The 56662-nt window shown below is 68.5% G+C and carries 52 protein-coding genes (2 of these 52 cut by a window edge); 42 read left to right on the top strand and 10 right to left on the bottom strand.

The genetic code is table 11. From position 1 onward, the window contains the following. The 3 genes from AUL32_RS22115 to AUL32_RS22105 all read right to left on the bottom strand — a co-directional run. Positions 1-316 carry the start of an OFA family MFS transporter gene (locus AUL32_RS22115; RefSeq protein ID WP_062120012.1) on the bottom strand. 1331 nt of this gene lie to the left of the window's left edge, so only the first 316 of its 1647 coding nucleotides appear in the window; it begins with the start codon at positions 314-316; its stop codon lies beyond the left edge, outside the window. 133 nt (positions 317-449) lie between these two features. Further along, on the bottom strand, positions 450-1367 hold the full coding sequence (locus AUL32_RS22110; protein WP_062120009.1) for a LysR family transcriptional regulator: 918 nt from the start codon (positions 1365-1367) through the stop codon (positions 450-452). Between the two features lie 331 nt (positions 1368-1698). Next, positions 1699-3084, bottom strand: coding sequence for a helix-turn-helix domain-containing protein (locus AUL32_RS22105; protein ID WP_062120005.1), 1386 nt, complete (start codon positions 3082-3084; stop codon positions 1699-1701). Positions 3085-3209: 125 nt separating this feature from the next. Between AUL32_RS22105 and AUL32_RS22100 the strand changes: the two genes are divergently transcribed. The 4 genes from AUL32_RS22100 to AUL32_RS22085 are packed head-to-tail and all read left to right on the top strand — an operon-like array spanning position 3210 to position 9366. Beyond that, positions 3210-4736, top strand: coding sequence for an acyl-CoA carboxylase subunit beta (locus AUL32_RS22100; RefSeq protein WP_062120002.1), 1527 nt, complete (start codon positions 3210-3212; stop codon positions 4734-4736). A gap of 25 nt (positions 4737-4761) precedes the next feature. Next, a complete protein-coding gene (gene mce, locus AUL32_RS22095; RefSeq protein WP_062119999.1) occupies positions 4762-5181 on the top strand; it encodes a methylmalonyl-CoA epimerase in 420 nt (139 codons plus the stop codon). Then, entirely contained in the window at positions 5168-7342 is a 2175-nt protein-coding gene (gene scpA / locus AUL32_RS22090) for a methylmalonyl-CoA mutase (RefSeq protein ID WP_062119996.1), read from the top strand. The genes mce and scpA overlap by 14 nt, the downstream gene beginning before the upstream one ends. 11 nt (positions 7343-7353) lie before the next feature. Further along, entirely contained in the window at positions 7354-9366 is a 2013-nt protein-coding gene (locus AUL32_RS22085; protein WP_062119993.1) for an acetyl-CoA carboxylase biotin carboxylase subunit, read from the top strand. 207 nt (positions 9367-9573) lie between these two features. Here AUL32_RS22085 and AUL32_RS22080 read toward each other — a convergent pair whose 3' ends face one another. Further along, entirely contained in the window at positions 9574-10557 is a 984-nt protein-coding gene (locus tag AUL32_RS22080) for an AraC family transcriptional regulator (protein WP_062119990.1), read from the bottom strand. A 138-nt stretch (positions 10558-10695) separates the two neighbouring features. On the opposite strand from AUL32_RS22080, the gene AUL32_RS22075 reads away from it, so the two are divergent. The 17 genes from AUL32_RS22075 (at position 10696) to AUL32_RS21995 (ending at position 30341) form a co-directional block, all read left to right on the top strand. Continuing rightward, on the top strand, positions 10696-12378 hold the full coding sequence (locus tag AUL32_RS22075; protein WP_062119987.1) for an acyl-CoA synthetase: 1683 nt from the start codon (positions 10696-10698) through the stop codon (positions 12376-12378). Beyond that, positions 12375-13142: an SDR family NAD(P)-dependent oxidoreductase gene (locus tag AUL32_RS22070; RefSeq protein ID WP_062119985.1), complete on the top strand. Its 768-nt coding sequence runs from the start codon at positions 12375-12377 to the stop codon at positions 13140-13142. The genes AUL32_RS22075 and AUL32_RS22070 overlap by 4 nt, the downstream gene beginning before the upstream one ends. A gap of 46 nt (positions 13143-13188) precedes the next feature. Further along, on the top strand, positions 13189-14379 hold the full coding sequence (locus tag AUL32_RS22065; RefSeq protein ID WP_062119981.1) for an acetyl-CoA C-acyltransferase: 1191 nt from the start codon (positions 13189-13191) through the stop codon (positions 14377-14379). After that, entirely contained in the window at positions 14379-15506 is a 1128-nt protein-coding gene (locus AUL32_RS22060; protein ID WP_062119979.1) for an acyl-CoA dehydrogenase family protein, read from the top strand. Before AUL32_RS22065 ends, AUL32_RS22060 begins: the two co-directional genes overlap by 1 nt. A gap of 8 nt (positions 15507-15514) precedes the next feature. Further along, positions 15515-16288: an enoyl-CoA hydratase-related protein gene (locus AUL32_RS22055; RefSeq protein ID WP_062119975.1), complete on the top strand. Its 774-nt coding sequence runs from the start codon at positions 15515-15517 to the stop codon at positions 16286-16288. A gap of 49 nt (positions 16289-16337) precedes the next feature. Continuing rightward, positions 16338-17414 (top strand): enoyl-CoA hydratase/isomerase family protein, encoded by a 1077-nt coding sequence (locus AUL32_RS22050; protein WP_062119973.1) that lies wholly within the window; start codon positions 16338-16340, stop codon positions 17412-17414. A gap of 120 nt (positions 17415-17534) precedes the next feature. Then, positions 17535-18590, top strand: coding sequence for a substrate-binding domain-containing protein (locus AUL32_RS22045; RefSeq protein WP_062119971.1), 1056 nt, complete (start codon positions 17535-17537; stop codon positions 18588-18590). A 559-nt stretch (positions 18591-19149) separates the two neighbouring features. Further along, positions 19150-20142, top strand: coding sequence for an iron ABC transporter substrate-binding protein (locus AUL32_RS22040; protein ID WP_062119970.1), 993 nt, complete (start codon positions 19150-19152; stop codon positions 20140-20142). A gap of 55 nt (positions 20143-20197) precedes the next feature. Beyond that, a complete protein-coding gene (locus AUL32_RS22035) occupies positions 20198-21736 on the top strand; it encodes an ABC transporter permease (RefSeq protein WP_244498016.1) in 1539 nt (512 codons plus the stop codon). After that, positions 21733-22782, top strand: a complete 1050-nt coding sequence (locus AUL32_RS22030) for an ABC transporter ATP-binding protein (RefSeq protein ID WP_062119964.1) — start codon at positions 21733-21735, stop codon at positions 22780-22782. The genes AUL32_RS22035 and AUL32_RS22030 overlap by 4 nt, the downstream gene beginning before the upstream one ends. Before the next feature lie 326 nt (positions 22783-23108). After that, positions 23109-24638, top strand: coding sequence for an ABC transporter substrate-binding protein (locus AUL32_RS22025; RefSeq protein WP_244493110.1), 1530 nt, complete (start codon positions 23109-23111; stop codon positions 24636-24638). Positions 24639-24713: 75 nt separating this feature from the next. Further along, a complete protein-coding gene (locus tag AUL32_RS22020; protein WP_062119962.1) occupies positions 24714-25655 on the top strand; it encodes an ABC transporter permease in 942 nt (313 codons plus the stop codon). Continuing rightward, on the top strand, positions 25655-26524 hold the full coding sequence (locus AUL32_RS22015; protein ID WP_062119958.1) for an ABC transporter permease: 870 nt from the start codon (positions 25655-25657) through the stop codon (positions 26522-26524). Before AUL32_RS22020 ends, AUL32_RS22015 begins: the two co-directional genes overlap by 1 nt. A gap of 3 nt (positions 26525-26527) precedes the next feature. Beyond that, the gene (locus AUL32_RS22010; protein ID WP_062119955.1) at positions 26528-27724 is read left to right on the top strand and encodes an amidohydrolase/deacetylase family metallohydrolase; all 1197 of its coding nucleotides are present in this window, start codon (positions 26528-26530) and stop codon (positions 27722-27724) included. Next, positions 27724-28803, top strand: a complete 1080-nt coding sequence (locus tag AUL32_RS22005; protein WP_082659993.1) for an ABC transporter ATP-binding protein — start codon at positions 27724-27726, stop codon at positions 28801-28803. Before AUL32_RS22010 ends, AUL32_RS22005 begins: the two co-directional genes overlap by 1 nt. Beyond that, on the top strand, positions 28800-29798 hold the full coding sequence (locus AUL32_RS22000; RefSeq protein WP_061978851.1) for an ABC transporter ATP-binding protein: 999 nt from the start codon (positions 28800-28802) through the stop codon (positions 29796-29798). Before AUL32_RS22005 ends, AUL32_RS22000 begins: the two co-directional genes overlap by 4 nt. Positions 29799-29849: 51 nt before the next feature. After that, positions 29850-30341 carry a RidA family protein gene (locus tag AUL32_RS21995; RefSeq protein ID WP_062119952.1) on the top strand — a complete coding sequence of 164 codons (492 nt, stop codon included), beginning with the start codon at positions 29850-29852 and terminating at the stop codon, positions 30339-30341. Between the two features lie 35 nt (positions 30342-30376). Here AUL32_RS21995 and AUL32_RS21990 read toward each other — a convergent pair whose 3' ends face one another. Further along, positions 30377-31204: an IclR family transcriptional regulator gene (locus AUL32_RS21990; RefSeq protein WP_062119949.1), complete on the bottom strand. Its 828-nt coding sequence runs from the start codon at positions 31202-31204 to the stop codon at positions 30377-30379. A gap of 137 nt (positions 31205-31341) precedes the next feature. Here AUL32_RS21990 and AUL32_RS21985 point away from each other — a divergent pair, with 137 nt between their 5' ends. From AUL32_RS21985 to AUL32_RS21945, 9 genes are all read left to right on the top strand, one after another. Further along, on the top strand, positions 31342-32538 hold the full coding sequence (locus AUL32_RS21985) for an aminotransferase class V-fold PLP-dependent enzyme (RefSeq protein WP_062119946.1): 1197 nt from the start codon (positions 31342-31344) through the stop codon (positions 32536-32538). Between the two features lie 123 nt (positions 32539-32661). Then, positions 32662-33069, top strand: coding sequence for a ribbon-helix-helix domain-containing protein (locus AUL32_RS21980; protein ID WP_082659991.1), 408 nt, complete (start codon positions 32662-32664; stop codon positions 33067-33069). Between the two features lie 313 nt (positions 33070-33382). After that, positions 33383-33778 (top strand): VOC family protein, encoded by a 396-nt coding sequence (locus AUL32_RS21975; RefSeq protein WP_062119942.1) that lies wholly within the window; start codon positions 33383-33385, stop codon positions 33776-33778. 101 nt (positions 33779-33879) lie between these two features. Next, positions 33880-34422, top strand: coding sequence for a Twin-arginine translocation pathway signal (locus AUL32_RS21970; RefSeq protein WP_062119939.1), 543 nt, complete (start codon positions 33880-33882; stop codon positions 34420-34422). A 102-nt stretch (positions 34423-34524) separates the two neighbouring features. Continuing rightward, on the top strand, positions 34525-36093 hold the full coding sequence (locus tag AUL32_RS21965; protein ID WP_062119936.1) for a GMC family oxidoreductase: 1569 nt from the start codon (positions 34525-34527) through the stop codon (positions 36091-36093). A 198-nt stretch (positions 36094-36291) separates the two neighbouring features. Next, complete coding sequence (locus tag AUL32_RS21960) at positions 36292-36741, top strand: pseudoazurin (RefSeq protein WP_062120134.1); 450 nt, start codon at positions 36292-36294, stop codon at positions 36739-36741. A gap of 260 nt (positions 36742-37001) precedes the next feature. Then, entirely contained in the window at positions 37002-38012 is a 1011-nt protein-coding gene (locus tag AUL32_RS21955; RefSeq protein WP_062119933.1) for a Gfo/Idh/MocA family protein, read from the top strand. Positions 38013-38026: 14 nt separating this feature from the next. After that, complete coding sequence (locus tag AUL32_RS21950; RefSeq protein ID WP_062119930.1) at positions 38027-39127, top strand: Gfo/Idh/MocA family protein; 1101 nt, start codon at positions 38027-38029, stop codon at positions 39125-39127. Positions 39128-39434: 307 nt separating this feature from the next. Next, complete coding sequence (locus AUL32_RS21945) at positions 39435-39635, top strand: hypothetical protein (RefSeq protein WP_062119927.1); 201 nt, start codon at positions 39435-39437, stop codon at positions 39633-39635. 188 nt (positions 39636-39823) lie between these two features. Here the strand turns inward: AUL32_RS21945 and AUL32_RS21940 are convergent, their stop codons facing one another. From AUL32_RS21940 to AUL32_RS21930, 3 genes are all read right to left on the bottom strand, one after another. Next, complete coding sequence (locus AUL32_RS21940; protein WP_062119924.1) at positions 39824-40066, bottom strand: hypothetical protein; 243 nt, start codon at positions 40064-40066, stop codon at positions 39824-39826. Positions 40067-40300: 234 nt separating this feature from the next. Continuing rightward, the gene (locus tag AUL32_RS21935) at positions 40301-41734 is read right to left on the bottom strand and encodes an ROK family protein (RefSeq protein ID WP_062119921.1); all 1434 of its coding nucleotides are present in this window, start codon (positions 41732-41734) and stop codon (positions 40301-40303) included. A 5-nt stretch (positions 41735-41739) separates the two neighbouring features. Then, positions 41740-42654 carry a tagatose-bisphosphate aldolase gene (locus AUL32_RS21930; RefSeq protein WP_062119918.1) on the bottom strand — a complete coding sequence of 305 codons (915 nt, stop codon included), beginning with the start codon at positions 42652-42654 and terminating at the stop codon, positions 41740-41742. Between the two features lie 129 nt (positions 42655-42783). Here AUL32_RS21930 and AUL32_RS21925 point away from each other — a divergent pair, with 129 nt between their 5' ends. The 5 genes from AUL32_RS21925 to AUL32_RS21905 all read left to right on the top strand — a co-directional run bounded on the left by AUL32_RS21925 (position 42784) and on the right by AUL32_RS21905 (position 47956). Next, positions 42784-43746, top strand: a complete 963-nt coding sequence (locus AUL32_RS21925; protein ID WP_062119915.1) for a sugar-binding transcriptional regulator — start codon at positions 42784-42786, stop codon at positions 43744-43746. A gap of 200 nt (positions 43747-43946) precedes the next feature. Continuing rightward, on the top strand, positions 43947-44942 hold the full coding sequence (locus AUL32_RS21920; RefSeq protein WP_061978837.1) for an ABC transporter substrate-binding protein: 996 nt from the start codon (positions 43947-43949) through the stop codon (positions 44940-44942). 111 nt (positions 44943-45053) lie between these two features. Further along, positions 45054-46154, top strand: a complete 1101-nt coding sequence (locus tag AUL32_RS21915; protein ID WP_082659989.1) for an ABC transporter permease subunit — start codon at positions 45054-45056, stop codon at positions 46152-46154. Continuing rightward, complete coding sequence (locus AUL32_RS21910) at positions 46147-46896, top strand: ATP-binding cassette domain-containing protein (RefSeq protein WP_061978836.1); 750 nt, start codon at positions 46147-46149, stop codon at positions 46894-46896. Before AUL32_RS21915 ends, AUL32_RS21910 begins: the two co-directional genes overlap by 8 nt. Before the next feature lie 112 nt (positions 46897-47008). After that, on the top strand, positions 47009-47956 hold the full coding sequence (locus AUL32_RS21905) for a hypothetical protein (protein ID WP_062119912.1): 948 nt from the start codon (positions 47009-47011) through the stop codon (positions 47954-47956). Between the two features lie 254 nt (positions 47957-48210). Here AUL32_RS21905 and AUL32_RS21900 read toward each other — a convergent pair whose 3' ends face one another. Beyond that, positions 48211-49404, bottom strand: coding sequence for an ROK family transcriptional regulator (locus tag AUL32_RS21900; RefSeq protein WP_062119909.1), 1194 nt, complete (start codon positions 49402-49404; stop codon positions 48211-48213). A 220-nt stretch (positions 49405-49624) separates the two neighbouring features. Here AUL32_RS21900 and AUL32_RS21895 point away from each other — a divergent pair, with 220 nt between their 5' ends. The 5 genes from AUL32_RS21895 to AUL32_RS21875 are packed head-to-tail and all read left to right on the top strand — an operon-like array spanning position 49625 to position 54035. Further along, entirely contained in the window at positions 49625-50704 is a 1080-nt protein-coding gene (locus AUL32_RS21895; protein WP_062119906.1) for a Gfo/Idh/MocA family protein, read from the top strand. Then, complete coding sequence (locus AUL32_RS21890) at positions 50704-51552, top strand: sugar phosphate isomerase/epimerase family protein (protein ID WP_062119903.1); 849 nt, start codon at positions 50704-50706, stop codon at positions 51550-51552. Before AUL32_RS21895 ends, AUL32_RS21890 begins: the two co-directional genes overlap by 1 nt. Beyond that, positions 51549-52364: an alpha/beta fold hydrolase gene (locus tag AUL32_RS21885; protein ID WP_062119900.1), complete on the top strand. Its 816-nt coding sequence runs from the start codon at positions 51549-51551 to the stop codon at positions 52362-52364. Before AUL32_RS21890 ends, AUL32_RS21885 begins: the two co-directional genes overlap by 4 nt. Then, positions 52361-53068: a ribulose-phosphate 3-epimerase gene (locus AUL32_RS21880; RefSeq protein WP_062119897.1), complete on the top strand. Its 708-nt coding sequence runs from the start codon at positions 52361-52363 to the stop codon at positions 53066-53068. The genes AUL32_RS21885 and AUL32_RS21880 overlap by 4 nt, the downstream gene beginning before the upstream one ends. Continuing rightward, positions 53058-54035 carry an ROK family protein gene (locus AUL32_RS21875; RefSeq protein ID WP_062119895.1) on the top strand — a complete coding sequence of 326 codons (978 nt, stop codon included), beginning with the start codon at positions 53058-53060 and terminating at the stop codon, positions 54033-54035. Before AUL32_RS21880 ends, AUL32_RS21875 begins: the two co-directional genes overlap by 11 nt. Positions 54036-54137: 102 nt before the next feature. Here AUL32_RS21875 and uxuA read toward each other — a convergent pair whose 3' ends face one another. After that, positions 54138-55328, bottom strand: a complete 1191-nt coding sequence (gene uxuA / locus AUL32_RS21870) for a mannonate dehydratase (protein ID WP_061978970.1) — start codon at positions 55326-55328, stop codon at positions 54138-54140. 139 nt (positions 55329-55467) lie between these two features. Here uxuA and AUL32_RS21865 point away from each other — a divergent pair, with 139 nt between their 5' ends. Further along, a complete protein-coding gene (locus tag AUL32_RS21865; RefSeq protein ID WP_062119892.1) occupies positions 55468-56199 on the top strand; it encodes a FadR/GntR family transcriptional regulator in 732 nt (243 codons plus the stop codon). Positions 56200-56211: 12 nt separating this feature from the next. Then, on the top strand, positions 56212-56662 hold the 5' portion of the coding sequence (locus tag AUL32_RS21860; protein ID WP_062119889.1) for an SDR family NAD(P)-dependent oxidoreductase. 332 nt of this gene lie beyond the right edge of the window; the window shows 451 of its 783 coding nt (coding positions 1-451); it begins with the start codon at positions 56212-56214; its stop codon lies off the right edge, out of view.

Raw genomic sequence — 56662 nt, 5'->3', positions numbered from 1 at the left:
TCGCCGCCGAGGCGCCGAGCACCACGAAGAACAGCGTGTACATCCAGAGAAGGTCCGACACGCGCCAGTCGCACGTTGTCGTGAACAGGGCGGTCGTCAGGTTCATACCGTCGCAGGTGACGGACTGCGACACGCCGATGGCGCGCGACAGCGGCAGCCAGAACACCGAGAAGCCGTAGGCCATGCCGATACACAAATGGATGGCAAGCGCGCAGGGCGGGATCAGCCAGCGGTTGAAACCGGCCTTCGCGACGGTGTTTTCCCGCTCCAGAAAGCCAGCTTTGGCTGGACGCGAGACATCGGCTGCGGAACTCATGAACCCTCCCAGGACACGCGGAGCCACGACCTCGCGATCGTGTTTCTCCTGACAGACGAGGGTGTTGCGAAACTTAGAACGAGTCAAATGCAGCCGGATCGATCGTTGATAGAGCGCCTCTATCAAAAATCGCTCAGCGTGTGTCCCGCAGCGGCTCGATCCGGCGGCGGAACTCGGCCGAGCGCACGCAGGAAAGGATCGCCCGCGTCAGCGCCGACATCGGATGGCGATCGAGCACGACGAGCCCTACGGCCTGGGGCGGCGAGGGATCGTCGAAGGGCAGGACGAGGATCGAGGGATCGCGCTCGGCCGTGCGGGCCTGAGGGTGGGGCAGGATCGAGGACAGGCCGCCCATGCGCACCATGGACAGGAGCGCGGTGTAGGAATTGGTTGTGGCGCGCGGGCGCATCTCGACGCCGACGCGGGTCATCTGCGCGTCGAGAATGCGCCGGTTCTGCATGTCGCGCGTGAGAAGGCAGAGCGGGGCCGAGGCCGCCTCGGCCCAGGAGATGGACGAGCGGCCCGCGAATTCGCCGTCGGCCGGCGTCGCGAAGCGATAGCGCTCCTCGTAGAAGGTCCAGCTGATGACGCCCGACAGCGGCTCGCTTTCCAGATAGGTGATGCCGCCGTCGATATCGTGCGCATGAAGCGCGCGCTCGATCTCGCGCGAGGTCATGGACAGGATCACCGGCTGAAGATCGGGATGGTCGATCGCCAGAACCGGCGGGATGGCGCCCGCCGCCGGCATGGCGGCCGGGATGACGCCGAGGCGCAGCCGCCCGGACAGGCCGATGCCCGGCCGGCCGGCCGCGCGCAGCATTCCGTCGCAATCGTGCAGCATCTGCTGCGCCCAGGGCAGCGCCGCCTCGCCCTCGGCCGTCAGCCCGACGAAGCGCCGGTCGCGCCGCACCAGCTCCACCCCGAGTAGGGTCTCCAGCGAATTGAGCCCGGCCGAGAGCGTCGGCTGCGACACGCCGCAGCTTTCCGCCGCGCGGCGGAAATGGCCGACGCGCGCCAGGGTGACGAAATACTGGAGATGTCGGATCTGCATCGGGGCTCCGCGAAGGCAGGGGGCCGAACCCGCGCCGCGCGCAGGCTAGTCGCCGCCCGGCCGAGGGGCAACGGGTGGAGAGCGGTGGCTGCGGGAAATGGGGGCGCGCGGGTTGCACTTGGCTGTTCGACCCGTTCGGGTGAGGACCCATCCCGACTTGATGGGCGAGCAATGGGCGTCAAACTCGCCCGCATGACCCAACCCCTTCGCAGCCCGACGGGCTTTCGCCTCGCCTTCTGGATCGCCTCCGCCTTCTGGCTGGGCCTCGCGATCGTTCTGTCTCTCGCCTGACGGATCGGGCTTTACCCCGTTGATACCTCCGCCGCCTGCTTCAGCGGAACGTGTAGGGCACCGGACCCCGGTGGTCGGAATCGAGCTGGATGTCGGCGGCGGCAGGCGGAAAAGCCCGCTGGTCGCAGTCCTGGCGCGGGCAGATGCGGCAGGACGATCCGATCGGCGTCGGGGTGCCGTTGGTGCCGATCGCGTCGGCATAGACGAAGTCGGCGGCATGCGCGATCTCGCAGCCGATCGCCACGGCGTAGCGGCGCGGGGGACGCGCGAAGCTGGCGGAGGGCTTCACCAGCCCCTTGGCCATCGAGAGATAGCGGATTCCGTCGGGCATCTCGGCGAGCTGCACCAGGATGCGGTCGGGAATGGCGACGGCCTCGTGCACGATCCAGAGCGGACAGGCGCCGCCGAAGCGCGCGAACTGGAGCGCGGTGGCGGAATGGCGCTTGGTGATGTTGCCCGCCATGTCCACGCGGCAGAAGAAGAAGGGCGTTCCCGCCAGACCCGGCCGCTGCAGCGTGGAAAGCCGGTGGCAGGTCTGCTCGAAGCTGGTGCCGAAGACGCGGCGCAACCGGTCGATGTCGTGTCGCAGTTCGAGCGCCGACGCTCGAAAGCGGCGGTAGGGCATCAGGATGGCGGCGGCGGCGTAGTTCGTCAGGCCCGTCGCCAGAAGCTCGCGCGCGGGGCCGAGCGAGCCGGCGATCTCCCCGATCCTTTCCTGGAAGTCCAGGCGGGCGAACTGATAGGCGATCTGGAAGGTCTGGGTTTCCGGCGTCTGGTGCGGATCGATGCGAAGGGTCTTCGTGGCGGCGTCGAAGCTGCGCAGCGCGTCGCCCGCAAAGGCCTGCGCCCGGACGCGGACGCCGTGGCGATCCAGAAGCAGGCGCTCCAGCCCCGGCGCCATCGGCCCATCGATCGCCTCGGCGATCTCCTCCGCCGCCCGGTCCAGCGCGTCGACATAGTTCCGCTCGGAATGGAACCAGTCGCGCACGCGCTCCCAGGGCAGCTGCGAGCGGGGGCCCTCGCTCGTGTCCACCCGGTCGTCGAGAACGCGCAATTGATCCTGCGTCCGGCGATAGGCGGCGTAGAGCGCGGCAAGGCGGCGGGCCAGAAGCGGCTGGCGGTGAACGGCCCGCCGGGCCGTGTCCGGCGATAGCACGCCCTCGACGCTGGGATCGCCGGCGGCCTCCAAGACGTCGATCAGCAGCGCGGCCTCGTCGTCCCCGTCGATCGCCGCCCAGTCGGACGGGAAGGCGGCGGCGACTGCCGAAAGCACGGCCGGCGTCACCGGCCGGTCGCCGTTCTCGATCTGCGAGAGATAGCTGACGGAAATGCCGAGCCGCTCCGCCATCGCTGCCTGGCTTTGCGCCCGGCCGTTGCGCAGCGCCCGGATACGCTCCCCGATGAAACGGGGCGCGAGCTTCTTCATGGGAGGGGTGCTTCGCTGTTTCGATCCGGCAACTATGCAAACATGGCTTTTGCAGCTTTGCAACATCGCAGTTGCGGCGCAACCTGGCTTTCCCTCAACTGCGTTCGTTCCGAGGGAGGCCTGCCATGTCGTCGACCATTCACGAACTCGAGCGCCGCCGGGCCGCCGCGCGCCAGGGCGGGGGCGAGCGGCGCATCGCCGCCCAGCACGCCAAGGGCAAGCTGACCGCGCGCGAGCGCCTGGACGTGCTTCTGGACGAGGGCTCGTTCGAGGAGCTCGACATGTTCGTCGAGCACAATTGCACCGATTTCGGCATGGAGCGCGAGATCGTTCCCGGTGACGGCGTGGTGACGGGATCGGGCACGATCGACGGCCGGCTGGTGTTCGTCTTCAGCCAGGACTTCACCGTCTTCGGTGGCTCGCTGTCGGAGCGCCACGCGCAGAAAATCTGCAAGATCATGGACATGGCCCTGAAGGTCGGCGCGCCGGTGATCGGGCTCAACGATTCGGGCGGCGCGCGCATTCAGGAGGGCGTCGCCTCGCTCGGCGGCTATGCCGAAGTGTTCCAGCGCAACGTGCTGGCGTCGGGCGTCGTGCCGCAGCTCAGCCTCGTCATGGGCCCGTGCGCGGGCGGGGCGGTCTACTCGCCGGCCATGACCGACTTCATCTTCATGGTGAAGGATTCCAGCTACATGTTCGTCACCGGGCCGGACGTGGTGAAGACGGTGACCAACGAGATCGTCAGCCAGGAGGATCTGGGCGGTGCCATCACCCATACGACCAAGTCCTCGGTCGCCGACTGCGCCTTCGAGAACGACATGGAGGCGTTGCTCGCCGCGCGCGACTTCGTCGGCTTCCTGCCCGCGTCCAACCGGTCCGGCGTTCCCGAGCGGCCGACGGCCGATCCGTTCGACCGGCTGGAGCCCAGCCTCGACACGCTGATCCCGCCCTCCGCCAACCAGCCCTACGACATGCGCGAGCTCGTCGCCAAGACGGTGGACGAGGGCGAGTTCTTCGAGATCCAGCCCGGCCATGCCGGCAACATCATCGTGGGCCTCGGCCGCGTGGAGGGGCGCACGGTCGGGATCGTCGCCAACCAGCCGATGGTGCTGGCCGGCTGCCTCGACATATCGGCCTCCAAGAAGGCCGCGCGCTTCGTGCGCTTCTGCGACGCGTTCGAGATTCCGATCGTGACCTTCGTGGACGTGCCGGGCTTCCTGCCAGGCGTCGGTCAGGAGCACAACGGCATCATCAAGCACGGCGCCAAGCTGCTCTTCGCCTATGGCGAGGCGACGGTTCCCAAGATCACCGTCATCACCCGCAAGGCCTATGGCGGGGCCTACGACGTCATGGCCTCCAAGCATCTGCGGGGCGATCTGAACTATGCCTGGCCGACGGCCGAGATCGCGGTGATGGGCGCCAAGGGCGCGGTGGAGATCATCTTCCGGGGCAGGAGCGCGGAGGAAATCGCCGAGCGCACCGCCGAATACGAGCGCCGCTTCGCCAATCCTTTCGTCGCGGCGTCCAAGGGCTTCGTGGACGAGGTCATCATGCCCCACTCGACGCGCCGGCGCATCGCGCTCGGGCTTCGCAAGCTGCGCGGCAAGTCGCTCCAGAACCCTTGGAAGAAGCACGACAACATCCCGTTGTAGGAGCAGAAACGTGGGAGGAACCGGGATGGCGTTGGGACGCTTGAACCATGTCGGCGTGGCGACGCCCTCGATCGCGCAAGCCATGGAGCACTATGCCAAGCTCTTCGGAGCCGCCGCCGTCGGCGCGCCCTTCGATCTGCCCGAGCAGGGCGTGAAGGTCTGCTTCATCGACGTGCCGAACACGCAGATCGAGGTGATCGAGCCGCTGAACGATGCTTCGCCGGTCGCCGGTTTCCTTGAGCGCAACCCGGCGGGCGGGCAGCATCATCTCTGCTTCGAGGTGGCCGATCTCGATGCAGCGATCGCCGATCTCACCGCGTCCGGCGCGCGGGTGCTGGGGAGCCCGCGCATCGGCGCGCACGGCACGCGGATCGTGTTTCTGCATCCGCGCGACATGGGCGGCGTGCTGGTCGAACTGATGGAGGCGCCCGATGGCGGACACTGAACGCCCCACCCCGGCCGACTGGCGCAAGGCCACCGAGCGGGAGGTGAAGGGCCGCGACCTCGACTGGAAGACGCCCGAGGGAATCGTGGTCAAGCCGCTCTACACCGCCGAGGATATGGCGGGCTGGGACCCCGGCCTGCCGGGCTTCGCGCCCTTCACGCGCGGCGTGCGCGCCTCGATGTATGCCGGGCGGCCCTGGACGATCCGCCAATATGCCGGCTTCTCGACGGCGGAGGCGTCCAACGCCTTCTACCGCCGCAATCTCGCCGCCGGGCAGAAGGGCCTTTCGGTCGCCTTCGACCTCGCCACGCATCGCGGCTACGACTCGGACCACCCCCGCGTCGTCGGCGATGTCGGCAAGGCGGGCGTTGCGATCGACACGGTGGAGGACATGAAGATCCTCTTCGACGGCATTCCGCTCGGCGAGATGAGCGTGTCCATGACCATGAACGGGGCGGTGATCCCGGTGCTCGCCTTCTTCATCGTGGCGGGCGAGGAGCAGGGCATTCCGCGCGCCCGGCTCGACGGGACCATCCAGAACGACATCCTCAAGGAGTTCATGGTCCGCAACACCTATATCTACCCGCCCGAATCCTCCATGCGGATCGTCTCCGACATCTTCGCCTATACCAGCCGCGAGATGCCGAAGTTCAACTCGATCTCGATCTCGGGCTACCACATGCAGGAGGCGGGGGCGACGCAGCTCCAGGAGCTCGCCTTCACCATCGCCGACGGCATGGAATATGTCCGATACGGCGTCGCCTCGGGGCTCGACATCGACGCGTTTGCCGGGCGCCTCTCCTTCTTCTTCGCCATCGGCATGAACTTCTTCATGGAAGTGGCGAAGCTGCGCGCCGCGCGCGTTCTCTGGCACCGGGCGATGACCGAGCTCGGGGCGAAGGACGAGCGCTCCAAGATGCTGCGCACCCATTGCCAGACCTCCGGCGTCTCGCTCACCGAGCAGGACCCGACCAACAACGTGATCCGCACCACGATCGAGGCCATGGCCGCGATGCTGGGCGGCACGCAGTCGCTGCACACCAACGCGCTGGACGAGGCGATCGCGCTGCCGACCGAGACCTCCGCCCGCATCGCCCGCAACACGCAGCACGTTCTCCAGGAGGAGACGGGCATGACCAAGGTCGTCGATCCGCTCGGCGGCAGCTACTACGTGGAGAGCCTGACGAAAGCGCTGGTGGACGGCGCCTGGGAGCTGATCGAGCGCATCCGCCGCGAGGGCGGCATGGCCAAGGCCGTGGCTTCGGGCTGGCCGAAGGCGATGATCGAGGAGGCCGCCGCCGCCAAGGCCGCGCGGGTCGATCGCGGCGAGGACGTGATCGTCGGCGTCAACCGCTATCGGTTGGAGACCGAGGCGCCGATCGACATCCTCGACGTCGACAACCACGCGGTGCGCGAGGCGCAGGTGGCCCGCATCGAGCGGGTCAAGTCCGAGCGCGACCCTCAAGCCGTGGCGGCGGCGCTGGAGGCCCTGCGCGAAGGCGCGAAGGGAGAGGGCAATCTCCTCGAACTCGCGGTGGCGTGCGCACGGGCGCGCGCGACGCTAGGCGAGATTTCCGGCGCGATGGAGGACGTGTTCGGCCGCTTCGACACCAGCCCGAGGCCGGTGAAGGGCATCTATGGCGGCGCCTACCAGAACGATCCGCGCTGGACGCGCCTCACCGACGCCGTCGCCTCCACCCGGCACCGCCTCGGGCGGCGCCCGCGCATGCTGGTGGCCAAGATGGGGCAGGACGGGCACGACCGGGGCGCCAATCTCGTGTCCTCCATGTTCGGCGATCTCGGCTTCGAGATCGTGCCCGGCCCGCTGTTCCAGACCCCGGCGGAAGCGGCGGTGCTGGCGGTCGAGAAAGACGTCGACGTCGTCGGCGCCTCGTCGCTCGCGGCCGGGCACAAGACGCTGATCCCCGATCTCATCGCGCGGCTGGCGGAAGCGGGGCGGTCCGACATCAAAGTGGTCGCCGGCGGCGTCATCCCCGCGCAGGATTATGACGAGCTGCGCCGGGCCGGCGTCTCCGCCATTTTCGGCCCTGGCACCAATCTCATGGAGGCGGCGGCCGAGGTGCTGCGCCTTCTCGGCCACAACATGCCCCCCGCCGAGGATGCGTCCGACCGGCCCGATGGCCGCGATGCAGCAGAATAAAGGCTTCCCCCGTGTTTCGTAAAATCCTCGTCGCCAATCGCGGCGAAATCGCCTGCCGCATCATGCGCACCGCCCGGCGCATGGGCATCGCCACCGTCGCGGTCTATTCCGACGCCGACGCGCTGGCGCCCCATGTCGCCATGGCCGACGAGGCGGTGCGCCTCGGCCCCGCGCCGGCGGCCGAGAGCTATCTGCGGGCCGACCTGATCCTCGCGGCCGCGCGGGCGACGGGGGCGGATTGCATCCATCCCGGCTACGGCTTCCTGTCGGAGCGCGAGAGCTTCGCCCGCGCCTGCGAGGAGGCCGGCATCGTCTTCGTCGGCCCGCCGCCGGGCGCGATCGCCGCCATGGGCGACAAGATCCAATCCAAGAAACTCGCCGCCGCTGCCGGCGTCAATGTCGTGCCCGGCTTTCTCGGCGAGATCGCGGACACGGACGAGGCCGTGCGCATCGCCCGCGAGATCGGCTTTCCCGTGATGATGAAAGCCTCCGCCGGCGGCGGCGGCAAGGGCATGCGCCTCGCCTGGAACGAGGGCGACGTGCGCGAGGGTTTCGACGCGGTGAAGCGCGAGGGCCTCGCGAGCTTCGGCGACGACCGCGTCTTCATCGAGAAGTTCATCGAGGAACCGCGCCATATCGAGATCCAGGTGCTGGGCGACAAGCACGGCACGGTCCGCCATCTCGGCGAGCGCGAGTGCTCGATCCAGCGCCGGCACCAGAAGGTGGTGGAGGAGGCGCCGTCGCCCTTCGTGACGCCGGCCATGCGCCGCGCGATGGGCGAACAGGCCGTCGCGCTGGCGAAGGCCGTCGGCTACCATTCGGCCGGCACGGTGGAGCTCATCGTCTCGGGCACGGACACGACGGGGGAGAGCTTCTACTTCCTGGAAATGAACACGCGCCTTCAGGTCGAGCATCCCGTCACCGAGTTCGTGACCGGGCTCGACCTCGTGGAGGAGATGATCCGCGTGGCCGCCGGCGAAAGGCTGCGCCTCTCGCAGGACGAAGTCCGGCTCGACGGCTGGTCGATCGAGACGCGCGTCTATGCCGAGGACCCCTATCGCGGCTTCCTGCCCTCCACCGGCCGGCTCGTCCACTACCAGCCGCCCTCCGCCGGCCCAGTGGGCGAGAGCGGCGCGGTGCGAGTGGACGACGGGGTGGTCGAGGGCTCCGAGATCTCGCGCTTCTACGATCCGATGATCGCCAAGCTCGTGACCCATGCCCCGACGCGCGAGGCGGCGGCCGATCTCCAGGTCGGCGCGCTGGACCGGTTCCGCATCGAGGGCATCGGCCACAATGTCGATTTCCTGTCGGCCCTGATGCAGCACCCGCGCTTTCGCGCCGGCGCGCTGACGACGGGCTTCATCGCGGAGGAATATCCCGACGGTTTCGCCGGCGCGCCGGCCTCCGACGAGCTCTCGGTTCGCCTCGTCGCCGTCGCGGCCCTGGTGGACTTCCTCGGCCGGCAGCGCAATGCCGGCCTGTCCGGCCAGCTCGGCGGGCCGGTCCCCGCCGAACCGGGGCGCGTGGCCGCGCTGCGAGGCGCCGAGCACGAGACGCATGTCGAGGCGGCGGGGGAGGGGCGCTGGCGCGTCACGGTGGACGGGCGCACGGTGAGCGTGGCCTCCGGCTGGCGCGCGGGCGGCGCCTTGTTCGAGGGCGTGGTGGACGGCGAGCGCTTCGCCTGCGTGGTGAAGCGGCGGCCCGGCATGCTTCTTCTGACGACGCGCGGCGCGACGCATCCCGTCACGATCGGTTCGGCGCGCCATGCGGCCCTGCGCCGGCATATGCTGGAAAAGACGCCGCCCGATCTGTCGCGCCTTCTGATCTGCCCGATGCCGGGCCTCCTGACCCAGCTTCACGTCAAGCCGGGCGACCGCGTGGAGGCGGGCCAGATCCTGGGAACCGTCGAGGCGATGAAAATGGAAAACAACCTGCGCGCCGCCAAACCCGCCACGATCGGCGCCGTCCACGCAAGCGTCGGCGAAAGCCTGCCGGCGGATTTCGTGATCCTCGAATTCGAGTGACATGCGCTAAGAGCCTGTTTGGAAACTCGGTCGGGTCGGTCCGACGGTTCTTTTTCGCTGTCGCCCCAGGGCGAGACACGTGTCTCGCCCGTCCGCATGGACCGTTGCCAATCCTCGCCGATGCGCCCTCGCATCGACTGCGTTTGGCGCCTCGCGACACCCAAAAATCACTCGGCGGCCCTCCGCCGCCGAGTTGTCAAACAGTCTCTAAGCGCTGTCGCGAAAGGCCGAGGGCGTCATGCCCGTCCATTTGACGAAGGCGCGATGGAAGGCGCTGGGCTCGGCATAGCCGAGGCGCGTGGCGATTTCGGCGACGCTCGCCCGCTTGTCCTTCAGCATCGCCTCCGCCTGCACCTGGCGGATCTCGTCGCGGATGGAGACGAAGCTCTGCCCTTCGCCGCGAAGCCTGCGTCGAAGCGTGGCGGGCGAGAGCTTCATGTCGGCCGCGATCGCCTCGAAGCCCGGCCAGTCCGGCATCGGCACGGCGCGCAGCCGGCTTCGAATGCGGGCGGAGACGCCCTGGTCGTGCCGGTAGCGCAGCAGGATATTGGCCGGCGCGCCGCGCAGGAAGAGGCGCAGCGCCTTCTCGTCCCGGATCGTGGGAAGGGCGAGATAGCTCGTGCTGAAGGTCAGGCGGCTGGAGGGCTGGTCGAAATGCACCGGCGCGCCGAAGAACTGGCGATAGTCGTCGCGGTTTTCGGGCGCCGGACAGGCGAAGTCCACCCGCCGCAGCGCGATCCGCCGCCCGACCAGCCAGCAGAGCACCCCCAGCAGAATGAGCCAGTAGGTGCGGTAGGCGAAGGCCGGGCGAGCCCCGCCCCGGTCGGTCAGCACGATTTCCGCCAGCCCCTCGCGCTGGCGCAGCTCGCCGGTCGGATCGTCCAGCACGATGTCGAGAAAGGTCAGGCAGCGCCGCAGCGCGCGCTCCAGCGTTCCGGCGTGAAGCACGGCATGGCACAGGAGGCGAAAGCTGCCGGGCCGCATCGGCCGCGCGCCGAGGCCGAAGAACTCGTCCCCCGACAGGGCGGCGAAACCCAGCCACATCCGCCCATATTGGACGTTCGACACCGGATCGGTCGCTCCCGGCGCGATGCCGGCCTCCGCCAGCGCCGCGCGGGGGTCGAACCCGCGCGCGCTGAGGCAGTCCACGGCGTCGTCCACGAAGCCGCGCGAGATCATCTGCCGGTCCATCCCCGCTCCCTTCGTGTCTTGTATTTTCGATCATGTTTTTTGGCCGCAGCCGTCATTGTTTGCAAGGCGGATTGGGGCAGACTTCGCGGGAACTCGGGGAGACGCCACCGGCGCGAGTTTCGGGAGGACCGGCCAGATATGTTGAACTCGTCCGTTGTCGCCACGCGGCCGACCTATGAAGGCGCCGTTTCAGGCTTTCGTCTGGAGGAGGCCGAGGCGGCGCTCCAGGGCGATCTGGAAGGCGGGATCAACGCCTGCGTCGAATGCTGCGACCGGCATGTCGGGGCCGATCGCGTCGCCCTGCGGTGCCTGTCGATGGACGAAACGCTGAGCGAATACACGTTCGAAGACTTGCGCGATCTGTCCGCCCGGGCCGCGAACGTGTTCGCCGCTCGGGGCGTCGGGGCGGGCAACGTGGTCGCCGGGCTCCTGCCGAGAACCGTGGAGCTCGTCGTCACCATCCTCGCTACCTGGCGGCTCGGGGCGGTCTACCAGCCGCTCTTCACCGCTTTCGGGCCGAAGGCGATCGAGCATCGGCTGGCGATGAGCGAGGCCAAGCTGGTCGTCACCAACACGGCGAACCGCCCGAAGCTGGACGAGATCCCCGGCTGCCCGCCGGTCGCGGTGGTTCGCGGCGCGGCGGAGCCGCTGGCGGCGGGAGACCTCGACTTTCGCCAGGCGCTGGCCGAGGCCGAGCCGGCGTTTCAGCCGGTCGCCCGGCGGGGCGACGATCTCTTCATGATGATGTCCACCTCCGGCACGACCGGGCTGGCCAAGGGCGTGCCCGTACCGCTGCGGGCGCTCCTATCCTTCTCGGCCTATATGCGAGATGCGATCGACCTTCGCGCCGACGACGTCTTCTGGAACATCGCCGACCCCGGCTGGGCCTACGGGCTCTATTATGCCGTGACCGGGCCGCTGATGCTGGGCCGCACGACCCTTCTGGTGGAAGGAGGCTTTGCCGCCGAGAGCACCTATCGGATCATCGACCGGCTGGGCGTCACCAGCCTCGCCGGCTCGCCCACCGCCTTTCGCATGCTGATCGCCGCCGGACCCAAACCCGCCGAGGCCCTGAAAGGCCGGCTGCGCGTCGTCAGCAGCGCGGGCGAACCGCTGAACCCGGAGGTCATCCGCTGGTTCGAGGCCCATCTCGCGGTGCCGATCCACGACCATTACGGGCAGACGGAAACGGGAATGGTGGTGAACAACCATCACGGCCTGTCCCATCCCGTGCGGCCGGGTTCGGCGGGCTTCGCCCTGCCGGGCTACCGGGTCGCCGTCCTGGACGACGACGGGCGCGAACTCGGCCCCAACCGGCCCGGCGTGCTCGCCGTCGACATCGCGCGCTCGCCGCTCATGTTTTTCACCGGCTATTTCCGCCAGCGGACCCCGGCCATCGACGGCGGTTATTACCGCACGGGCGACACGGTGGAGATGGAGGCCGACGGTTCGATCAGCTTCGTCGGGCGCAACGACGATCTCATCACCTCGTCCGGCTACCGGATCGGGCCGTTCGACGTCGAAAGCGCGCTGATCGAGCATCCCGCCGTGGTCGAAGCGGCGGTGATCGGCGTTCCCGATCCCGAGCGCACGGAGATCGTCAAGGCCTTCGTCGTGCTGGCGGACGGGGTGGAGGGCACCCCGGCCCTGGCGGACGAACTGGCCCAGCATGTGAAGCACCGGCTTTCGGCCCACGCCTATCCCCGCGCCGTCGAGTTCCTGCCCGAGCTGCCCAAGACGCCGAGCGGCAAGATCCAGCGCTTCGTGCTGCGCAAGGCGGAAGTCGAGAAGGCGGCCGGGGTGAGGAATCAGCGAGCATGAACATCGAGAAGAGCGTCTTCCTGATCTCGGGCGCCGGGTCGGGCCTCGGCGCGGCGCTCGCGAGAATGGCGGTTTCGGGCGGGGGCAAGGCGCTTCTTCTCGACGTGAACGCTTCGGCGGGCGAGGCGCTGGCCGAGGAGTTGGGCGCCGCCGCGCTGTTCTGCCGGACCGACGTCACGAGTGCGGAGGCGGGCGAGAACGCCGTGCGGGTCGCGCTGGAAAGGTTCGGCCGGGTCGATGTCCTCGTGAACTGCGCGGGCGTCGCGCCGGGCGAGAGGATCGTCGGCCGCGACGGGCCGCATGGGCTGGAGAGTTTCGCCCGCACGATTTCGATCAATCTCGTCGGCACGTTCAACCTCCTGCGGCTGGCCGCCGACGCCATGGCGAAGCAGGACCCCGGCGAAAGCGGGGAGCGCGGGGTGATCGTCAACACCGCCTCCGTCGCGGCCTTCGAGGGGCAGATCGGGCAGGCGGCCTATGCCGCGTCGAAGGGCGGCGTCGCTGCGCTGACGCTGCCCGCAGCGCGGGATCTGGCGCGGCACGCCATCCGCGTTCTCGCCATCGCGCCCGGCATTTTCGAGACGCCGATGGTGGCCGGCATGCCGCAGGAGGTTCAGGACGCGCTGGGCGCGGCGGTGCCCTTTCCCGCGCGGCTGGGTCGTCCGTCCGAATTCGCGGCGCTGGTGCGCCACATCGTCGAAAACCCGATGCTGAACGGCGAGGTGATCCGCCTCGACGGCGCCATGCGGATGCCGCCGCGATGAGCGGCGCGGGGCCGGATGCACAGGGCTTGGCTAAGGAGAGAGCGGAATGAGCGAACAGGACCCGATCGTCATCGTCGGCGCGGCGCGCACGCCGATGGGGGCGTTCCAGGGCGAGTTGGCCGGGCTGGACGCCCCGGCGCTGGGCGCCGCCGCCATCGCCGGCGCTCTGTCGAGGGCGGGGCTTGCGCCCGGCGCGGTGGAGGAGGTCCTCATGGGCTGCGTGCTCTCGGCGGGCCTCGGCCAGGCGCCGGCGCGGCAGGCGGCCCTTGCCGCCGGGCTGCCGCTCAGCGCGGGCGCGACCACGGTGAATAAGATGTGCGGCTCGGGCATGAAGGCGGCGATGCTCGCCCATGACCTGATCCGGGCGGGATCGGTGGAGATCGCCGTCGCGGGCGGCATGGAGAGCATGTCCAACGCCCCCTATCTCCTGCCCAAGGCCCGCGCCGGCCAGCGCATGGGCCATGGTCAGATGCTCGACCACATGTTCCTGGACGGGCTGGAGGACGCCTACGACCGGGGCCGGCTGATGGGCACCTTCGCCGAGGATTGCGCCGAGGCGTTCCAGTTCACCCGCGAGGCGCAGGACGCCTATGCGCTGGCCTCGCTGGAGCGGGCGCGCGGCGCGATCGCGCAAGGACGCTTCGCCGCCGAGATCGTGCCCGTCACCGTTCGCGCGGGCAAGGGCGAGGCGACGGTGGCCGAGGACGAGCAGCCCGGCAAGGCGCGCCCGGAAAAGATCCCGACGCTGCGCCCCGCCTTCCGGGAGGGTGGCACGGTGACGGCGGCCAACGCCTCCTCCATCTCGGACGGGGCGGCGGCGCTGGTTCTCATGCGCGCTTCGCAGGCCGAGCGGCGCGGGCTGACGCCGCGCGCGCGCATCGTCGGACACGCGACCTATGCCGACAAGCCGGGCCTCTTCGCCACGGCCCCGATCGGCGCGATGCGCCGCCTGTCGGAGCGCACGGGCTGGGCGCTCGGCGATGTCGATCTGTTCGAGATCAACGAGGCCTTCGCGGTGGTCGCCATGGCGGCGATGCGCGAGCTCGCCCTGCCGCACGAGAGGGTGAACGTCCATGGCGGCGCCTGCGCGCTCGGCCATCCCATTGGGGCCTCGGGCGCGCGGGTGATCGTGACGCTGCTGTCCGCGCTCGAACAGCGCGATGGCGCGCGCGGCGTCGCCTCGCTCTGCATCGGCGGCGGCGAGGCGACCGCCATCGCCATCGAAAGGATGAACTGATGCTGCTGAACGAGTTGCAGGAGCAGATCCGCGATGCGGTGCGCGACTTCGCCCAGGCTCGCCTCGCGCCCGGCGCGGCCAAGCGCGACCGCGAGGGGAGCTTCCCCCGCGCCGAACTCGACGAGATGGGCGCGCTCGGCTTTCTCGGCATGCTGGTGCCGGAGGCCTATGGCGGGTCGGAAACCGGTGTCGTCGCCTATGCGCTGGCGCTGGAGGAGATCGCGGCCGCCGACGGCGCCTGCTCCACCATCGTCTCGGTTCATTCCTCGGTCGGCTGCGTTCCGATTCTGCGCTTTGGCACCGAGGAGCAGAAGCGCCGCTTCCTGCCCAACATGGCCTCGGGCGCCTGGATCGGCGGCTTCGCCCTCACCGAGCCGCAGGCGGGGTCCGACGCCTCGGCCCTGCGCACCAGAGCCCGGCGCGACGGCGACGCCTATGTGATGGACGGGGCCAAGCAGTTCATCACCTCCGGCAAGAACGGCAAGGTCATCCTGGTTTTCGCGGTGACCGACCCCGAGGCCGGCAAGAAGGGCCTTTCCGCCTTCATCGTGCCGACCGACACGCCGGGCTACACGGTGACGGCGGTGGAGCATAAGCTCGGCCTTCATTCCACCGACACCTGCGCCATCGCCTTCGACGGGATGCGCGTGCCCGCCGAGAACCGGCTGGGCGAGGAGGGCGAGGGCTACCGGATCGCGCTCGCCAATCTGGAAGGCGGGCGCATCGGCATCGCCGCGCAGGCCGTGGGCATGGCGCGCGCCGCCTTCGAGGCCGCAACGACCTATGCCAAGGACCGCCAGAGCTTCGGCAAGCCGATCATCGAGCATCAGGCGATCGGCTTCAAACTCGCCGACATGGCGACCGAGATCGAGGCGGCCCGCCAGCTCGTGCTCCATGCCGCCAGCCTTCGCGACGCCGGCCAGCCCTGCCTGACACAGGCCTCCATGGCCAAGCTCTTCGCCTCCGAAATGGCCGAGCGCGTCTGCTCGGCGGCGATCCAGGTGCATGGCGGCTACGGCTATCTCGCCGACTATCCCGTCGAGCGGATTTATCGCGACGCGCGCATCTGCCAGATCTACGAGGGCACGAGCGAGGTGCAGCGCCTCGTCATCGCCCGCCAGCTTTAGGAGACCCCATGCCGGACTTGATCGACGTCAGCCGCGAGGGCCGGGTCGCCCTGATCCGCCTCAACCGCCCCGACCAGCTCAACGCCTTGAACACCGCGCTGGCGGGCGAGCTGGTGGAGGCGGTGGAAAGCCTCGACGCCGATCGCGGCATCGGCGCGGTGGTGGTGACGGGGTCCGAGCGCGCCTTCGCAGCCGGAGCGGATATTTCCGAGATGGCCGACAAGTCGGCCGAGGAGATGGTGGAGGCCGATTTCTTCGCCGTCTGGGATCGCTTCGCCCGCTGCCGCATCCCCAAGATCGCGGCCGTGAATGGCTATGCGCTGGGCGGCGGCTGCGAATTGATGATGATGTGCGACTTCGCCATTGCCGGCGAAGGGGCCAAGTTCGGCCAGCCCGAGGTGAAGCTCGGCGTCATCGCCGGCATGGGCGGCACGCAGCGCATGACCAAGCTGATCGGCCGCGCCCTGTCGATGGACCTGCATCTGACCGGGCGCATGATGGCGGCCGACGAGGCCTTGCGCGCGGGGCTCGTGGCGCGCGTGGTGCCGGACGCCGAGGTCCTGCCGGCGGCGATGGCGGCGGCAGCCGCGATCGCCGCCTATTCGCGCCCGGCCGTGCGTCTGGCGCGCGAGGCGGTGCTGCGCGCCGAGGACCTGCCGCTGGAACAGGGCATTCTCTACGAGCGGGCCGTGTTCCACCGCCTGTTCGGCACGCGCGACCAGCGCGAGGGCATGGCCGCCTTCGTGGAAAAGCGCCGCCCGAATTTCCATGACGGCGAATGACCCGTCCGGCCCGGCGCAAGACCCGTCCGGCAGGGCGCAAGGAGTCGAGATGAACGAGCCCGCCCCCGTTGTCACGTATACCGAGGGCGCGCTCGGGCGCATCCATCTCAACCGCCCGAAGGCTCTCAACAGCCTGACGCTGGAAATGGTGCGCCTGATCTCCGACGGACTGGACGCCTTGGAGGCGGACGGCGCGATCCGCCCGATCGCGCTCACGGGCGAGGGCGACCGGGCGCTTTGCGCGGGCGGCGACATCAAGATGATCTGGAGCCTGGGCCGCAGCGACCCGGCCGCCGCCATGGCCTTCTGGGCCGCCGAATATCGGCTCAACGCCCGCATCGCCCGGTTGCGAAAGCCCTGGGTCGCCTTGATGGACGGGATCTGCATGGGCGGCGGCGTCGGGCTTTCCGTTCATGGAAGCCACCGCGTCGTCACCGAGCGCACGCGCTTCGCCATGCCGGAAACCCGCATCGGCTATTTCCCCGATGTCGGCGGCACGTTCGCCTTGTCTCGCGCGCGCCAGAATCTCGGCCTGTGGATCGGCCTCACCGGGGCGACGATCGGCGCGGCGGACACGATCGCCGCGGGCCTTGCCGACGCGATGGTCCCGTCCGGACGCCTGCCCGCTCTGCTCGGCGATCTGGCGTTGGGGCGGTCGGCGGACGAGGCCCTCGCGGCCCATGCCGCCGACCCCGGCCCGTCGGAACTCGCGGCCCATGCCGGGCTGATCGAGGCGGCGTTCGGCGCGGGGCGCATGGCCGATGGAATCGCGGTGCTGCGCGAGGAGGGATCGGACTTCGCCCGCGCCACGCTCGCCCATCTCGAACGGGGATCTCCGACCAGCCACGTCCTGACGCTCCATCTCCTGCGCGCCGCCAAGGCCTCGCCCGATCTCGAAACCTGTCTCGACCGGGAATATGCCGCCGACGCGCTGATGCTGGCCGGGCACGACTTCTACGAGGGCGTGCGCGCGGCGGTGATCGACAAGGACGGCGCGCCCCGCTGGTCGCCCGCGCGCCTGGAAGAGGTGAACGAGGCCGCGCTCCTGGCCGCGCTTCGCCCGCTGCCCTCGCTTTTTGCCGACCTTGAAAGCGCAGCGCCCTTCGAACCCGGAGAGGCGAGATGAGACCGGAGCCGGCGTCCTTCGGCTGGACGGTGCGGACCGCTCGCGCGTTCCGATCGTGTCACGGGCGCAAAGGCGGTATATCGTTGCGTTAGGTTCAAGCGGAAGGACCGGTGGCAGGCGATGGCGCGGAGCGCTCTCAAGATCGGAATCCTGATTCCGCGAAGCGGACCGGCGGGCATCTGGGCGCCGTCCTGCGAGGCCAGCGCGCTTCTGGCGGCCAGCGAGATCAACGCGGCGGGCGGCATCCGGGGGCGGGAGGTCGAGCTGGTCCTGCGCGACACTGGCGCGAGCGACCGGAGCGCCGTCGATGCTGCCCTTGCGATCGTCGATCTCGACGCGGTCGACTGCATCGTCGCCATGGTGCCGAGTTCGGCGCGCCAGCCGATCCGAAACGCCACGCGCGGGCGCATTCCCTTCCTCTATACGCCGCAGTTCGAGGGGGCGGAAAGCGATCCCGGGATCATCACGATCGGCGAAACGGCCCAAGAGCTGCTGAAGCCCGGCATCGACTGGCTGGCCAGCGAAAAGCGCGCCTCGCGCTTCTTCCTGCTCGGCAACGACTATCTCTGGCCGCAGCGCTCCATGGCCGAGGCGCGGCGCCTGATCGGCGACGGCGGCGGCCACGTCGTCGGCGAGATGGAGGTGCCGTTCGGCCTGGAGGATCACGACCGCGTCCTCTCGCGCATCCGGCGCTCGAAGCCCCATGTCGTCCTGTCCTGGCTCTTGGGGCACGAGGCGATCCTGTTCAACCGCGCCTTCGCCGCCTCGGGGCTGGCGGCGGGCATCCTGCGCTTCAGCACCGCGATCGACGAGACGATCCTCTACGGCATAGGGGCGGACTGCACGGAGAATCTCTATGTCTCCTCGGCCTATTTCTCCAACCTTCGGTCCCGCAACAACGATGCGTTCCTGGAGAAGTACCATCAGCAGTTCGGCACGAGCCCCGCGCCGCCCAACGCCTTCGGGGAATCCCTTTACGAGGGGGTCCATTGCCTGAGCGGCCTCGCGGAGGCGGCGGACAGCCTTCGCTCAAGCGACATCGTGCGCAAACTCGGCCGCTCCGCGCAGAAGCGCACCGCGCGCGGTTTCGAAACCAACGTGGCGACGGGCAATCGGCACCCCATCCACATCGCTGCCGTGGACGGGTTCGACTTCCGCGTGATCGCCAACAGATAGTCCCTCGCGGGCCTCACGATGCGAGGACGCAGGACATGGCGAACGCCCTCGGCCGCCCGAGCCCGTTCGGATTATGAGCGAACCCGTTCCCGAAGCAGAAAAGTCAGCTTCTCCCTCCGCCAAGATCCGGGGTCTGGCGGGTATGATCTCTGCGACAGCCGAATCGGCGGGCTGTCTTTAAAGACGGTCTCCGCCTGTTCCAGCTCTCCGTCCGCCAGAAAAGTGTCTGGCGATCGCTCCGGTCCTCAAGGGGCCTCGCCGAATTTCCAAACGGGTTCCGAGCGTTAAGTCTTGCCGAGAAGAGATAAGCGATCGTGATTACTGCTTTGTGATAGCCGGGCCGATTGCGGCGGCCGCCGAAAATTGAAAGGAAAAGTCATGTTTCGCCGCGCAAGTTGGAACAGGTCTAAATCGCTCGACTGACGCGTTTTCGTCTTGATCTGCTTCGCCGGCATCCGACTGTTCGTCGCTCTTTCCGGACTCGTTTCATTGGAAGCGGAAAGATGGAGGGCGATCATCTTGGTTTATCGCGATCCGTTCGACGTTCGGAGTTGATCCCATGAAGACCCTTCTCCTCTCCGGCCTTGCCGGCCTTTCCCTCTGTCTCGCGGCGGGAACGGCTGCGGCCGCCGACCTGACGATCTATTCCGGGCGGGGCGAGGCCTTCGTCGCGCCGGTGATCGAGATGTTCGAGACCGAAAGCGGTCTCGACGTCGAGGTTCGCTATGCCGGCACGGCGGAACTGGCCGCCCTCCTGCAGGAGGAGGGCGCGAAGTCGCCGGCGGATCTGTTCTGGGCGCAGGACGGCGGCGCGCTCGGCGCGACCGACAAGCTCTTCGCCAAGATGCCGGCCCATGTCGGCCAGAACCAGCCCGAGCACTTCAAGAGCGCGGACGGCAAGTGGATCGGCACCAGCGCCCGCGCGCGCGTCATCGTCCACTCGCCGGAGCGGGCGCCCGCCGACACGCTGCCGAAAAGCGTTCTCGGCCTCACCGACGCCGCCTGGAAGGGCCGTGTGGGCTGGGCGCCCAGCAACGGCTCGTTCCAGTCCTTCGTGACGGCGCTGCGCGTCAAGGAGGGCGAGGAGGCCGCCAAGGCGTGGGTGGACGGCATGGTCGCCAACGGGGCCAAGGCCTATCGCAACAATGTCGCCCTGGTTCAGGCCATCGCCGATGGCGAGATCGATGCGGCGTTGACCAACAACTACTATCTCGGCCGCTTCAAGGGGCGGGACGACAAGTTCCCGGTGGAGCAGCGCTTCTTCGCCGATGGTGACATCGGCAATCTCCTGAACGTCGCGGGCGTCGGCATTCTGGAGACGAGCGACTCCAAGGAAGCCGCCGAGCGTTTCGCCGCCTTCCTGCTGACGCCCGCTGTTCAGCAATACTTCACCTCCAGCGGCAACGAATATCCCGTCATCAAGGGCGTCATCCCCAACGCCACTTTGGCGAGCGTCGCCACCGTGGAGACGGCCGCGCCGAACGTGCCGCTCGATCAACTCTCCGATCTGCCGGGCACGCTGGAGCTTCTTCGGTCCGCCAACCTCCTGTGAGCCTCCGCTGACCGCTTTGGCCCCTTTCTGGCGCGCCGATGCGGCGCGTCCGCCCTTGGCCCTGCTCGCTCCCGCGCTTCTCGTGGGGGCGGGCATGCTCGTGCCTTTCGTCTATCTCCTGGCCCGCGCGGCCGAGGCCGACGCCGGGACGCTGGCTGCTCTCGTCCTGCGTTGGCGCACGCTGGAGCTCTTCGGCAACACGCTGAAGCTCGCCGCCTGCGTCGCCGCGCTCGGCACGCTGATCGCCCTGCCGCTCGCCTGGATCACGGTGCGGACCGACCTGCCGGCCCGTCGCCTGATCGGCTATCTCGCGGTGATGCCGCTGGCGGTGCCGGGCTATGTCATGGCCTATGCGCTGATCGGCCTGTCCGGCTATTACGGCCCGCTCAACCATGTCTTCGGCCTGACCCTGCCGCGCCTCCAAGGCCTGCCCGGCGCGACGCTGGCGCTCTCGCTCTATACGTTCCCCTATCTCTATCTGAACCTTCGGGCGGCGCTCCTCGGCCTCGACCCCAGCCTGGAGGAAACGGCGCGCTCGCTCGGCCGCTCGCGCGCCAACGCGTTCCGCACCGTGACGCTGCCCCATCTGCGACCGGCCCTCCTGTCGGGCTGGCTGGTGATGACGCTCTATGTGCTGGGCGATTTCGGCGGGGTGGCGCTGATGCGCTACGAGACCTTCTCCTTCGCCATCTACAACCAATATGCCGGCGCCTTCGACCGGGTCTACGCCGCCTGCCTGTCGCTGATGCTGATGGGGCTGGCCGGCGCGATCCTGTTGGGAGAAGTCTGGCTGTCGCGCGGGCGGCGCTTCGGGCGCACGGGAACCGGCGTGCCCCGCGCGGCCGAGCCGGTGCCGCTCGGCCGCTGGCGCTGGCCGGCGCTCCTCTTCTGCGGGCTGGTGCAACTCGCCTCGCTCGGCCTGCCGTTTTTCGTGATCCTCTTCTGGCTCGGCCGCGCGCCCGCCGAGATCGACTGGCCGGCGCTGGGCATGGTGGCGGGGCGGACAGTCTTGGCGGCGCTGCCCTCCGCGCTTCTGGCCACGCTTCTGGCGCTGCCCGTCGCGCTTCTGGCGGCGCGCCATCGCGGCCCGCTCGCCGCGCTCGCGGAGCGCCTCAGCTATTTCGGCTATGCCGTGCCCCCGCTCGCCTTCGCACTCGCCGCCGTGTTCTTCGCCCTTTCGGCCGCGCCCTTTCTCTACCAGACGCTGCCGCTTCTGATGCTGGCCTATGCCTTTTCGTTTCTGGCGCTGGCCGTGGGGCCGGTCCGCAGCGCGCTCCTCCAGATGGGGCAGAGGCCGGAGGAAGCGGCGCGTTCGCTCGGCCGGGGGCCGCTGTCCGCCTTTGCCGGGGCGACGCTCCCGCGCCTCGCCCGGCCGCTGGTGGCGGGCGGGCTCCTCCTCTTCATCGTCGTGGTGAAGGAACTGCCCATCACCTACCTTCTCGCGCCCACGGGCTACACCACCCTGTCCATGACCATCTTCTCGCGCACCAACGAAGGCATGCTCCTGGAAGCCGCTCCCTACGCTCTCGTCACGATCCTGTTCTCCAGCCTTTTCGTCGGCCTGATCATGCGCCACGAGGGAGGGCGGCATTGACGACGGCTCCAGACGCGCCGCTGCTCCAGGTGCGCGGGCTCGCGCGTCGGTTCGGCGCGGTGGCCGCCGTGCGCGAGGTCGGGTTCGATCTCCAGCCCGGCGAAATCCTGGCGCTGATCGGCCCGTCCGGCTGCGGCAAGTCCACGACGCTGCGCATGATCGCCGGCTTCGAGCCGCCGGACGCGGGCGAGATCCACCTGCGCGGCCGCCGGATCGAAGGGCTCGCGCCGGAGCGGCGCGGCATCGGCATCGTGTTTCAGGACTATGCGCTGTTTCCGCATCTGACGGTGGCGGGGAATGTCGGCTTCGCCATGCCCCAGGTGCCGCGCGCCCGCCGCGCGGCGGAGGCGAGGCCCTTCGTCGAGATGGTCGGCCTGTCCGGCTTCGAGAGCCGCTTTCCCGACCAGCTGTCCGGCGGCCAGCAGCAGCGCGTGGCGCTCGCCCGCGCCTTCGCGGCCCGGCCGGACGCGATCCTTCTCGACGAGCCCTTTTCCAATCTCGACGCGGCCCTGCGCCAAACGACGCGCCGCGAAATCCGCTCGCTTCTGAAGGCGAGCGGCGTCGGCGCCGTCTTCGTCACGCACGATCAGGAGGAGGCCCTGTCCTTCGCCGATCGGGTCTGCGTGATGCGCGAGGGGCGCATCGAGCAGATCGGCACGCCGGACGAGGTCTACGACCGGCCCGCCACGGGGTTCGTCGCTTCGTTTCTGGGGCGAACCAATCTCGTGCGCGCCCATGCGAGGGGCGGTGAGGTGGAAACGCCCTTCGGCCGGGCGGCTCTTCGCGGAACGGCGGATGGGGAGGTCCTCCTGTCGATCCGCCCCGAGCATATCCGGCTGACGGCCGCCACGAGCGAGGCCCTCTCGGCGCTCGTCGTGGAACGCGAGTTCAAGGGCCACGACGCGACGCTCTGGGTGGCGACGCCGGACGGCGCGCAGCATCTCGTCCACGCGCCCCACGGCTCTCCATTTCGCGTGGGGGATCGCGTGGCCTTCGAACTGGCCGTCGCCGACCTCGTTCCCCTGGCGCCGGACAGCGAAGCCTAGCGTCCGGTCTCGCCTCTCCGAACCGTTCATGGCTGGCTCATCCGAGCCCGGCCTAGCGCGCTTTGACGGCTACCGTCTTTTCGGCGGACCGATCACCCCGTGCCGGGGACAAGGGTCCGACTCTGCTCAACTGCCAACCATTCTTTCGATAGACTTCGACAGCGGCGCCTCGTTGCTTGCGACCCGCTCGCCGGTCGCGGCCCGTTGCCGTGCGCTTCGCTTCGCTCGACTCGAATTGACGTGCGCCGGATTGACCACCCGCTTCCGATGCGCTTAGATCGTTATTGGAGAATGTATTATCTAATAATGTAATACAGGATGGCGCGATGAAACTCTGGATGACCGCAGGCCTTATGGTGGCGACCGCCATCGTCTCCTACCCGGCTTTGGCGGCCGAACCGGTGCGCGGCGGCGTGATCGACGTCGCGACGATCGGCGAGCCGCCGACGCTGGACCCGATGGCCTCCACCGCCGATCTCGTGGGCATCGTCTCGCAGCATATTTTCGAGACGCTCTATACGTTCGGCGCGGATTGGACCGTGGTGCCGCTTCTTGCGGAAAGCCTGCCAGAGGTCTCGGCCGATGGGCGCACCTACACGATCAAGCTTCGCCAGGGCGTGACCTTCCACGACGGGTCCACGATGGACTCGGCCGACGTTCTCGCCTCGCTCAAGCGATGGGAGACGGTGGCCTCGCGCGGCCAGCAGGCGGCCAAGATCATCACCTCGATCGAGGCGCCGGACGCCTCCACCATCCGCATCGTCCTGAACGAGCCCTACGCGCCGCTCCTGTCGCTGCTGGCCTTCAACAACGCCGCCGCGATCATCCTGCCGGAAGAGAACGTCGCGGTGCCGATGGAAAAGATCGTCGGCACCGGCCCCTATATGCTGAAGGAGCGCAAGCCCGACCAGTATATCCAGCTGACGCGCTTCGACGGATATCATTCCCGCGAGGACGCATCGAACGGCTATGGCGGCGCGCGGCATCAATATCTCGACGAAATCCGCTTCGTGCCCGTGCCCGATCCCAACACGCGCGTCGAAGGGGCCGTCGCCGGCCAGTTCGCCTATGTGGATTCGATTCCCGTGGAGTCGGTCGGGCGCCTGTCGTCGGGCAAGTCCGAGGCGGTGACGTTGAAGCCCTTCGGCTGGCCGGTGTTCATCATGAACACCAAGGAAGGGCTGATGTCGGACGTCGCCAAGCGGCGGGCGGTGCTGACCGCGCTCAACCCCGAAGACATGCTCATCGCCGGGTTCGGCTCCACCGACTTCTTTGCCGTCGACGGCGCGCTCTATCCCGATGGATATAGCTGGCACAACGAGGAGGGCGTCTCGGCCTATGGGATCGGCGATCCCGAAAAGGCCGCCGCGGCCCTGAAGGAGGCCGGCTACGACGGCACGACGCCGCTGCGCATCCTGACCAGCCGGCAATACGAGTTCCACTACAAGATGGCCGAGGTCGCCGCCGAGTATCTGAAGCTTGCCGGCTTCCCCGTGCAGCTCGACGTCGTGGACTGGGCGACGCTGACGCAGCGCCGCCAGGACCCCAAGCTCTGGGACATCTACATCACCCACTCGCCCTTCCTGCCCGAGCCCGCGCTGATCGGCGTGATGCAGGACACCTCGCCCGGCTGGTGGGCCAGCGAGGCCAAGAGCGCGGCCCTGAAGGCCTTCAACTCCGAGGCCGACCCGGCCAAGCGGGCGGAGCTCTTCAAGGCGGTCCAGAAGGTCTTCTACGACGAGGTGCCCGCCTTCAAGGTCGGCGACTTCAACGCCGTCGCCGCCAAGTCGCCGGCGCTGAACGGGGTCACGCCGGCGCCCTGGCCCTATTTCTGGAACGCCTCGCTGGCGCAATAGACCTTCGCCGCTCCTCGGCCCGGACGCGGGGTGCGCTCAAGCGCCCCGTGCTTCCCGCCCAATCGGACGGAACCGATGATTACCACCATCGCCAACCGCATCTTCGGCATGCTCGTCGTCATGCTCATCGTCGTCACGATCGTCTTCGTGATCGTGCGCGTGACGCCGGGCGATCCCGCCGCCGTGATGCTCGGCCCCGACGCCAATGCCGCCGACATCGCCGCGCTGCGCACCCAGCTCGGGCTCGACCGGCCCATTCTCGTGCAATACGGCCAGTACATCTTCGATGTCGCGCGGGGCGATTTCGGGCAGTCGATCTTTCTCGGCCAGCCCGTTCTTTCGGCCCTGGCGGACCGGGCGGAGCCGACCTTCTTCCTGACGCTCTTCTCGCTCGCCATCGCGGTGGCCATCGCCCTGCCGATCGGCATTCTCTCGGCCTATCGGCGGGGCTCGCTGTTCGATCAGGCCGCGACGACGCTCGCCATGCTGGCGGCCAGCATTCCCAGCTTCTGGCTGGGCCTCCTGATGATCCAGTTCTTCGCCGTGAAACTCGGCTGGTTTCCGACCTCGGGCTATGGCGGGCCGGGGACGAACCTCGCCGAGCGCCTGCACCATCTCGTTCTACCCGCCTTCGCGCTCGGCATCGTCTCCTCCGCCCTCATCATCCGCTTCACCCGCGCCTCGATGCTCGACGTGCTCGGCGACGACTATGTGCGCACCGCGCGCTCCAAGGGCATGAGCGAGCGCCGCGTCGTGCTTCGCCATGCCCTGAAGAACGCGCTGATTCCGATCCTCACGATCATCGGTCTGACGGCGGCCCTGCTCATCTCGGGCGCGGTGGTGACGGAAACGGTCTTCTCGCTGCCGGGAGTCGGCAACCTCGTCGTCAACGCGGTTTTGAGGCGCGACTATCCCGTGATCCAGGGCGCGCTGCTCGTGGTGGCCGGGCTCTATGTCCTCATCAATTTCGGGATCGACATGCTCTATATCCTCGTCGACCCCCGGGTGCGCTACTGATGGCCGCCGCTTCCATGGCCGTGTCCGGGCCGGCGGGCGGTCAGTTCCTGCGCGCGCTTCTGCGGCGCAAGCCCGTGGTCGCCGGCCTCGCGGTGCTGCTGGTGATCGTGGCTCTGGCGGTCTTCGCGCCGATGCTCTCGCCCTATTCGCCGTCGAAACTCTCGCTCGTGAACCGGCTGAAGCCGCCGTCCCCGGTCAATCTGCTGGGCACCGACGATTTCGGGCGAGACGTCTTCACGCGGGCGGCGATCGCGGGTCGGCTGTCGCTTCTGGTCGGCCTGTCGGTCGTGGCGGTGTCCTGCCTCCTCGGGGTCACGCTCGGGCTTCTCGCCGGCTTCTTCCGCCGGCTCGACGCGCCGCTCGCCCGGCTGATCGACGCGATGATGGCCTTTCCCGACATTCTCCTCGCCATCTCGCTGGTGGCGGCCCTCGGCCCCTCCGTCGTGAATGTCGTGATCGCGCTCGGCATCGTCTACGCGCCCCGGCTCGCCCGCGTGGTGCGGGCCTCCACGCTGGTGATCCGCGAACTGCCCTATGTCGAGGCGGCGCGCGCGCTCGGCGTTTCCACCCCCCGCATCATGGTCCGCCACGTTCTGCGCAATCTTCTCTCGCCGATCCTCGTGCAGGGCACCTTCATCTTCGCCAGCGCCATGCTGGCCGAGGCGGGGCTCTCGTTCCTGGGCGTCGGCGTTTCGCCCAGCGTGCCGACCTGGGGAACGATGATCGCGCAAGGGCGCCAATATCTCGACCAGGCGCCCTGGATTCTCTTCTTCCCCGGCCTTGCCATCGTTCTCGCCGTCCTGTCGCTGCAACTCGTCGGCGACGGGCTGCGCGATCTTCTCGACCCACGCCTCGCCAAGGATATCTGATCCGTGGACACTCAGCCCATTCTCATCCGCAATGTCCGCCCCGTCGGCTTCGTGCCGGGCGCCGCGCCCGGCGCGGCGACCGACATCCTGATCGGCGCGGACGGCCGCATCCAGTCCGTCGGCCCCGCGCTGCTTCCCGCGCCCGCCGCGCGGATCGTGGAGGGCGGCGGCGCCTACGTCTCGCCCGGCTGGACGGATCTTCACGCCCATGTCTGGCACGGCGGCACCGACATCTCGATCCGACCCCAGCTCGCGGGCCTGGAGCGCGGCGTCACGACCATCGTGGATGCCGGCTCGGCGGGCGAGGCGACCTTCCACGGGTTTCGCGAATACATCATCGAGCCGGCGGCCGAGCGGATCCTCGCCTTCCTCAACATCGGCTCGATCGGCCTCGTCGCCTGCAACCGCGTCTCGGAACTCATCGACATCCGCTCGATCGACATCGACCGGACGATCGCGGTGGTGGAGGCGAACCGCGACCTCATCGTCGGCATCAAGTGCCGGGCGAGCCACGTCATCCTCGGTTCCTGGGGCATCACGCCGGTGAAGGTGGCCAAGAAGGTCGCCAAGATCCTGAAACTGCCGATGATGATCCATGTCGGCGAGCCGCCGCCGACCTATGACGAGGTGCTGGAGCTGCTGCGGCCGGGCGACATCATCACCCATTGCTTCAACGGCAAGGCCGGCGGCTCGATCATCGAGGACGAGGACCTGTGGGACCTCGTGACCAAATGCGCCGACCAGGGCATCCGCCTCGATGTCGGCCATGGCGGGGCGTCCTTCTCCTTCAAGGTGGCGGAGATCGCCATCCAGCGCGGCCTTCTGCCCTTCTCCATCTCGACGGATCTGCACGACCATTCGCTGAACGGCCCGGTGTGGGACATGGCGACCACCATGTCGAAGCTCCTGTCGGTCGGCATGCCCTTCGAAGCGGTGGTGACGGCCTCGACCACGGCGCCCATGTCGGCGGTCAAACTGCCGACCGACGATCTCCTGGGGCTGGGCAAGACGGCCGAACTCACCGTCTTCGATCTCGTGGACAGCGATCTTTCGGTGCAGGACAGCCAAGGGGCGACGGCCAAGCTCCATAAGATGTTCGAGCCGCGCTGGGCCGTGCGGGGCGCCACGCTGGTTCGCGCCTCGCGCCACATGCCCAAGGAAGGGTCGGCCAAGGTCTGCACCTGCGGGGCGCACGGCTGATGGCTCGGGCCGGCGGCATCCTGGCGGGTCTCGGGGCAGGCGATCGGGCAGGCGGCGAGACGGGGGCCGATCTTGCCCCCGACATCGTCCTGTCCGTGCGCGATCTGCAGACGCATTTCGTGTCGCGCCGCCAGACCGCCAAGTCCGTCGACGGCGTCACCTTCGATCTCCGGCGCGGCGAAACGGTCGCGGTAGTCGGCGAGTCCGGCTCGGGCAAGTCGGTCACCAGCCTGTCGATCATGCGCCTTCTCGCCGACCCCGGCCGCATCGTCGCCGGCGAGATCCTGTATCGCGACCGGGGGGGCCGGGTGCGCGATCTCGCCCGCGCCGGCCTGCGCGAGATGCGGGCCCTTCGGGGCACCGAGATCGCGATGATCTTCCAGGAGCCGATGACGAGCCTCAACCCGCTCTTCACGGTGGGCGACCAGATCGCCGAGATGATCATGCTGCACGAGCGGATCGACCGGCGCGCCGCGCTGGATCGCGCCGGGGAGATGCTGGAACTGGTGGAGATTCCGGCGGCGCGCCGACGCGTCAACGACTACCCCCACCATATGTCGGGCGGCATGCGCCAGCGCGTGATGATCGCGCTCGCGCTCGCCAACAAGCCCTCGCTGCTGATCGCCGACGAGCCGACCACGGCGCTCGACGTCACGATCCAGGCGCAGATCCTCGATCTCCTGCGCCGGCTGCAGCGCGAGATGGGCATGAGCATTCTCTTCATCACGCACAATCTCGGCGTCGTCGCCGAGATCGCGCGGGAGGTGGTGGTCATGTATGCCGGGCGCGTGGTGGAGCAGGCGCCGGTGCGCGATCTCTTCGCGCGTCCGCGCCACCCCTACACGGAAGGGCTCCTGGCCTGCACGCCGAACGCCGCGCGCGACATCGGCCCCGACGGCCAGCGCCGCCCGCTTCTGCCGATCCCGGGAAGCGTTCCGCCGATCACCGCGCTGCCGCCCGGCTGCACCTATGCGCCGCGCTGCGCCTATGCCGTGCCGGGCTGCACGTTGAGCGTTCCTCCGCTCTTCACCGTCGCCCCCGGCCATCTCAGCCGATGCCTGAGGACGGACCTCCTATGAGCCATGCGCAGACGCTTCAACCCGCCGCCGAGACGCTGCTTTCGGTCGAGAACCTCACCACCCATTTCGCGCTCTCGCACGGAACCGTGCGCGCCGTGGACGGGGTGTCCTTCACCGTCCGGCGCGGCAGCATCGTCGGGCTGGTGGGCGAGTCCGGCTCGGGCAAGACCACGGTCGGGCGCTCCATCCTGCGGCTGATCGAGCCGACCGGCGGCCGCGCCGTCTTCGACGGGCGCAACCTTCTGGACCTTTCGCCGAAGGAAATGCGGGCGCATCGTCGCCGGCTGCAGATCATCTTCCAGGACCCCTACTCCTCGCTGAACCCGCGCATGCGGGTGGGGGCGATCCTCGCAGAAGCGCTGGACACGCACGGGCTCGCCAAGGGCGCGGCGCGCCAGCCGCGCATCGCCGAACTCCTGACCCGCGTCGGCCTGTCGCCCGACCACGCGCAGCGCTTTCCCCACGAGTTTTCCGGCGGCCAGCGCCAGCGGATCGGCATCGCGCGGGCGCTGGCGGTGGAGCCGGACCTCATCGTCGCCGACGAACCGGTTTCGGCGCTCGACGTCTCGGTCCAGGCGCAGATCCTCAACCTGATGCAGGATCTCCAGCGCGCCTTTGGGCTCACCATGATCTTCATCGCCCATGATCTGTCGGTGGTGGAATATCTCTGCGACGAGGTCGTGGTGATGTATCTGGGCAAGGTCATGGAGCGCGGGCCGAGCCGCGAGGTCTATGCCCGGCCGCGCCACCCCTACACCAAGGCGCTGATCGCCACTGCCCCGGTGCCAGATCCGACGATCGAGCGCGAGCGGGTAATCCTCAAGGGCGACATTCCGAGCCCGATGAACCCGCCGTCCGGCTGCGTCTTCCGCACCCGCTGCCCGGAGGCGGCGGAGATCTGCGCCGCCGCCGTGCCGCCGGAGGAGGAGGTCGGGCCGGGCCATTTCACGGCCTGCCTGCGCCAGGACGAGCTCGTCCGCGCCGGCCGCCTCTGACCCGCTCTCGCGCCCGTTTCCCTCCCTTGAACATCGCTGGAACCCTGGCTCATGTCCATTCTTCAGCCGGCCCGCGCCGGACCGACCGCCCCCTATGAACGGCTCGCCGCGCTCGGCATCACCCTGCCGCCCGCCCCGCCGCCGATCGCCAATTTCGTGACCCATGTGGTGGAGGGCCGGCTTCTCTACCTGTCGGGCCAGGGCCCGCGCGAGATCGACGGTTATCTTCACAAGGGCAAGGTGGGATCGGACGTCTCGGTCGAGGAAGCCTATGGCCATGCGCGGCTGACGGGCATCAACCTTCTCTCCGTCATGCAGGACGCGCTCGGCGATCTCGGCCGCGTCCGGCGCATCGTGAAGCTTCTCGGCATGGTCAACGCGGAGGCCGATTTCGACGATCACCCCTCGATCATCAACGGCTGCTCGGACCTGATGATCGCGGTGTTCGGCGACGCCGGGCGCCACGCGCGCTCGGCCGTCGGGCTCGGCTCCCTGCCGGGCCGGATCACCGTCGAGATCGAGGCGATCGTGGCGATCGACTGACCCAACACATGCCCAACCCGATGCCGACCGGCGCCCTAGCCCTCCCGCCCGCTCCAGCCCAGGCGCCCCTCGATGCGCCGAGCGGACTGGCGCACCGCCTCCGTGTAGCGCTCGCGTGCCTCCGCCACCTTGAAGTCGGGCAGCACAACGGAGATCGTGGCCGTGCAGGAGCCCTTGGGATCGAGGATCGGCGCGGCGACGCAGGCTACCGAATAGGCGGATTCGCCGGCCTGGATCGACAGCCGGTCGGCCAGCGCCTCGGCCGAGCGGATCGCCAGCGTCTCGGGGTTCAGCTCCGCCCGGCCGGTGGGGGAAACCTTGGCGCAGCGGCGGAAGATCTCGACCCGTTCTGCCTGGGGCAGGTGGCCGACCAGCAGCCGGCCCGACGCCACCCAGTTGAGCGGCACGCGCGAGCCGACGCGCGAGGTGACCTGGAAATGGTCCCGCCCCTCCGCCATGGCCAGCACCACCATCATGTCCTCGTCGCGCCCGCAGATCTGGATCGTCTCGCCCAGCTGCCGGTTGAGATCGATCATCTCCTCCTTGGCGATCGCCATCAGATCGATCGAGCGCTCGTAGGCGAGGCCGTAATGGTAGAGGCGCGGCCCGAGCCAGACCGTGCCGCCTTCGCCGCGCACGAGAAGGCCCTTCTCCACCAGATCGTCGACGATCGTATAGATGGTGGAAAGCGGCGCCTTCACCGAATGGGCGAGGTCGTAGGCCGTCGCCGGGCGTCCGGTGTCGCGCAGCTGGTCGAAGATCTGCAGCGCGCGGTCGATGCCGCTGACGCGCGAGCGCCGGGCCGCGCCCGCCTCCTCCTGCGCTCCGCCGTCCTTGGCCGGGGCGATCGCTCCTCTTGCCATTGTCGTCTCATCCGATCGAGGCCTGCTGATCCGGCCCCGACCATACCCATCCGGCCCGGCCGTTGAAACCACCCCGGCTCAAAGCCCCAAACGAAACCCCGGACCGAACCGCGAACCAAACCCAAGGACCACACCGCATGAACGACGACATTCGCATTCGCCTCGGCCTGCGCCCTGTCATCAACGTCTCGGGGACGATGACCTCGCTCGGTGCCTCGATCGTCGTGCCGCAGGCGGTGGAAGCCGTGACGGCGGCGCTGCCGCAATTCATCGAGATCGGCGCTCTTCAGAAGCTGGCGAGTCGCACGATCAGCCGGCTGACGGGCGGCGAGGCCGGGTTCGTCACGGCCTCCTGCGCCGCCGCGATCACGCTCGCGGTCGCGGGCGCCATGACGGGAGACGATCTCGCGGCGATCGAGCGCCTGCCGCAGACCGACCGCCTCGCGCGCGACGAGGTCCTGATCCAGGCCGGGCACATGGTCGGCTATGGCTCGCCGGTGGAGCAGGGCGTGCGCCTGTCCGGCGCCAAGGTCGTGCCGGTCGGGCAGGCGACCAGCGTCATGGCCTATCAGATGGAAGGCGCCATCACGGAGCGCACGGCCGCCGCGCTCTTCGTCGTCTCGCATCACACCGTTCAGGTCGGCCAGATGGGGCTTGCCGAGTTTGTGGAGGTCGCCCATGCGCGCGGCGTGCCGGTGATCGTGGACGCTGCGTCGGAATACGACCTGCGCCGCTTTCTCGAAGCCGGGGCCGATCTCGTGCTCTACTCCTCGCACAAGTTCCTCGGCGGGCCGACGGGCGGCATCGTGGCCGGGCGCCGCGATCTCGTTCGCGCCGCCTATTTCCAGAACAACGGCATCGGCCGGGGCATGAAGGTCGGGAAGGAAGGGATCGTCGGCACGATCGCCGCGCTGGAAGCCTGGGAGGTCCGCGATCACGCCGGCATTCGCGCTCGCGAGAGCGAGGCGCTGAATGTCTGGCAGCGCACGCTGGCGGACTTTGCGGGGGTGGAGGCCGCGATCGATCCCGATCCGACCGACAATCCGCTCGACCGGCTGAAGGTCCACGTGAACCCGGCGGAGGCGCATATCACGGCCTGGGACCTCGCCGACGCGCTGGCCAGCAACGACACGCACCCGGTCATCGTGCGCGATCACGAGGTCGAGCACGGGCATTTCTATCTCGACCCCTGCAACCTTCATCCCGGCCAGGCGGAGATCGTTGCGGAGCGCCTGCGGGAGGAACTCGACATCGCGCGCCGCTCCAACGATATCATCAGCAGCGATTTCGCGGCCCGTCGCAAGCGCCGGGCCATCAACAACTGGCCGGACTGACGGCTCGCCGCGGAGGCCTCTCGGCGGGAAGGGGGCTTGTCGCCGGACGCCCGCGCGCGGAAGATCGTCCGGGATATCGGGCCGTCGGTATGGGAGAGGGCGGCTTCAGCGGGAGGAAGAGCCATGTGCAGGTTGTTCGTCGGCGCGAGCGCCGACTTGTGGGAAAGCCAGACCCGGTCCATCCGCATGGACGGCATGGTGACGAGCGTCCGGCTGGAGAAGATGTTCTGGACGGTGCTCGAAGAGATCGCCGAAAAGGACGACCTCAACATCCCGCAGCTTCTTCACCAGCTCTACAACGAGTCGATCGACGAGGGGCACGATCTCGGAAACTTCACCTCGTTTCTGCGCGTCTGCTGCCTTCGCTTTCTCAACCTGCAGCTGCAAGGGTTGATCCCGCGCGGGAAGGGCGAGACGCGAGCGGCGGAGGACATCCTGGCCCTCGAAGCGGAGGCCAACCGGCGGCGCGAGATGAAGCGGGCCGCCGTGCCGGTGCCCGTTCCCCGCAAGAGCCAAAAATACATGCTGTGATCGCATCGGCGCCCTCGAACGGGAGAGGGCGTCGGCTTCCATCGCAATAGCCGGCATCTGCCGATCGGACCCTGCTCGATTGAGCTCGGGGGACGCGCCCGCGCGAGCCGACCGAGAGTTCTCGAACCTTGCAAAAGGGGCACGACCGGGCGGGCCGAAATCCTGCTGCAAGCTGTCTCGAGCCGCGCTCGCCGCACGATTTTCCATCGCCGTGCGCCCTGTCCTAACCCCTTACTACCCCTTGCCTCCGCAATCGTCTTAAGAATCATTCCAAAGCTGATTTGGCAGCTGACGGACCGGTTGGGGGCGAGGCTTGGCGAGACTCATTCATTCCATGATCCGCGTTCTCGAAGAGGAACGCTCAAGGGCTTTCTACGAGACGGCCTTCGGCCTCGCCGTGGCCGATCGGATCGATTTCGACAGCTTCACGCTGATCTACATGAAGAACGCGGAAAGCGGTTTCGAACTGGAGCTGACGGTCAACAAGGGCCAGTCCGGGCCCTACGACCTCGGCACCGGCTATGGCCATCTCGCCGTGTCCGTCGAGGCGCTGGAGGCCGAGCACGCGCGGCTGAAAGCGGCCGGCCTCGCGCCCAAGGACATCAAGGAGTTGAAGACGCCGGGCGGAAACGCCGCGCGCTTCTTCTTCATCGAAGATCCCGACGGCTACAAGATCGAGGTTTTGGAACGGAGCTGGCGCTTCCGATAAGGCATGCCGCCGCGAAAACACGCGGAGGGCCAAGGGGATAGGTCACCGTTCCGGGCTGGGAGGCACGAGGGGCGGCGGCCGGGTCAAGATGGGAGGAACGAATGACGACGCAGTCCATCGCTGCGGCGGGCCTGTCCCGCCGTGTCTTCTTGAGGGGAGCCGGCACGACGCTGCTGGCCATGACGATCCTGCCGAGCGGGCTCGTGCAGGGCCGCGCCTGGGCTCAGATGCCCAAGGCCACCAAGCCGGAGACCTTCGCCTCGTTGGTCCAGATGTCGCGCGACTGCTACCCGCACGACCGGATCGAGGACAAGCACTACGCCACCGCCGTCGAGATCCTGGACGAGGCCGCGCGCGGCTCGCCCGACCAGCTGACCCTTCTGGAAGACGGCATGGCCGCGCTGAACCGCGCCGCCGCCAGCGCTCATGGCGCACCCTATGCCCGCGTGGCGGCCGAGGCGGACCGGGTGGCGCTGCTGAAAGCCATCGAGCCTTCGCCCTTCTTCCAGAAGGTTCGCGGCAATCTCGTGGTCGGCCTCTACAACCAGAAGGATCTCTGGCCCCTCTTCGGCTACGAGGGCTCCTCCTTCGACAAGGGCGGCTATCTCGAACGCGGCTTCAACGACATAGACTGGCTGGCCTGACCCGCCGCACGCAGCGTTTCAACCCGATGGAGAGGCCCCGGGCACGCCGACGCTTCGCGCCAAGACGAAGCGCGTTCGCGATGGGGCGGGAGGCAAGCAATCATGGCAGCACCTTATGACCTCGACGACGGCAGCGTCTTCGTCATCGTGGGTTCGGGCGCGGGCGGCGGCACGCTCGGCACGCAGCTCGCGCTGAAAGGCATCGACACCGTCATCCTGGAAGCGGGAAAGCGGCACGAGACCTGGGACTTCATCAACGACGAGTGGGACTCGTTCAGCCAGCTCGCCTGGACCGACAAGCGCATGACGTCGGGAAGCTGGGACATCTCGCGCACCTTTCCCAACCTGCCGGCCTGGATCGTGAAATCGGTCGGCGGCTCCACCGTGCACTGGGCGGGCGCCTCGCTGCGCTTCCAGGAGCACGAGTTCAAGACCCGCACCCATTACGGCGAGATGGCAGGCGCCAATCTCCTGGACTGGCCGATCGACCTGAAGGAGATGGAGCCCTGGTACGCCGAGGCGGAAAACCGCATGGGCGTGACGCGCACCAACGGCATTCCCGGCCTGCCCGGCAACAACAACTTCAAGGTGCTGGAAGCGGGCGCCAAGAAGATCGGCTACAAGGAAGTCCACACCGGCCGCATGGCCATCAATTCCGAGCCGCGCGACGACCGGGGCTCTTGCATGCAGCTCGGCTTCTGCTTCCAGGGCTGCAAGTCGGGCGCCAAATGGTCGACGCTCGTGGCCGAAATCCCGAAGGGCGAAGCGACGGGCAAGCTGGAAGTGCGGCCGGAATGCCAGGTCCTGCGCATCGAGCACGACGCGGCGGGCAAGGTGACGGGCGTCGTCTATGCCGACGCCAACGGCGTGGAGCAGCGGCAGAAGGCGCGGGCGGTCGCCGTCGCGGGCAATTCGATCGAGAGCCCGCGCCTCCTTCTCAACTCGCAGTCCAGCCTCTTCAAGGACGGGCTCGCCAATTCTTCCGGTCAGGTCGGGCGCAACTACATGCGCCACACGACAGGCTCGGTCTACGGCGTGTTCGACAAGCCCGTCCACATGTATCGCGGCACGACCATGGCCGGGATCGTGCGCGACGAGGCGCATCACGACACCAAGCGGGGCTTTGCCGGCGGCTACGAGTTCGAGACGCTGTCGCTCGGTCTGCCCTTCATGGCCGCCTTTCTCGACCCGCAGAAATGGGGCCGCGACTTTTCCAGCGCGCTCGACAACTACCAGAACCTCGCCGGGCTCTGGATCGTGGGCGAGGACATGCCGCGCGAGGACAACCGCATCACCCTGGCGGAGGAGAAGGACGCCTTCGGCATGCCCGTCGCCTCCGTCCATTTCGACGATCACGAGAACGACACGGCGATGCGCGCCCACGCCTACAAACAGGGCTCCGCGATCTACGAGGCTGTGGGCGCGCTGCGCACCATCCACACCCCGCCCTATCCCTCGACCCACAATCTCGGCACCAACCGCATGAGCGAGAAGGCGAGCGACGGCGTCGTCAACCGGTTCGGCCAGACGCACGACATCTCCAACCTTTTCGTCTCGGACGGCTCGCAGTTCACCACCGGCGCGGCGGAGAACCCGACCCTGACGATCGTCGCGCTGGCTCTGCGACAGGCCGATCACATCGCCGGTCGCATGTCGCGCGGCGAACTCTGACGCCAGCCGGCGCGTGGCGATCCCGCGCCGGTCTCCATCCCCCGGCCTTCGAACCGACGTGAGGCGGTTCGAAGGCTCTCGGCCTCTTTATCCCAGGCAAAGCCTGTCCGCTTTGCCTGGGAAATGCTTCAAGCTCCGGCGTCCTTCTCCCCGGATGCGCCCGCCTTCTTTCCCTTGATCCAACGCGGACAGCTCGACATGCTGAACAGATCCCATCTTCGCCTCGTCCTCGCCGCCGGTCTCCTCGCTTTCGCCTCGGGCGCGGAGGCGGCGGACCATGTGGTGAAGATGCTGAATATCGGCGCCAAGGGCGCGATGGTCTTCGAGCCGGACTTCGTGCGCGCCGAGCCCAGCGACACCGTGACCTTCGTTCCGACACAGCCCGGCCACAACGCCGAGTCCGTCAAGGACATCTGGCCGGAGGGCGTCGAGCCCTTCAAGAGCGGCTTCAACAAGCCCTACACGCTGACCGTCGGCCCAGAGGGGCTCTACGGCATCAAGTGCACGCCGCATTACGGCATGGGCATGGTGGCGCTGGTGGTGGTGGGCAAGCCCGCCAAGCTGGACGCGGCGCGAGCCGTGAAGCACCCCGGCAAAGCCCAGGCCACCTTCGCCGCGCTGCTGGACGAAGCCGCCAAGACGCCGTAGGCGCGAAGCCGCGCCGGCTTGCATAGGGACGTGACGGCCGCTGCTCTCGGTGGCGCGAAGCCGCTCGGCTTCATCGCGCTGTAGGGCGAGCGTCTCTGGTCTTACCAGCGTTCTGGCTCGTTCCGGATGTCGTTCGGTAAACTGTCCGAAAGCCCGCCCGGCGGCGCCTTGACAAGCACTCCCTCCCTGTATCGGGTCTGACCGGGGTCGCGCACTGGGAGCATTTGCGCGGCGATCCGTGACGGGAGGGGCAGTCGGACATGCTGAGATTCGCAGCCATTGGCATCGACCACGGGCATATTTTCGATCACATCAAGGGCCTGATCGCGGCGGGCTGCGAGTTCGCCGGCTACTGCCCCAAGACCACCGCGCCGGGCGTCCTGGCGGCGATCGAGGCCGACTATCCCGGCGCCCCGAAGGTGGACCGCGAGACGCTCTTCGCCGATCCCACGATCGACATCATCTGCATCGCCGCGATCCCTTCCGACCGGGCGGGCCTTGCCGTGCGCGCCATGGAGGCGGGCAAGGACGTGATGACCGACAAGCCCGGTGTCACCACCTTCGACCAGCTGGACGAGGTGCGGCGCACGGCCGAGCGCACCGGGCGCATCTTCTCCGTCTGCTTCACCGAGCGCCACAGCGTGCGCTCCGCCGTCAAGGCCGGGCAACTCGTGCGCGAGGGGGCCATCGGCAAGGTGGTGCAGACCATGGGCATGGGGCCGCACCGGCTGCAGCTTGCCACGCGGTCGGACTGGTTTTTCGATCCCGACCGGTTCGGCGGCATCATCGTGGACATCGCCTCGCACCAGATCGACCAGTTCCTGTTCTACACCGGCTCGGACACGGCCGAGGTGGTGGCGAGCACGATCGGCAATTTCGCCATGCCCGACCGCCCGCGCTTCGAGGACTATGGCGACATCACGCTGCGCTCCGACAAGGCCTCGGGCTTCGTGCGGGTGGACTGGTACACGCCCGACGCGCTCGGCACCTGGGGCGACGGGCGGCTGACGATTCTGGGCACCGAAGGCTATATCGAGCTTCGCAAATATATCGACATTTCGGGCCGACCGGGGAAGGACCACCTCTTCCTCGTGAACGGCACGACGAACACCCACATCGACTGTAGCGGGGAAAAGCTGATCTATTTCGAGGCCTTTGCTGAAGACGTGCGCGCGCGCACCGAGACGGCCATGCGGCAGGCCCATGTCTACGAGGTCTGCCGCCTGTCGCTGGAAGCGCAGGCGAAGGCCGTGCGCATCGGCAATCGTTGAAGGAGGGGCGGGACATGAGCCGGAAACTGCGCGTCGGCGTCGTCGGAGCTGGGATCGCCGAACGGCATCTGGCCGGCTACGGCTGGAACAAGGACCTGTTCGAGGTGCCCGTCCTGTGTTCGCTGGACGAAGGGCGCGGCCGCGATCTCTGCGCGAAATACGAGATTGCCGACTACACGCAGGATGTCGAGACGCTTCTTCGGCGCGACGATCTCGACATCATCGACATCTGCACGCCGCCGGATTCGCATTTCGACCTGTGCCGCCGGGCGATCGAGGCGGGCAAGCATGTCGTCTGCGAGAAGCCGCTCTTCGGCTCGGTCGCGGAGGTGGACGAGATGGCCGCCATCGTCGCGCGCGCGAACGGCCCCAAGCTCATGCCGATCTTCCAGTATCGCTACGGCACGGGCCTTCAGAAGCTGAAGCTCCTGATCGAGAAGGGGCTGACGGGCCGGCCCTTCCTCACCACGATCGAGACGCATTGGTGGCGCGGGCCGGACTATTACGAGGTGCCCTGGCGCGGCAAGTGGCGGTCGGAGCTGGGTGGCGGCCTGCTCGGCCACGCCATCCACGCGCATGACATGCTCAACTACGTCCATGGCGACTGCGCCGATGTCTTCGCCTATGGCGCGACGCTGGTGAACCCGATCGAGGTGGAGGACACCGCCGCGCTTTCGGTGCGCATGAAGAACGGCTCGCTGGCCAGCCTTTCCATGACGCTCGGCTCGCGCCGGGAAATCTCGCGCCTGCGCTTCTGCTTTCACGACCTTGTCGCCGAAAGCATTCTGGAGCCCTACACGATGGGGCGCGATCCCTGGAGCTTCGTCGCGGGAACGCCCGAGCATCAGGCGCGCGTCGACGCCGCGCTGGCGGGCTACGAGGGGCGGGAGGACGGCTATACCCGGCAGTTCGAGCTCTTCCACGCGGCGATCCTCTCCGGGGCGGAGCCTCCCGTGACCCTGCAGGACGCGCGCAACTCGCTCGAGCTCGTGACCGCCGCCTACGCCTCGCAGCGAAGCGGGCACCCGACGGTGCTTCCCATCACCGCCGATCATCCGCTCTACCGCTCCTGGCTTCCCGAGGAGGCGAGGACGCCAGAGCGCATAGTGTCGTGATGCATCACTGATCGAGGCGAACGCGACGAACCCGCGCTGGCGCATGTCCTCGGGGCGAGAGCTTGCGGACAAGCTGGAAATCAGCCGTTGCGCGCCGGCACAACCGTCAATTTCGACGGGATTGGCGCCGGCGCCCGGCCGGGTCCGTTCAAGCTTGCGGAATGCTGCCGAATGATTTTGCAAAGCAATGTTTCGGATGTGACTGCGAAGTTGAAGGGATTAACCGAGCGCAGCGCACCAAATGCCCTTCAGGTCTGATCAAGATTTGCGAGCAAGACTTATCGTCAAAGATCAAGAGGAGGACGCTTTGCTTCAGCCCCGCGCTTCGACCGCTCCCGGCGGCAATCCGATGACCCGCAACGAGAGCGTTCAACTCGAAGGCCGTGAGGCCGCCGAGAAGAACATGAACCGGCACGACAACCCTTATCGTTCCGGCAGCGCGGACGGCATCGCCTGGCATCAGGGCTTCGACGCCGTCGCCGCGCCCAACTGGCGCCGAGCCGTTTGATACGAGTGCCACGAAGCTGCTGAGGTAAGCTCTTTAACCAAGATGCCGACGGGAACTCGACAATTCGTCTCGGCTAGAAGTGTTCCGGCTATCGTGTCGTCGCGCGATCTGGAAGTGCTTACGATCCGGAGTTAGGCAACGGCCGGTAGGCGCGGAGACACGGCGCAACCGTGTCGCCGGACCAGCCCTCAGGCGTCGAGTTCCGCCTCGCCTTTGACGATGGCCTGTCGCGCCGCCTCATGCTTCTCGCGCAGCGTGAGATAGAGTTGCGAACCGTTCATGTCCTCGCCGGACTCGTTGCGCCGGGTGAGGTCCAGAAAGGTTTCGCTCTCGCTGGGGTCGAGGCCCACGAACGCCTCGTGCCCTTCGGTCGTCATGGTCAAGGCGCGCATGCCGCGCCAGAACTCGCGTTCGCTGTCGGTCATATCCATTCGAACCTCCCATCTTACCCCCATACAACCCTTCGGACGCGGAAACGTTCGAAACGGTGGCGCGAGGCGAAGAGGAGAAGCAAAGGACGGGCGCTGCGGCGCACCCGTCCTTATGCCTTGCAGATGGGCTTTCGAGATCGGCGACACGCAGGGCGCCGACGAACGAACTCCATAGCCGGAGGAGGGGCTTTCGGCCTGCCTCCTTCCCGATATGCCGGAGAATGCCGCCTGCCTCTAGGCCGCCAGACTGGCCGGCGCTTTGTCGGCCAGAGCGGACAGAAGCCACTGCCGCGTTTGCATCAGGTCGAACCGCTCCGTCGTGTCCACATCGAGCCGGGGGCCGAGATCGAGCGGGCGCGCCCTTGCGGCGAGGGCCACGAGTTCGGGCACGTAGTCGAGACCGGGATGGCCGGGCGGGCGCTCCGTCACGCGTGCGCCGTACCGCGCGCCGATGAGTTCAGGTGGGGCCGAGCACCAGAGTTCGGCGACCGTGTCGATGCCTGCTTCGCCGAGGAGTTCGGCCAGAAACTCGGCGGGCTGGAAGCCGAACCAGGCGTCGAGGATCAGGGTCGTGCCCGCCGGCGCTTCCCGCGCCAGGGCAAACATGGCGCGCAGGCTGGCGCGGCCGAGCTTGCGATTGAAGGGGCGATCGACCCCTTCGATCTCGGTGAGGAACGGGTTCTTGATTGTGTCGAGCGACAGGATCGGCCAGCCCGTCGCGTCCGACAGCGCCCGCGCCACGCCGCTCTTGCCGCTGGCCGGAACGCCGTTGACGAGCACGAGGCGCTTGGACGCCGCGCGCGCGGGCAGCGCGGCCAGCGCCGCGCCGATCACGCCCGCATCGTCTCCCAGCCGCGCCGGGGCGACGGGGCTGTCGTACCAAGAGGCCTGCTTTTCGATGCCGGCGAGCGCCGCGAAGGCGGCTTCCCCCAGGCCCCCGCCCAGAAGCACGAGGTCGGGATCGAGAACCGCCACAAGATCGTCCACCGCGATGCGCAGCGGCGCGGCCCAGGCGTGCAGCACGGCGCGCGCCGTCTCGTCGCCCTCGCCGCGGCGCTGAAGCAACTCGGCGGCCGTGGTCGTCGTGGGCAGGCCGGCGCGCGCGATATGGCGGCCGAGCGCGGTGCCCGAACTCACCGTTTCCACGCAGCCGCGCTTGCCGCAAAGGCAGGGCTCGCCGGCGGCATCGACATTGAGATGGCCGAGCTGACCGGCCGTGCCGCGCGAGCGAAGGATCGCCCCGCGCTCCAGGATCGCGCCGCCGATGCCGGTGCCGATCGTCAGCATCACGACATTCTCGGCGCCCTTGGCGGCGCCGACGCGGGCTTCCGCCACCAGCGCCATGGAGCAGTCGTTGTCCACCACCACGGGCCAGCCGAAGCGGGCTTCCAGATGGTCGGCGAGGGGAAGGCCGGAGAGATCGACATAGCCGCCCGAAAGCACGCGCCGCGCGGCGAAATCCACCCGGCCCGGCACGCCGAGGCCGAGAGCTGAGACGCTGCCGTCGTCGAGCTCGGCCACCAGCGTCTCGATCCGACCGAGCACGACCTGCGGATCGGGCGCGCTCGCAACGCGCGCCCTCTCGAGGATTTCGCCCTCGGGCGAAACGCGGGCGGCGCGGATGTGCGTGCCGCCGATGTCGATGCCGATGGCGTTCCGCCCCGCCATGGCGTTCAGGCCACCTTGGCGGCCGGGGCGCGGTGGCGGGCGATCACCGCCTGGATCTCGCGAAGCCGGGGAACGGCGACGCTTTCCAGCCGCTTGCGCGTCTCGGTGCGGTCGAGCGAGATGCAATCTTTCCAGAGCGAGCGCCCGGCGATGACGCCCGAGGCGCCGTTCGCCATGGCGATCTCCACCTGGCCGAGGAAGGTCTCGTGATCGACACCCGCCGACAGCACCGCCCAGGGCACGTCGCCCGACATTTTCGTGACGGCAGCGCAGGATTCGGGCGAGCCGGGATAGGGAAGCTTGAGGACCTTCGAGCCGAGATCGAGGCAGATGCGCGTGCCACCCTGGATCAGCTCGGGGATCTTGGCCTTGTAAGCCTCGGGGCTCTCGCCCTCCAGCGCGTAGGTCAGGAACTCCACGACGAGGAGAAGGTCCTCGCGGGCGAAATCGGCGATCACCCGTTCCAGAATGTCGATATTGTGCGTGTTGGCCGCCGGCGTGTCGGAGCGCAGATAGACCATGATCTTGCCGCCCGTGCCGCCGAGCGCGCGCACCCGCCGGGCATCGACGCCGTCCACCAGCTTCGACAGGCGGTAGCCCTCCGGCGAGGTGTCCCAGCCCGAAGCGTCGAGGCCGATCAGAAGCGCGGTGCCGCGCTCCAGCACCGCGTCGTCCACCAGCTGCGGCACCGCGCAGATCGGGTCGACCAGAACGCAGCTCGCTTGGCTGGCGAGATAGCGGGTGATGTCGGCCTTGGTGAGGCCCAGAACGTCGTTGCCGATCTTGGCCTGTTCGGCCGGGTCGCTGGCCAGGAGCGTGCGCATGCCGCCCCGCTGGTCGCAGGCGATGACCATCATCGCCCCGTCCGGTCCGCATATCTGGTGATAGCCGCGCAGTTCCGCTGTTGTCATCCGTGCCATGCGAAGTCCTCCTCCCAAGGATGCGCCAGGGTGCGATGGCCCGCCGGAAAGGCGGGTTGCGGCCCGGTCGCTTGCATGTTTCCATTCGCTGATATAGCTCGGTAACATATTGCTGAAAGGAATTGCAAGCTGGCTTCTTCACCTTCGTCCGACCAAACCGCGTCGCGGGCTCTTATCCACACGGTCGCCAAGCTGCATTACGAGTCCGAGCTGAGCCAGGTGGACATCGCCAAGCGCCTCGGGCTCTCGACCGCGACGATCTCCCGGCTTCTGCAGCGCGCGCGCGCGGAGGGGATCGTGCGCATCGAGGTGCGCGATCTCGTTTCGCCCGACGCGCTGGGGCGAGATCTCGTCGAAAGGCTGGGGCTGAAGCAGGCCGCCGTGGTGGAAGTGCCGCCTGGGCCGAGCTCCGGCGCGCTGGCCGCGCCCGTCGGACAGATGCTGCTGAGTTGCGGCCTGCGGGCCGGCTCTGTGGTCGCGATCGGCTGGGGGCGGGCGATTCGCGCCGTGGTGGAAACCGGCCTGCCGGCAATTCCCGGCATTCTCACCGTGCCCGCCACGGGCGGCATGCAGCAGCACGCCCCGCATTTCCAGATCAACGAATTCGCGCGGCTTGCGGCCGAGACCATGGGCGGCGCGCCGCATTTCCTGCATGCGCCCTACCTGCCCTCGGCCGGGGCGCGGGAGGCCTTCCTGGCCGATCCGACGATCGCCGGAAGCGTCTCGCTCTGGGAGCGCACGGCGGCGGCCGTGGTCGGCATCGGCCTGCCGCATTCCACCCATTCGCCGGCCACCAACTCCCCGGACGAAACGGCCGCGACCCCTGGAGAGCGCGCGCTTCGCGACGCCGTGGGCGACGTCTTGCGCCACTATGTCCGGCGCGACGGCAGCGTGACAGATTGGGAGGGCGAGGGGCGGATGATCGCGATGTCGGCCGAGCAGCTGCGCCGCACGCCGCTGGTGATCGGCGTCGCGGTGGGCGAGGCGAAAGCCGCGGCGATTCTGGGCGCGGCCCGCTCCGGCCTGATCTCGGCCTTGGCGACCGACCCGCGCACGGCCGAAGCGGTTCTGGAAGAGGCTGCGAAAGGGTGAAGATTCCGTCCGCGACGTTGGAAAAGTGACATGAAATTGCTTTCAGAAACAATTTGCACTTGACGGAAGGCCGGTCACGCAGAAATCATAGGCACAGGTGAGCTGCCGGCGAGCGGATGAGACATCCGGGCCGGACCCCGATCGGAACATGTGTGGGAGCGCATGTCGGGAACCCTTGGCTCATCCCAGGGAGGAAAAACATGCAGCGTCGTTCGATCCTGAAGGCGGCGGCCGGCTTTGCCGTGGCCGCATCCATCGGCCTGTCCGCCGGCCCCGGCCATGCGCAGGACAAGAAATACACCGTGGCCCTGATTCCGGGCCTCACCACGGACGCCTTCTACATCACGATGCGCAAGGGCGCGCAGGCCGCCGCCGACGCGCTGGGCGTGACCCTCGTGTTCCAGGGCGGGCCGGAGTTCAACCCCGTGGTCCAGGTGCCGGTGCTCGACGCGACCATCGCGCGCAAGCCGGACGCGATCCTGATCGCGCCGACCGACAAGACCCAGCTGGTCGAGCCGCTGCGCAAGGCGCAGGACGCCGGCATCGCGGTGATCACCGTCGACACGTTCATCGGCACCGGCCAGTACCAGACCGGCTCGGGCGACGCCGACTTCCCGCTTTCCTACATCGCCTCGGACAACGTGCTCGGCGGCCGCATGGCGGCGCGCGCGCTCGCCAAGGCGATCGGCGATGCGGGCGGCAAGGTCTATGTCTCCAACGTCAAGCCCGGCATCTCCACCACCGACCAGCGCGAAGCCGGCTTCAAGGCGGAGATGAAGGAGAACTTCCCCAAGATCACCGTTCTCGACACGCAGTTCAACGAGAACGACGCCAACAAGGCGGCGAGCCAGCTGCAGGCGGTCTACGCCCGCAACTCGGACCTCAAGGGCGTGTTCGGCGCCAATCTCTTCTCGGCCATCGGCGCGGGCAACGGCGTGCAGCAGGCCGGCCAGACCGGCAACGTCAAGGTCGTCGCCTTCGACGCGCCGGGCTCGATCGTCGGCAACATCCAGTCCGGCCTCGTGGACGCCGCGATCGCCCAGCACCCGGCCGAGATCGGCTATTACGGCGTCGTGTCCGCCTATGCCCATCTCACCGGCCAGTCGATCCCGACCACGATCGGCACCGGCTTCACGGTGATCGACAAGGCGAACGTCTCCGACCCGAACGTCGCCAAATACGTCTACTCCGAATAACGGGGCAAGGCCGGCCCGGCGCCCGCGAGAGGCGGGGCCGGCCTCTTCTCTCTTCCCATCTCGACCTTTTCAGCCACGAGAGGCGGAACCGCCGCCGGGCAAGGTGACACCATGACAGCATCCGCGACGGACGCGCCGCTTCCCGGCCCGTCTCCCACTCCGGCGCCGGGCCTTGCCTCCGCCCCCCATGTGAAGCCGGAGGCCGACCACGCCGACAAGGCCAAGACGCTTCTTCAGCGCATCGCCGACCTTCGCGCCTGGCTCTTCCTCCTGGCGCTGGCGCTCGGTTTCGAAGGCTGGGCGCGGGCCGAGTTCGGCGGCACCTTCATCTTCAATTCCTTCAACATCCAGTCGATCGCGATCTTCGCCGTCGCGCCGCTGATCCTGGCCACCGGCCAGACCTTCGTCATCATCTCGGGCGGCATCGACCTTTCGCTCGGCTTCATCATGGGTCTCGCCGCCGTGGTGGCGGCGCATGTCATCAACTATGCCACGCCGGGCCTCGGCCTGCCGATGGGCGTTCTCGTGGGAACGCTGGTGGCCGTGCTCGTCGCCGGCATTCCCGGCTTCATCAACGGGCTTCTGGTCTCGCGCCTGCGGGTTCCCCCGTTCATCGGCACGCTCGGCATGTTCGGCGTGGCGCGCGGCGTCGCCTTCCTTCTGGCCGGCGGCACCACGGTTCCGGTCAGCAATTCCTTCTTCGCCACGATCGGCAACGGGCGCATCTTCGGCGTGCCCTACATCATCCTCATCACCGCCGCCTTCGTTCTGGTGATGCACTATATTCTCAGCCAGACGCGCTTCGGCCAGCACAATTACGCCATCGGCGCCAATGTCCAGGCGGCCCGCCGCTCCGGAATCGACGTGAAGTCGCATCTCCTGCGCCTCTACATGCTCTCGGCCTTCTGCGCTGGATTGGCGGGCGTCGTCTACTCCGCGCGCTTCAACGCCGGCGCGGCGCAGGCCGGCGAGCCGCTGCTGCTCGACTGCGTGGCCGCGGTCGTGATCGGCGGCGCCAGCCTCTTCGGCGGGTCGGGCACGATCCTTGGAACGGTCGCCGGCGCCTTCGTGATCGCCGTGATCCAGTACGGCCTCGTCTTCGTGAATGTCGAACCCTTCTGGCAGTTCATCAGCGTGGGCATCGTCATCATCATCTCGGTTCTGATCGACCAGGCGCAGCGCCGGTTCAGCGGAGGACGCATCGATGAGTAGAGCCGCCGAGCCCATTCTCGAAATCAAGAATCTGTCGAAGCATTTCGGCGCGGTGCGGGCCTTGAACGACTTCTCCATGACCATCGCCCCCGGCGAGGTCGTGGCTCTCGCCGGCGACAACGGCGCTGGCAAGACGACGCTGATCAAGGCGATCTCCGGCGTCTTCAAGCCGACGGCGGGCGAGATCCGGCTGGAGGGCAAGCCGGTCCACTTCTCCACCCCGCAGGAGGCGCGAGACAGCGGCATCGAGACGATCTACCAGGACCTGGCTCTGGCCGACAATCTGTCGATCGGCGGCAACATCTTCCTCGGCCGCGAGCCGATGAAGCGCAAGTTCGGCTTCCTGCCGGTGCTGGACCGCAAGAAGATGTCGGACGCGGCGCGCGACACGATGGCGCTTCTGGACTTCCACGTCTCGCGCATGGAGGCCCCGGTCTCGAACTTCTCGGGCGGCCAGCGGCAGGCGGTCGCGATCGGCCGCGCGGTCTACTGGAACGCCCGGCTCCTGATCATGGACGAACCGACCGCCGCGCTCGGCGTGCCCGAGCAGCGCAAGGTCATCTCGCTGATCCACCAGCTCAAGGCGCAGGGGCGCGGGGTGATCTTCATCTCGCACAATCTGCAGGACATTTTCGCCGTGTCGGACCGTATCGTCGTGCTCCGGCGCGGGGTGCTGGCCGGCGAGCGCCGTATCGCCGACACCACCCATGACGAGGTGGTGAAGCTGATGGTCGGCGGCTGATCCTCCTATAGACCCTTCAGATCGGCAGACGGCGCCTGTTCAAGGGCGCCGTTTTGCGTAGAGACGAGGCGGCGCCAAGTGGAGCGCGCCGGAATTGGCGGGGAACAGGCAGATGGACGGTTGGACGATCGAATGGGACCGGGGCCGCGTCTTGGCCATCCCGACCGGCGGCATGGCGCATCATCTCCAGCTGAGGCTGGCGGACGGGCGCGTGGTCGAGCCCTTCGCCGAAGCGCCCTGGCACGGTGAGCCGGACGTCCTCAGCGACACGCGCTTTCCCGCCCATTTGCGCACCCTCGGCGGCGAGTGGCCCTGCGTGCCCTTCGGCACGGGTGAGGCGGACCCGGCCCACCATGGCCACGGCTCCAACGCCGACTGGCAATTGGTGGAGCAGGGTGAGCGACACTTGCGGCTCGCCTGCGACTTTCCCGCCGGCCATGCGGTGGAGCGGCTGGAGCGCGAGATCCGGGCCGTGGAGGGAGAGGCGGCCGTCGAGTTCACCCTTCGGGTCGTGACGCGCGTCGACTGCGCGCTGCCGATCGGCCTTCATCCGATCTTCCGCCTGCCGGCCGAGACGGCGGGTCTGCGGGTCGAGCCCGCGCCCTTCGCCAAAGGGCAGGTTTTCCCCGAGACCTTCCAGCCCGATGTCTCGCGCCTTCGCCCGAACGCCCTGTTCGACCGGCTCGATGCGATCGACACGGTGGAGGGAGACCATGCCTCGCTCGCCGCCCTGCCGGCGGCGGGCCTCGGCGAAGAGCTGGTCCAGCTTTGGCGCTGCGAGGGCGCGATGAGCCTGGAGGACACGGCGGCGGCAACGCGCGTTCGCTTCACCTGGGACCCGGCGGCCTTTCCCCATTGCCTCCTTTGGGTGAGCCAGGGCGGACGCGACGCCGCGCCCTGGAACGGCCGGTTCCGGGGCCTCGGCGTCGAGCCCATCGCCTCGGCCTTCGACCGGGGCGATCTGATCCGTCATGCGGCGTTTCGCGAGGGAACGGCGCAGGCTTTTCGCGCCGGAGAGCCATGGGAAACCAGCTACCGGATCGAGGCCGAGGCGCTTTGATCGGGGTCTGAGAGACTGTTCGACAACCCGGTCGGGTCGGTCCGCCGGCGCCTTTCCGCCGACGCCCCAGGGCGAGACACGCCGCGCAAGCGCAGCAGTGCTGCGCAAGCGCATCAGAGCCGCGCGAGCGCGGCCGATGTTTCGCCCGTCCGCACGGACATTTGCCAATCCTCGCCGATGCGCCTTCGCATCGACTGCGTTCGGCGCCTCGCGAGCAACGAAAAATCCCTCGGCGGCCCTCCGTCGCCGAGTTGTCAAACAGTCTCTAAGCGACCGAGAACGAAATCCTCGTCCACCGACAGGAGGCGGCGCTGCAGCAGCCGGGCGCCGCCGAGCGCCGCGCCGTCCGCACCGAGGCGCGAGGCCGAAAGCCGGGGCAGGGGCTGGCCGGACAGGAGATGCCGGGCGAGCGCCTCGCGCACTTCGCTCTCCCCTTGCTGGAACAGGGCGCAGACCGGGCCGGCCAGAACGATCTCGTCGGGATCGAGCAGCGCCGTGATCGAGGCGAGCCCTCGGCCGAGATAATGGCTCCAGGCGGAAAGCGTGCGCCGCGCCGCCGGCTCGCCGGCCTCCAGGGCCGCCAGAAGCGCCGGCCATGTCGGTTCGCCCCCCTCCAGGCGATAGCGCTGGAGGATCGCCTCGCGGCCGACGAAGGATTCCAGCGAGCCTGGCAGGGCGGCGCCTTCCAGAAAGCCGCGCTCGCCGACCGGCATATGTCCGATTTCGCCGGCATAGCCCCGCGCGCCGCGCTGCAAGGCTCCATCCTGAAGGATGGCCCCGCCGACGCCGGCATCGAGCAGGAGATGGACCGTGCGCCCCCTCAAGGCCGCACCGCCCGATGCGGCTTCCGCGAAGGCGAAGGCCTTCGCGTCGTTTTCCACCGCGATCTCGCCGACATCGGGGAAAGCACGGCGCAGCTGCGCCCCCGCCGGCCAATCCGTCCATCCAAGGATGGGAAGGCGCAGCACGCTCCCCTCCGGGGTGGCGATGCCCGGCACGGCAAGCCCGATGCCGCGCAGTGGCGCGCCGGGGTCGAGCTGGCGGCGGAACACGCCGAGCCGCGAGAGAAGCCGGTCCATCGTGCCCTCCGGCCCCAAGCCTGCGGGGTCGAGCGGCTCGCTGTGCCGGGCGAGGCATGCGCCCGCGAAGTCCATCGCCACCAGATGCAGATGCCCGATGCCGAGATCGGCGCCGACGAAGGTGCCGTAGCCGCCGTTCAACGCGAGCCGAGTGCCCGGGCGTCCTATGCGCGCCGCCTCCCCGCTCTCCGGCGACGCCGCCTCGCGCAGCATTCCCGCCTCGATCAGGCCCGCCGCGATGCTGCTCGCGGTGGACCGGGTGAGGCCGAGATGGCGCGCGAGGTCGGCCCGGCTGAGGGCGCCTTCGCGCGCCAGCGCTGCCAGCGCGCGCTTCTCGTTGATGTGCCGAACGGCCTTGGGCATCGACATGGGCAAAGTTTCCGAAAGGCGATCCAGCCAGCCTCGAGACGGCTTGACAGCTAACCCGCTTCGCTGTTTGTTTTCAATCCAAACAAAGTCGCGCCTCGAAGGGACAGTGCCGGGGAGGGGCCGTCTCGTTCGGCCGCGCACGGCCCAGCCGCCGGCATGCGCCGGGCCGACGCGGCGCTTGTCTTCGTTCCCATTTCGCTTTCCCGTCAGGACCCATTCCATGCCTCAGAAGGAAGACAGGCGTCTTCGCGTCGGCGTTCTCGGCGCCGGCCAGATCGCGCAGGCCGCCCATTTCGAAAGCTGCACCAAGGCCGCGAACGCCGATCTCTTCGCCATCTGCGACGTGGCGGACGACCTGCGCGAGCGCATGGTGGTGACGCACGGCGCGGCCAAGTCCTTCGCCGACTACGACGCCATGCTGGCCGACCCGGAGGTGGAGGCCGTCATCATCGCCACGGGCGACGCCTTTCACGTGCCGGCCTCGATCCGCGCGCTGGAAGCGGGCAAGCATGTCCTGTGCGAAAAGCCCGTGGGTCTGACGGTGGAGGAGGCCGAGCATCTGCAGGCCGCTGTCGCCGCGTCCGGCCGCGTGTTCCAGGTCGGCCACATGAAGCGCTACGACGCCGGGCTTCAGGCGGCCAAGCGCTTCATCACCGAGGAGATGGGCGAGCTCGTCGCGCTCAAGGCCTGGTACTGCGACTCCACTCATCGCTATCCCATGACCGACGCCGTGCAGCCGCTGGTGGTCACCAGCGCGCGGGCGCGAAAGCCGGCCGAGAACCCCAAGGCCGACCTGCGGCGCTACTACATGCTCGCCCATGGCTGCCATCTCATCGACACCGCGCGCTATTTCGCCGGCGATATCGTGGCCGTCGAGGCGCGCCTGTCGGAGCGCGGCGGCCTGTGGTGCTGGTTCGTGGACGTGGAGTTCGCCAGCGGCACCCTCGGCCATCTCGATCTCACCGTCGCGGTGCGGATGGACTGGCACGAGGGCTTCCAGATCTACGGGCGGAACGGCAGCGTCGTCGGCAAGACCTTCAACCCCTGGTACTACAAGTCGAGCGAGGTCGACATCTTCCGCGAGGCGGACGGTGCGACGCACCGGGTGCTCGGCGCCGACGGGCATTTTTACCGCCGCCAGTTGGAAGGCTTCGCGCGCACCGTTCTGGACGGCGCCGAGATGACCGGCGCCAGCGTGGCGGACGGGCTGGCCTCGGTGCGCGGCATGGTGGCGATCGCCCGGTCCGTCGAGAACGGCGGGCGGCGCGTGGCGCTGGCCGACGTCTCGGGAGGCGTGTGATGCGCCTCGGCATCTTCGCCAAGACCTTTCCCGGCACCGATCCGCACGTGGTTCTGGCCAGCGTGCGGGAAGCGGGCTTCTCCGCCGCGCAGTACAACATGGCTTGTTCCGGCCTGCCCGCCATGCCGGACGCCGTTTCCCCGACGGAGGCGGAGCGGGTGGCGAGTGCCGCGCGGGCCGCAGGCGTCGGGCTCGTGGCGCTGTCGGGCACCTACAACATGATCCATCCCGACCCCGCCCGGCGCGAGGAAGGGCATCGCCGCCTGGAGGCGCTGGCCGCCGCCGCGCCCGCCCTCGGCACGCGGCTCGTCACGCTCTGCACGGGCACGCGCGACCCCGACGACCAATGGCGCGGCCACGCCGACAACGGCTCGCCCGAGGCTTGGCGCGATCTTCTGCGCTCCATGGAAACGGCGCTCGCCATCGCGGAGCGTCACGAGATCGACCTCGGCATCGAGCCGGAACTTGCCAATGTCGTGGACGGCGCGGCCAAGGCGCGCCGTCTGATCGACGAGTTGGGCAGCCCGCGCCTTCGCATCGTGCTCGATCCCGCCAATCTCTTCGAGATCGCGAGCGCGGAGGAGCAGCGCCGCCTCGTGTCCGAAGCCGTCGATCTCTTGGGCGACCGGATCGCGATGGGCCACGCCAAGGACCGTGCGCCGGACGGCGCCTTCGTCGCGGCTGGAAAGGGCGTGCTCGACTACCCGCATTATCTCCGATGCCTCGGCGCGATCGGTTTTCGCGGCGCTCTGGTGACACATGGGCTGGAGGCGGCGGAGGCGCCGGGCGTCGCGCGTTTCCTGCGCGCGCAACTCGCTGAAGCCGGACTGGTGGAGCAGAACGCGTGACGGCGGAAAGCTTCCGGACGGCGGACGGCGTTCGGCTGCATCTCGACGATGCCGGCGGGGCCGGCGCGCCGGTCTTCTTCCAGCACGGGCTCTGCGGCGATGCCGGGCAGACGCGCGAGGGGTTTCCGCCGGAGGCCGGGCTGCGCCGGCTGACGCTGGAAATGCGCGGCCATGGGCGCTCGGAGCCCGGCGCCCTGTCGCGCCTGTCGATCGCGACCTTCACCGACGATCTGATCGCGGCGATCGAGCGGCTGGGCGTCGGCCCGGTCGCGATCGGTGGCATTTCCATGGGCGCGGCCATCGCGCTGCGCCTCGCCGTGCTCAGGCCCGATCTCGTGCGCGGTCTGGCGCTGGTGCGCCCGGCCTGGGTGCTGGAGCGCGCGCCGCGCAACATGCGGCCCAATGCCGAGGTCGGCGAACTCATCGCCGCCCATAGCGGCGAGGAGGCGCGCGGATTGTTCGAGGCGGGCGGCACCGCCCGGCGGCTGGCGCTGGAGGCGCCGGACAATCTCGCCTCCCTGCGCGGCTTCTTCACGCGCGAGCCGCTTTCCGTGACCTCCGCCCTGTTGCGCGCGATGTCGGTCGATGGTCCCGGCATCGCGGCCGAGGCGGTCGCCCGGCTGCGTGTCCCGACGCTTGTCGTCGGCCATGAGAGGGACGTGGTTCATCCGCTGGCCCATGCCAAGGCCCTCGCGGCGCTCGTTCCCGGCGCCGCAATGGTCGAGATCACGCCCAAGGCGGTGGATCGCGCGCGCTATGTCGCCGATCTTCACGCCGCCCTTTCCCGCTTTCTTCTGGAGTTGCCCCGATGAGTTCGAACCTTCGCGACGGCGGCTGGATCGACCAGCTGCCCACCGACCGCCTGATCGCGGAATATTCCGTCTGGTCGGCCGATCTCGTGCGCCTTGCCGAAGAGATGGCGCGCATCGATCCGCATGCCGACATTCTGCATGTCGACGTCGCGGACGGACATTTCGCGCCGGCCCTCCTGTTCTTTCCCGATCTCGTGGCGGCGCTTCGCAAAGTGTCGCAGAAGCCGATCCATGTGCATCTCATGGTGGCCGATGCCGTGGTCCTGTCGCAGATCGAGCAGTTTGCCGAGGCGGGGGCCGATCTCGTCAGCCTGCATGTCGAGAACGCCGCGGTGGCCGATGCGGCCCTGGACCGGCTGGAGGCGCTGGGCCTTGCCGCCGGCATGGTGCTGCGGGTGGAAACGCCGGTCGGCGATGTCGCTCGCTTTCTGCCGCGCCTGCGGTTCCTGACGCTGCTCGGCACCGCGATCGGCGTGAAGGGCCAGAGCCTGAACGAGGCGGCGGGCGAGCGGCTGCGCGGGGCCAAGGCGCTGATCGACGCCACCAACGCGCCGCATCGCATCGTGCTCGCCGCCGATGGCGGCATTCGCGAAAACACCGTTCCGCTCCTGCGCGAGGCGGGGGCCGAGACCGTTGTGCTGGGCTCGCTCGCCTTCAACGCGCCGGACCTCACCGCCCGCACGGCCTGGCTGCATGGGCTCTGACATCGGCCCATTCCCGCGCCTTGCCGTCGGCATCGATCTCGGCGGCACACAAATTCGCGGCGCCCTGATCGACGAGACGGGCGCCGTGCTGCATCGCGCCGTGATGGCGACGGCGGCCACGGAGGGCGCCGAGGCCGTCGTGGCGCAGATCGCCGATCTGGCAAGGGCGATGTCGCTGGAGGCGCGCACCCCGGTTCTCGGCATCGGCCTGTCCGCGCCGGGGCCGCTGGACGCTGCCAACGGCATCGCGCTGGCGACGCCGACGATCGCTGGCTTCACCGACTTTCCGCTCGCCCGCGCCGTGGAAGCGCGGAGCGGCCTGCCGGTGCTTCTGGAAAACGACGGCATTGCCGCCGCGATCGGCGAATGGCGCTTCGGCGCGGGGCAGGGCGCCGATCACATGGTCTACGCCACGGTCAGCACGGGCATCGGCGGCGGCATCGTCTCCGACGGGCGGGTCCTGCGCGGGCGCATGGGCATGGCCGGCCATATCGGCCACATGACGATCGTCCGGGACGGCGCGCTTTGCGCCTGCGGCCATCGCGGCTGCTTCGAGGCCCATGCCTCCGGCACGGCCTTCCTGCGCCGCGCGCGCGAGGCGGCGGCGGGCGAGTCTGCCTCTCAGCTCCATGCGAACCGGGGCGCGCTTTCGGCGGCGTCGGTCTTCGAGGCGGCGGAGGCCGGCGACGCGCTGGCCGGGCGACTGGTCGAGGAGGAGGCGGAGCTTCTCGGCCTCGGCTTCGCCAGCCTTCTCCATCTCTACAGCCCGCAGATCCTGGTCATGGGCGGGGGCATGTCGCGCCAGTTCGCGCGTCTCGGCCCGCTGGTGGAAGCGGCCATGCGCCGTGCGGCGCTCGCGCCCTTTCGCGCCGTGCCGCTGGTGGCCGCGCGGCTCGGGGACAATGCCGGCCTCGTCGGCGCGGCGAGCCTCCTGTTCGAGGCGGATCGTTTCTCACGCAGGGCGTGACGAGCGACGAGCAGCCGCCCGCTTCGAGATGTCGAAAGGCCCAAGCGTCGCGCAGGCCGCCAGCGGCAGCCTGCGCGATCGTTGCGATCCGAGGTTCAGGCCTCAGGCCCTCAAGCGGCGCTCCACGGCCACGCCCTGCATGACGCCGCGAATTTCGGCGAGGCCGCGCAGGCGGCCTATCAGGGAGTAGCCGGGGTTGATGCGGTCCTTGGCGAGATCGTCGGCCATGAGATGGCCGTGGTCCGGGCGGAACGGAATCTGCCAATCGGCCCGGCCTTCCGCCTCGCGCCGCGCCTGCTCCTCCAGAAGCGCCACGATCACCGCCGGCATGTCGGCCGTGCCGCCGAGATGGTCGGACTCGTGGAAGGAGCCGTCCGGCTCCAGCGTCACGTTGCGCAGATGGGCGAAGTGGATGCGCGGCCCGAACTCGCGCACCATGGCGGGCAGGTCGTTGTCGGCGCGCGTGCCGTAGGAGCCGGTGCAGAAGGTGAGCCCGTTCGCCGGGCTGTCGGCCGCCGCCAGGATGCGCCGGGCGTCGTCCGAGGTCGAGACGATCCGCTGAAGGCCGAAGAGCGGGAAGGCGGGATCGTCGGGATGAATGCAGAGACGCAAGCCCAGCTCCTCCGCCACCGGAACGATGGCGCGCAGGAAATAGGCGAGATTGTCGTGCAGCTCGTCGCGGCCGAGGCCGGCATAGTCGCCGAGCGCCTGAAGGAACAGCTTGCGGTCGTATTGCCGTTCGCTGGCGGGCAGGCCGGCGATCAGATTGTGCTCTATGAGGGCGGCCTTCTCCTCGCTCATCTCGGCCTTGCGGGCCTTGGCAAGCGCGATCGTCTGCTCGCTGTAGTCGCCCTCGGCATGGGGCCGCTGGATGACGAAAAGGTCGTAGGCCGCGAAATCCACCGCGTCGAAGCGCAAAGCCAGCGCGCCGGAGGGCATGGGGTGGCGAAGCTCGGTGCGAGTCCAGTCGAGAACGGGCATGAAATTGTAGCAGATCGTCTGGATGCCGCAGGCCGCCAGCGCCTTCAGCGTGTCCTTGTACCAGCCGATATAGCGGTCGCGCTCGCCCGAGCCGAGCTTGATGGAATTGTGGACCGGGATGCTCTCGACCACCGCCCATTCCAGCCCGCCGGCCTCGATCAGGCTTTTGCGCTCGCGGATGGCCTGTTCCGGCCAGGCCGTGCCGTCGTAGATCTGATGCAGCGCCGTGACGATGCCGGTGGCGCCCGCTTGGCGGATATGGGCGAGCGGAACCGGATCGTTCGGCCCGTACCAGCGGAAGCATTCCTTCATCGGGTTCATGGGCAGGCACCCTTTCGTGCTCGATTTGGTTGGACCAGATGCGGGAAGATTGCCGCCGTTAGCGCACGGAATCAATCCACCAATGCAGGAATGATTGAATTTGGTCCAACCAACGGCTAGTCTTCCCCGCATGAAAGAGGTCGCGAATCCGAAAGCACAGGCGGAGGCAGGGTCCGGGTCGGTGGTGAACCGGTTGGTGGACGAGATCCGCGAGCTGTTGGCGGTGCGCGGCCTTCGCGCTGGCGATCCGTTCCCCACCGAGCGCGAACTCTGCGAGATCCTGGGCGCCTCGCGCAACACGGTTCGCGAAGCGCTGGTGATCCTTCGCGCCTTCGGACTGATCGAGACCCGGCCGAAAAGCGGCGCGATCGTCTCCGATGGGCATGCGGCGGCGGTGGAGCGGCTGTTCTCCTTCCACCAGGGCGTCTCGGCCGAAGGGTTCCGCGACGTTCAAGGCTTTCGCCGCATTCTGGAGACCGGCGTCGGCGACCACATCATCCTCCACGCCTCCGAGGCCGATCTCGACCATCTCCAAGCCGTCAACGATCGCATCCTCGGCGCCGGCGGCGTCGCGGAACTGGCGCGGGCGGACTACGAGTTCCACGAGGCGCTGATCGCGCTGTCGGGCAACGGCACGGCGCGCGCCACGTTTCGAATGCTGAGGCCGGCGATCGAAAACCTCATGCGCGTCGGCAAGGAGGCGCGCATCGTCGAGGTCGACACGCATGCGGCGCATCTCGAAATCGTGGCGGCCCTGCGCGAGCGCGACCGGGTCGCCTATGCCTATCTGATCGGGCGCCATCTCAGCTACGGCTTGCGCTTCATCGCCGCGAGCGAGCAGACGCAAACGCAAACCAACTGAACGAGGACAGTCATGGATTTCGCCGGCAAGGTCGCGCTCGTCACGGGAAGCTCGGGCATCGGGGCAGCAGTGGCGGTGAGGCTTGCCTCGGGCGGGGCGAGCGTCCTCGTCTGCGGCATCGACCCCGCCGCCAACGCGGCGCTCGACCGGCTGGCGAGCGAGCGGGGCCTCGCCCTGCGCACCCGCCGGACCGACGTGTCGGACGAGGCGGAGGTCGAGGCGGCGGTGGCCGAATGCGCGGAGCTTGGTAGTGGAATCGACATCGTGGTCAACTCCGCCGCCGTCCATCCCTATGGCACGGTGGTGACCACGGCGGCGGCCGACTGGGCGCGCTGCATGGCGGTGAATGTCGGCTCGATCTATCTCACGGGACGCTTCGCCATTCCGCATATGGTCCGGCGCGGCGGCGGCGCGATCGTCAACGTCTCCTCCGTGCAGGGCCACAACTGCCAGCCCAACGTCG

This window comes from Aureimonas sp. AU40 (genome assembly GCF_001463785.1).
In the GTDB taxonomy this organism is placed as follows: domain Bacteria; phylum Pseudomonadota; class Alphaproteobacteria; order Rhizobiales; family Rhizobiaceae; genus Aureimonas.
Note: the sequence above shows the minus strand (reverse complement) of the source record. Positions and strands in the feature narration are given on the sequence as shown.

Excerpts from the sequence above, each read along its gene's own strand:
- AUL32_RS21985 (WP_062119946.1), top strand. The coding sequence starts at position 31,342 with ATGAACGACGACATTCGCATTCGCCTCGGCCTGCGCCCTGTCATCAAC.
- AUL32_RS22040 (WP_062119970.1), top strand. The coding sequence starts at position 19,150 with ATGAAGACCCTTCTCCTCTCCGGCCTTGCCGGCCTTTCCCTCTGTCTC.
- AUL32_RS21920 (WP_061978837.1), top strand. The coding sequence starts at position 43,947 with ATGCAGCGTCGTTCGATCCTGAAGGCGGCGGCCGGCTTTGCCGTGGCC.
- uxuA (WP_061978970.1), bottom strand. The coding sequence starts at position 55,328 with ATGAAGGAATGCTTCCGCTGGTACGGGCCGAACGATCCGGTTCCGCTC.
- AUL32_RS21930 (WP_062119918.1), bottom strand. The coding sequence starts at position 42,654 with ATGGCACGGATGACAACAGCGGAACTGCGCGGCTATCACCAGATATGC.
- AUL32_RS22100 (WP_062120002.1), top strand. The coding sequence starts at position 3,210 with ATGTCGTCGACCATTCACGAACTCGAGCGCCGCCGGGCCGCCGCGCGC.
- AUL32_RS22025 (WP_244493110.1), top strand. The coding sequence starts at position 23,109 with ATGAAACTCTGGATGACCGCAGGCCTTATGGTGGCGACCGCCATCGTC.
- AUL32_RS21980 (WP_082659991.1), top strand. The coding sequence starts at position 32,662 with ATGTGCAGGTTGTTCGTCGGCGCGAGCGCCGACTTGTGGGAAAGCCAG.
- AUL32_RS22080 (WP_062119990.1), bottom strand. The coding sequence starts at position 10,557 with ATGGACCGGCAGATGATCTCGCGCGGCTTCGTGGACGACGCCGTGGAC.
- AUL32_RS21990 (WP_062119949.1), bottom strand. The coding sequence starts at position 31,204 with ATGGCAAGAGGAGCGATCGCCCCGGCCAAGGACGGCGGAGCGCAGGAG.
- AUL32_RS21865 (WP_062119892.1), top strand. The coding sequence starts at position 55,468 with ATGAAAGAGGTCGCGAATCCGAAAGCACAGGCGGAGGCAGGGTCCGGG.
- AUL32_RS22065 (WP_062119981.1), top strand. The coding sequence starts at position 13,189 with ATGAGCGAACAGGACCCGATCGTCATCGTCGGCGCGGCGCGCACGCCG.
- AUL32_RS22060 (WP_062119979.1), top strand. The coding sequence starts at position 14,379 with ATGCTGCTGAACGAGTTGCAGGAGCAGATCCGCGATGCGGTGCGCGAC.
- AUL32_RS21915 (WP_082659989.1), top strand. The coding sequence starts at position 45,054 with ATGACAGCATCCGCGACGGACGCGCCGCTTCCCGGCCCGTCTCCCACT.
- AUL32_RS21940 (WP_062119924.1), bottom strand. The coding sequence starts at position 40,066 with ATGGATATGACCGACAGCGAACGCGAGTTCTGGCGCGGCATGCGCGCC.
- AUL32_RS22105 (WP_062120005.1), bottom strand. The coding sequence starts at position 3,084 with ATGAAGAAGCTCGCGCCCCGTTTCATCGGGGAGCGTATCCGGGCGCTG.
- AUL32_RS21875 (WP_062119895.1), top strand. The coding sequence starts at position 53,058 with ATGGGCTCTGACATCGGCCCATTCCCGCGCCTTGCCGTCGGCATCGAT.
- mce (WP_062119999.1), top strand. The coding sequence starts at position 4,762 with ATGGCGTTGGGACGCTTGAACCATGTCGGCGTGGCGACGCCCTCGATC.
- AUL32_RS22055 (WP_062119975.1), top strand. The coding sequence starts at position 15,515 with ATGCCGGACTTGATCGACGTCAGCCGCGAGGGCCGGGTCGCCCTGATC.
- AUL32_RS21960 (WP_062120134.1), top strand. The coding sequence starts at position 36,292 with ATGCTGAACAGATCCCATCTTCGCCTCGTCCTCGCCGCCGGTCTCCTC.
- AUL32_RS21970 (WP_062119939.1), top strand. The coding sequence starts at position 33,880 with ATGACGACGCAGTCCATCGCTGCGGCGGGCCTGTCCCGCCGTGTCTTC.
- scpA (WP_062119996.1), top strand. The coding sequence starts at position 5,168 with ATGGCGGACACTGAACGCCCCACCCCGGCCGACTGGCGCAAGGCCACC.
- AUL32_RS22070 (WP_062119985.1), top strand. The coding sequence starts at position 12,375 with ATGAACATCGAGAAGAGCGTCTTCCTGATCTCGGGCGCCGGGTCGGGC.
- AUL32_RS21995 (WP_062119952.1), top strand. The coding sequence starts at position 29,850 with ATGTCCATTCTTCAGCCGGCCCGCGCCGGACCGACCGCCCCCTATGAA.
- AUL32_RS21905 (WP_062119912.1), top strand. The coding sequence starts at position 47,009 with ATGGACGGTTGGACGATCGAATGGGACCGGGGCCGCGTCTTGGCCATC.
- AUL32_RS21900 (WP_062119909.1), bottom strand. The coding sequence starts at position 49,404 with ATGTCGATGCCCAAGGCCGTTCGGCACATCAACGAGAAGCGCGCGCTG.
- AUL32_RS22005 (WP_082659993.1), top strand. The coding sequence starts at position 27,724 with ATGGCTCGGGCCGGCGGCATCCTGGCGGGTCTCGGGGCAGGCGATCGG.
- AUL32_RS21955 (WP_062119933.1), top strand. The coding sequence starts at position 37,002 with ATGCTGAGATTCGCAGCCATTGGCATCGACCACGGGCATATTTTCGAT.
- AUL32_RS22110 (WP_062120009.1), bottom strand. The coding sequence starts at position 1,367 with ATGCAGATCCGACATCTCCAGTATTTCGTCACCCTGGCGCGCGTCGGC.
- AUL32_RS22075 (WP_062119987.1), top strand. The coding sequence starts at position 10,696 with ATGTTGAACTCGTCCGTTGTCGCCACGCGGCCGACCTATGAAGGCGCC.
- AUL32_RS21895 (WP_062119906.1), top strand. The coding sequence starts at position 49,625 with ATGCCTCAGAAGGAAGACAGGCGTCTTCGCGTCGGCGTTCTCGGCGCC.
- AUL32_RS21890 (WP_062119903.1), top strand. The coding sequence starts at position 50,704 with ATGCGCCTCGGCATCTTCGCCAAGACCTTTCCCGGCACCGATCCGCAC.
- AUL32_RS21965 (WP_062119936.1), top strand. The coding sequence starts at position 34,525 with ATGGCAGCACCTTATGACCTCGACGACGGCAGCGTCTTCGTCATCGTG.
- AUL32_RS22015 (WP_062119958.1), top strand. The coding sequence starts at position 25,655 with ATGGCCGCCGCTTCCATGGCCGTGTCCGGGCCGGCGGGCGGTCAGTTC.
- AUL32_RS22050 (WP_062119973.1), top strand. The coding sequence starts at position 16,338 with ATGAACGAGCCCGCCCCCGTTGTCACGTATACCGAGGGCGCGCTCGGG.
- AUL32_RS21935 (WP_062119921.1), bottom strand. The coding sequence starts at position 41,734 with ATGGCGGGGCGGAACGCCATCGGCATCGACATCGGCGGCACGCACATC.
- AUL32_RS21910 (WP_061978836.1), top strand. The coding sequence starts at position 46,147 with ATGAGTAGAGCCGCCGAGCCCATTCTCGAAATCAAGAATCTGTCGAAG.
- AUL32_RS22045 (WP_062119971.1), top strand. The coding sequence starts at position 17,535 with ATGGCGCGGAGCGCTCTCAAGATCGGAATCCTGATTCCGCGAAGCGGA.
- AUL32_RS21950 (WP_062119930.1), top strand. The coding sequence starts at position 38,027 with ATGAGCCGGAAACTGCGCGTCGGCGTCGTCGGAGCTGGGATCGCCGAA.
- AUL32_RS22000 (WP_061978851.1), top strand. The coding sequence starts at position 28,800 with ATGAGCCATGCGCAGACGCTTCAACCCGCCGCCGAGACGCTGCTTTCG.
- AUL32_RS21880 (WP_062119897.1), top strand. The coding sequence starts at position 52,361 with ATGAGTTCGAACCTTCGCGACGGCGGCTGGATCGACCAGCTGCCCACC.
- AUL32_RS22020 (WP_062119962.1), top strand. The coding sequence starts at position 24,714 with ATGATTACCACCATCGCCAACCGCATCTTCGGCATGCTCGTCGTCATG.